The organism is Bradyrhizobium sp. HKCCYLS20291 (genome assembly GCF_051167715.1).
Lineage (GTDB): Bacteria > Pseudomonadota > Alphaproteobacteria > Rhizobiales > Xanthobacteraceae > Bradyrhizobium.
In genome coordinates, this window is sequence record NZ_JBNPTO010000002.1 from 732,195 (window position 1) to 789,366 (window position 57,172).

Here is a 57,172-nt window from a genome sequence, read left to right on the forward strand (position 1 = left end):
CTTGCCGTAGCGCGCGAGCGCGGCTTCCGCATTCTCCAGCGCAATGCCCTCGGCTGCCGTGACGCCGCCGAGCACAGCAAAGCGCTTGGCCGCAACCTTGTCGAAGGCGAGATGGGAGGACGCCGAACCCGAGCCGGTGAACGGCACGCCCCGCATCTCACACATCAGTTGAAGCTCGCCATTCTCGGCGCGTCCGCCATGGAGTCCGAGAACCAGGAGTCGGTCTTCCGCGCGGGCCCGATCGAGCGCCTCGGCCAGCGTGCCGATCCGAACGCCATCGGCCGTGAACGGCTCCTCGAACGGCTTGGCATGAGCGACCAGCGCCGGACCGCTCGCCTGATGCACGGTGTCGTCGGCTTCCCAGAACCAGAGGTCGGCCTCGGGCAGCGCGGCGTGCAGCGCCTTGGCCGTGGCGACCGAGACGAGACGCTCCTTGTTGGAGCCGCCGAACAAAATCGTGGTGCGCATCAATGGTTTCTCGATCGATCTCAAAACGCGGTTGCGACAGCGCGGAGTTCACGTGAACCAGCAAGCATCAGCTCGCCTTGAGTCCAATCCGCTTGATCTCCCACTGCAGCTCAATGCCCGAATTCGCCTTGACCCGCTCGCGCACGGTCTCGCCGAGGGTCTCGATGTCATCGGCCGTAGCGTTGCCGGTATTGATCAGGAAGTTGCAGTGCATCTCCGAGACCTGCGCACCGCCGACCTGCAGGCCGCGGCAGCCGGCAGCATCGACGAGCTTCCAGGCCGAATGCCCTGGCGGATTCTTGAAGGTCGAGCCGCCGGTCTTCTCGCGGATCGGCTGCGCCGTCTCGCGATGCGCCTGCACCTCGGCCATGCGCGCGCGGATCGCCTCGGGCGAGGACGGCGTGCCGCGGAAGCGCGCGGCCGTGAAGATCAGCGACTGATCCGTGCCGCTCGCGCGATAGGTGAACTTCATGTCGGCATTGGTGAAGCGATGCGTCTCGCCATGGCGATCGATGGCGACCGCCTCCACCAAGATGTCCTTCGTCTCCCCGCCATTGGCGCCGGCATTCATGCGCAAGGCGCCGCCGATGGTGCCGGGGATGCCGAACAGGAATTCGAGGCCAGCCAGATTGGCGGACGCCGCCACCTCGGCGACGCGCTTGTCGAGCGCCGCGGTGCCAGCGGAGACGATATCCCCGTCCGCCTTGACCTCACCGAACGCACGAGGCGCTAGCCGGATCACGACGCCCGGCACGCCGCCGTCGCGCACGATCATGTTGGAGCCGACACCGATGACGTAAACCGTCAGATCGCCCGCGAGGCGCTGCAGAAAATAGGCGAGGTCCTCGGTGTCCGCCGGCGTGAACAGCACCTGCGCCGGTCCGCCGACGCGAAACCAAGTCAGGGGCGCGAGGCTTTCATTGGCGAGCAGCCGTCCACGCAGCTCGGGCATCGCGGCCTTCAGATCGGGCGTGATGTCGGGGAAGCTCACCGGCCCTACCCCAGCGCCTTCAATTCGCCAGGCAGCGCATAAGCCCATTGCGTGATGTTGCCAGCCCCGAGACACACGACGAGGTCGCCGGGCTTGGCAAGATCCTTGACGATGCCGGCGAGGTCGGCCGCCTTGGGCAGCGGCACCACGTCACGATGACCATGCGCGCGCAGGCCGAGCACGAAGTGGTCGCGGTCGATGCCCTCGATCGGCGCCTCGCCCGCCGGATAGACATCCGCGACGACGACCGCATCCGCATCGTTGAAGCAGGTGCAGAACTCCTCGAACAGCGACTGCAGCCGGGTGTAGCGATGCGGCTGCACCACGGCGACGACCTTGCCGTTGGTCGATTCACGCGCCGCCTTCAATACGGCCGCAATCTCCACCGGGTGATGGCCGTAGTCGTCGATCACGGTGACGCCATTCCACTCGCCGGTGCGGGTAAAGCGGCGCTTGACGCCGCCGAAGCCAGCGATGGCCTTGCGGATCGCCTCGTCCGACAGGCCGAGTTCGCGTGCCACGGCAATGGCCGCTGTCGCGTTCGACGCGTTGTGCCGGCCCGGCATCGGCAGCACGAGGTCGGCAATCTCGTGCGTCGCACCGCTCTTGCGGTCGCGAAAGATGACCTTGAACGCCGAGCCGCCCCCCATGGGCGTGAGATCGACCAAGCGGACATCGGCCTGCGGATTCACGCCGTAGGTGATGATGCGGCGGTCCTCGATCTTGCCGACCAGGGCCTGCACCACCGGATGATCGATGCACATCACCGCGAAGCCATAGAACGGCACGTTCTCGACGAAGGCGCGGAAGGCGTCCTGCACGGCCTCGAAGGTCTTGAAGTGATCGAGATGCTCGGGATCGACATTGGTGACGATGGCGACATCTGCGGGCAGCTTCAGGAAGGTGCCGTCGCTCTCGTCCGCCTCGACCACCATCCATTCGCCGCCGCCGAGCCGGGCATTGGTGCCGTAGGCATTGATGATGCCGCCATTGATCACCGTCGGATCGAGCCCGCCGGCATCGAGCAGCGCCGCAACCATCGAGGTCGTCGTTGTCTTGCCATGGGTGCCGGCGATCGCCACGCAGCTCTTCAGCCGCATCAGCTCCGCGAGCATCTCGGCGCGGCGGACGACCGGAATGCGCTGCGCACGCGCGGCCATCAGTTCCGGATTGTCGCGCTTGATCGCGGTCGAGACGACGACCACATCCGCACCCGCAACGTTCTCGGCCTTGTGGCCGACGCTGACGGTGATGCCCTTCTCGTGCAGACGCGCGACGTTGGCGTTGTCGGAAGCGTCCGAGCCCTGCACCGTGTAGCCGAGATTGCACAGCACCTCGGCGATGCCGCTCATGCCGATGCCGCCGATCCCGACGAAGTGGATGGGTCCGATCTCGCGCGGCAGTCTCATGAGGGCATCCCGTCCATGGTCTCGCGGGGAGAAGGGCTTGAGCCCGGCCGCCCCGAATCATGCGCCCTTCATGCAAGACATGACAGGCCGGGACAAGCCCGCAAAAACCGGAAAAACCACGAATTTTCAGTCGCTCCGCCCGGATTTCGGCCGATTTCGGCCGTCCCGCTCAGAGCCCGGCCGTCTTCGCCACGAGGTCGGCCAGCCGCTCGGCGGCATCGAGGCGGCCGGCCGCACGTGCAGCCTGGACCATGGCGGCGAGGCGCGCGGGCTCGGCCGCGAGGGATGATATCTCGGAGGCCAGCCGGTCGGACGTGAAGTCGCTCTGTACGATCCGGATCGCGGCATCGACCTGCGACAGCACGCCGGCATTGGCGAACTGGTCCTGGTCGATCGCGCCGGGCAGCGGCACCAGGATCGAGGGCCGGCCGATCGCGGCGAGCTCGGCGACAGTGCCGGCGCCGGAGCGCGAGATCACGAGATGATTTGCGGCGAGCCGCGCCGGAAGATCGGTGAAGAACGGCTGCAGCTCGGCATTGATCTTGAGCCGGTCGTAGACCGCGCGCACCCGCGCCATGTCCTCCTGGCGGACCTGCTGGGTCAGCACCAGACGGCTCCACAGCGCTGGCTCCAGCCGCTCGATCGCGCCGGGCACGATGTCGCTCATCACGCGCGCGCCCTGGCTGCCGCCGACCACGAGCAGCCGCAGCGGGCCGGAGGTCTCCGGCGCGGCATACGGCACGGCGGCGGCTTCAAGGATCGCCGGCCGCATCGGCGTGCCGACCGTTGTGGTCTTTCCGGCCAGTGCCGGATCACGGTCGAGCACGCCGGGCAGCGAGGTCGCGATCGCCTTCACATGCGCTGATAGAAATCGGTTGGCGCGGCCGAGCACGGCATTGGCATCGTGGATCAGGCTGGGCACACCGGCGAGCCGCGCCGCCAACAGCGGCGGCACCGTCGGATAGCCGCCGAAGCCGATCACGGCGGCGGGCTTCAGGCGCCGCATCAAGTTGAACGCGGCAAGTGTCCCGGTGCCGAGCAGCAGCGCGGTGCGCGCCAGCGCCACCGGCGAACGGCTGCGCACCGTCTCGCTCGGCACCACGTCGATCATGTCCTTGGTGAACAGGCCGCTATAGCGCAGCGCGCGCGCATCGGTGACGAGGCGGACGCGATAGCCGCGCTTGATCAGCTCGACGCCGAGCGCTTCGGCGGGAAACAGATGGCCGCCGGTGCCGCCGGCCGCGAGAAGGATGAGGGGCGCAGTGCTCGTCATGCGCTGATGTTTACAGCCAATGTGTCGTCATGGCGAGCGAGGCGGCTCAGGCGTAATTGCGCAGCGCGCCGGCCGCATCGGTCGCCTCGGCCTCGATCCGCGGCCGCTGCCGGGTGAGCGCCAGCATCATGCCGACGCCGTAGGCGAGCGACACGATCGAGGAGCCGCCATAGGAGATGAACGGCAGGGTCATGCCCTTGGCGGGGATCAGCTGCAGATTGACCGAGATGTTGATGGCAGCCTGGATGCCGAACAGGATCGCGAGGCCCGAGGCCGCGAAGCGCGAGAAGCCGTCCTCGGTGGCATAGGCGCGCGACAGCGTGCGGATGACGATGAAGCCGAACAGCGCGACCAAAGCGAGACACAGGATGATGCCGAACTCCTCTGCGGCCACCGCGAACACGAAGTCGGTGTGGCTGTCTGGCAGGCTGCGCTTGGCGATGCCCTCGCCCGGCCCGAGCCCGAACCAGCCGCCATTGGAAAACGCCTCCATCGCGGTGTCGACCTGGAAGGTGTCGCCCGAGGCCGGGTTCATGAAGCGCTTGATGCGCCCAGCCACGTGCGGCACCAGCAGATAGGCGCCGAACAGTCCGGCGGCCGCAGCGCCCGCGAGGCCCGCGACCCAGATCATGCGCATGCCGGCGATGAAGAACAGCGAGCCCCACACCATCAGGATCAGCATGGTCTGGCCGAAATCCGGCTCCATCACCAACAGCGACACCAGCATCAGCAGCAGCACCAGCGCCATCGTCGTCGCCGGCATGTCGGGCCGCCGCGCCGATTCCGAGAACAGCCAGGCGGCAACGACGACAAAGGCGGGCTTCGCCGCCTCCGAGGCCTGGATGTTGACGCCGACCAGCGTGATCCAGCGCCGCGAGCCCTTCACCTCGGGGCCGACGGCGAGCGTCAGCACGATCAGCACGATGGCGATTGCGAACGCCACCAGCGCGGTGCGCCGGATCTGCCGCGGCGACAGGAAGGACACGCCGATCAGCACGATGAAGGACGGCAGCAGGAACAGGACGTGACGGTTGAAGAAGTGGAACGGATCGAGCCCGATCCGGGTCGCGACCGGCGGACTCGCCGCCAGCGACAGGATCACCCCGCACAGCATCAACGCGAGGATCGCACCGAGCAGCGGCTTGTCGACCGTCCACCACCAGTCCGACAGCGGATTGCGTTCTTCGCGGGAGAGCATCGGGCGACCACCTGAGGCCTGAAGGAATCAGCCCATTGGCGCCCAGGATGGTTATCGAAGGGTTAAGGACCTCTCGGCTGTCGTCCCGGACAAGCCGTGACGCGCGCAGCGCGTCGCGGCGCCGATCCGGGACCCATACTCCGCGGCCGTCGTGATGGGCAAAGAGCCAATGGCCGGCGTGCCTCAAACAGCTTCCTTGGGGTATGAGTCCCGGCGTTCGCCGGGACGACAGCGGTGCATGCTGCCTAAACGACCTTCTCCACCCCCGGCAGCGCCTGCACCAGATCGCGGAAGCGGGTGCCGCGGATCTCGAAATTGCGGAACTGGTCGAAGGAGGCGCAGGCCGGGGACAGGAGGACGACGGCCTCCTTCAGGCCTGACTCCTCCGCATCCGCGGCCGCCTGCGCGACCGCGACCTCGAGTGTGCCGGACATGGCGTGCGGCACCCTCTCCCCGAGCGTGGCGGCGAACTCCGTCGCCGCCTCCCCAATCAGGTAGGCCTTGCGGATGCGCGGGAAGAAGCCGGTCAGGCTGGTGATGCCGCCGGCCTTGGGCTTGCCGCCCGCGATCCAGAAGATGTCGGCGAAGGACGACAGCGCATGCGCGGTCGCATCCGCGTTGGTGCCTTTGGAGTCGTTGACGAACAGCACGTTGGCGCGGCGGCCGACCTGCTCCATGCGATGCGCAAGGCCGGGGAAACTGCGCAGCCCCTGCTGCAGCACATCCTGCTTCACGCCGATCGCGAGCGCGGCGGCGGCTGCGCAGGCGGCGTTCTGGGCATTGTGCTGGCCGCGCAGCGAGCCGATGCCACCGAGCCGTGCGACCTCGCTGCGCGCGCCGCCGGCGCTGCGCACGATGGTCTCGTGCTCAGTGTAGAGTCCGTCGGCCAGCGGGTTCTTCACCGAGATGCGCACGACGCGCTTGCCGGCCTGGTCGAGCCGGTCGGCAATGGCCCGGCAAAAGCCGTCATCGACGCCAACGATCGCGGTGCCTGCAGCCTGCACGCCCGCGACCAGCCGCTCCTTCACCGCGGCGTAGTTCTCGATCGTGCCGTGGCGATCGATGTGGTCCTCGCTGACATTGATCAGGATGCCGACGCTCGGATCAAGCGAGGGCGTGAGATCGATCTGGTAGGAAGACATCTCGATGACGTGGACGCGCCCCATCCGCGGCGGCTCCAGCGACAGGATCGCGGTGCCGATGTTGCCGCCCATCTGGGTGTCGTAGCCGGCGACCCGCATCAGATGCGCGATCAGCGCGGTCGTGGTCGACTTGCCGTTGGTGCCGGTAATGGCGACGAACGGCGCATCCGGCGCGTGGCGCTTGCGCTCGCGGCAGAACAGCTCGATGTCGCCGATCACCTCGACGCCGGCCTCGCGCGCTTTCAGCACGCTCCAATGCGGCACGGGATGGGTCAGCGGCACGCCCGGCGCCAGCACCAGGGCGGCGAAGTTCGCCCAGGAAACGGTGCGCAGATCGGCGGTGATGAAGCCGGCCTTCGCCGCTTCCGTCATGCGATCGGCGCCGTCGTCGGCCGCGATCACCTCGGCGCCGCCGGCCCGCAATGCATGGCACGACGCCAGCCCCGAGCCGCCGAGTCCAAACACGGCGACGGTCTTGCCGGCAAATGAGGTGACGGGAATCATGTCAGCGCAGCTTCAAGGTCGAGAGACCGACCAGCGCCAGCATCACCGAGATGATCCAGAACCGGATCACGATCTGCGGCTCGGTCCAGCCGAGTTGCTCGAAATGGTGATGGATCGGCGCCATCTTGAAGATGCGCTTGCCGGTCAGCTTGAACGAGGCAACCTGAACGATGACCGACACGGCTTCGAGCACGAACAGGCCGCCGATCACAGCCAGCACGATCTCGTGCTTCACCGCGACAGCGATCGAGCCGAGCATGCCGCCGAGCGCCAGCGAGCCGGTGTCACCCATGAAGATCGACGCCGGCGGCGCGTTGAACCAGAGGAAGCCCAAGCCTGCACCGAGCACCGCGCCGCACAGCACCGCGAGCTCGCCGGTGCCGGCGACATAATGGATCTGCAGGTAGTCGGAGAACACGGCGTTGCCGGCGAGGTACGCGATCAGGCCGAAACTGGCGGAGGCGATCATCACAGGCACGATGGCCAGACCATCGAGGCCGTCGGTGAGGTTGACCGCGTTGCCGGCGCCGACGATCACGAAGGCACCGAAGATAACGTACATCCAGCCAAACTTGAAGATGAGGTCCTTGAAGAACGGAATTGCGAGCCCGGTCGAGGATGCATCCCGCCCCAGCCGGACCAGCGCGTAGCAGGCGACCAGCGCGATCGCCGCCTCTATGAGCAGCCGCGCGCGCCCGGCGAAGCCCGAATGCGACTGCTTGGTGACCTTCAGATAATCATCATAGAAGCCGACGAAGCCGAAGCCGAGCGTCACCGCAAGCACGATCCAGACATAGGGGTTGAGCGGATTGGCCCACAGCACGGTCGAAACGACGAGTCCCGACAGGATCATGAGCCCGCCCATCGTCGGCGTGCCCTTCTTGCTGATGATATGCGATTGCGGTCCGTCGGTGCGGATCGGCTGCCCCTTGCCCTGGCGCAGCCGGAGATGATCGATGATCCAGGGTCCGAACAGGAACACGAACAGCGCGCCGGTGACCACCGCGCCGCCGGTCCGGAACGTGATGTACCGGAACACGTTGAGCAGCCCGCGAAACGCCGACAGGCTCGGAAACGTATTCGTCAGCTCGATCAACCAATAGAACATCCGACCCGCCTATGCCGCCTCACCGGGACCTGGCGCGCAACGCCCAAAGTCCCGTGCACGAATCCAGTTCGCCTCTTTTAACCATGATCGGTGCCGGGTGCGAATCGTAGCCGGGCGAAATGATTCGTCCGGCACGACCGCTCGACCACCAGTGGAAAACACCTCTGTGCCGCGCCGCGATATCGCCCGATTTTTCAGGCGCGGCCCTGCAGCGCGGCCGCGAGCTTCGCGACGAACTTGTTGACCCAGAAGATCTTCTTGCTGCCCTTGATGACGACGACGTCGCCGGGTGCGAGCAGCGCTCCGATCTGCCCGGCGTCGAGCGTCACCGGATCCTCGTGCCAGCCCAACCGCTGCTGCTGCGGCAGCCGCTCGAAGAGATGGCGCATCAGCGGCCCGACGCAGAACACGCCGTCGATCGCGGCGAGATGTCCGGCCATCTGGGCATGATACGCCGGCGCCTCATCGCCAAGCTCGAGCATGTCGCCGATCACGGCGATCCGTCGCCCCTTCACCGGCCGCGCCTGCAGGCTGTCGAGCGCCGCCGCCATGCTGGCGGGATTGCCATTGAAGCTGTCGTCGATGAGCACGATATCACTGACGGTCTGCTCGACGCCGCGGCCCGTCATGATGCCGACCTGACCCAGCTCTGTCGCCAGAAGTGCCGGATCGAGCCCGGCTGCGGCCACCGAAGCGAGGGCCGCGAGCGCATTGTGCAGCCGATGCGGCGCACCGGGCGTCAGCGCGAATGCGATGCGGCGGCCGGCGACGTCCGACGTCACGTCCCAGCTCTCGCCGCGCGCTGCGTGCGAAAGCTCGCGCACCTCGCTGGCGCCACCGAAGCGGATCATCTTGCCGCTCCATTCGGGTGCCGCGAGATCGGCGGGAAGCACGAGGATGCCGTCGGCCGGCAGGCCACGCGCAATGGAGACCTTCTCCTTCCTGATCGCTTCGAGGCTGCCGAGCTTCTCCAGATGCACCGGCTGCACGTTGACCACCAGCGCCACGGTCGGCTGCGACAGCTCGGTCAACCGCGCGATCTCGCCGGTCTGGTTCATGCCCATCTCGATCACCCAGACCGACGCGGTCGGATCGGCATTGCAGAGCGTCAGCGGCACGCCCCAGAAATTGTTGAAGCTCGACGGGCTCGCCGACGCGCCGGGATAGGCGGCAATGAACTCCTTGGTCGAGGTCTTGCCGGCGCTGCCGGTGAGCCCGATGACAGGACCATGGAAGCGGGCTCGCGCGGTGCGCGCGAGCGCCCACAAACCGTCGATCAACGTATCAGGCACCACGAGCTGTGGGACCGTGATGCCCTCGATTTCGTGCGGCACGATCATCGCTACGGCCCCGGCCTTCTCGGCATTGGCCGCGAACTCCCAGCCGTCACGGCTGGAGGCGAAGCTCGATACGAAGCCGCCGCTCGGCGTGCCGCTCAGGGCGACGAACAGGCTGCCGGGCTTTACGGCACGGCTGTCCTGCGTGACGAAATCGATCGGTGTCGCCGGATAGTCGCCGGCGAGGCCGAGCGCGCGCGCCGCCTCGGCCACCGTCCACAGCGCCTTCGTCATGATGCCCTCGCCGCCAATGCGTCCGCGACCGCTTCATGATCGCTGAAATGCAGCACGTCGCTGCCGATGATCTGTCCGGTCTCGTGCCCCTTGCCGGCGATCACGAGCGCATCGCCGGGCTGCAATTCGCTGATCGCAACCCGGATCGCTTCGGCGCGGTCGCCGATCTCCCGCGCGCCTGGCGCGGACGCAAGGATCGCGGCGCGGATCGCCGAGGGATCCTCGCTACGCGGATTGTCGTCGGTGACGATGACGCTGTCGGCCTCGGCGGCGGCGATCGCGCCCATCAGTGGCCGCTTCCCGGTGTCGCGGTCGCCACCGGCGCCGAACACGACCACGAGTTTTCGCGCGGCATACGGCCGCAGCGCATGCAGCGCCTTGGCGAGCGCATCCGGCTTGTGGGCGTAGTCGATGAAGATCGGTGCACCATTGTGCTCACCGACCAGCTCGAGCCGGCCCTTGGCGCCTTCGAGTTTCTCCAGCGCCTCGAACACCGCTTGCGGATCACTGCCAGTGCCGATGGCAAGGCCCGCGGCGACCAGCGCATTCTCGATCTGGAACGCGCCGACCAGCGGCAGCCGGATGGAAGTGATGCGGCCGCAATGCTGGATCTCGAGTTGTTGGGCGAAACCATCGACGGCCACGGCCACGAGGCGGATGCCCGCTCCCGCCCCGTCGCCATGAGTCCCCACCGTCATCAGCCGGAGCCCGCGCGTTTCCGCCGCCGCGATCACATCAGGCGAGCACTCATGGTCGGCCGAGATCACCGCAGGGCCGCCCGGCGGCACGAGATCACGGAACAGCCTCAGCTTGGCGTTGAGGTAGTGTGCGAGATCGGGATGGTAGTCCATGTGGTCGCGCGACAGATTGGTGAACCCGCCGGCCGAAACCTTCACCCCATCGAGCCTGAACTGATCCAGCCCGTGCGACGAGGCCTCGAAGGCCAGATGCGTGACACCGTCCTGCGTGATCTCGTCGATCTGCCGATGCAGCGCGATCGGGTCCGGCGTGGTGAGCGAGCCGTAGACGATGCGCTTGTCCGAGACCAGTCCGACGGTGCCGATGCTTGCCGAGCTGTGGCCGAGCCTCTGCCAGATCTGCCGCGTGAAGGCTGCAACCGAGGTCTTGCCGCTGGTGCCGGTCACCGCCGCGATCGTTGCCGGCTGCCGCGGGAAAACGCGCGACGCGGCGAGCGCCAGTGCCCGCCGCGGGTTGGGCAGTGCGACGAACGGAACCGGGAGCTCGCCCTCTGGTGCCGCAGCACCGGCCACGGCGACCGCTCCGGCAGCGATCGCCGCCGCGATGAAGCGCGCGCCGTCGGTCTTGGTTCCCGATAGCGCGAAGAACAGGTCTCCGGGCCTGACTGAGCGGCTGTCCACGGCGAGGCCGGAGACTTCGACGGCGGCGATTTGCGGGTCGAGCCCCGCCTGATCGCCGAGGAGGTCGTGAAGTTTCATCCTGATCCGTACCGGTCCTGGCCCCCGCCCCGGGTGGCGGCAGCTCCAAAGCCTTGCGATTCGCGGACGGCTTACTGCGTCAGCCGCGATGCCGCAAGAATTTGGCGGTCGGACGGCGGCAGGTCGAAACGGGGCTCGATGCCGAGCAGCGGCCCGATCCGGGAGATCACGTTGCCGGCGGTCGGAACCGCGTTCCAGCCGGAGGTGATGAAGCCGTAGGTTTCCTTCAGCGCCTGCGGCTCGTCCAGCATGATCAGCACCTGGTATTTCGGCTTGTCGGCCGGGATCACCGCGGTGAAGAGCGTCAGCACCTTCTTCTTGGCATAGCGGCCGTTGATCACCTTTTCGGCCGTGCCGGTCTTGCCGCCGATGTAATAGCCCTTCACGTCGGCCTTGCGCGCGGTGCCGATCTCGGCGTTCAGACGCATCAGGTACCGCATCTTCTCCGACGTCTCCGGCTTGATCACGCGCTTGGCGACCTGCATCGCCTCCGCCTCGGTGCGCTTCATGAAGGTCGGCGGAATCAAGTAGCCGCCATTGACCAGCGCGCTGACGCCCATCACGCCCTGCAGCGGCGCGACTGCCATGCCGTGGCCAAACGCGATCGTGACCGTGTTCAACTCGGCCCAGCGCTTGGGCAGGATCGGCGAGGCACTCTCCGGCAACTCGGTGCGCAGCCGGTCGAACTGTCCCATCTTGCGGAGGAAGGCCTTGTGGCCCTCGACGCCCTGCGTCAGTGCGATCCTGGCGGCGCCGACGTTGGAGGAGAAGGTGAACACCTCCTTCATGGTGAGGAAGCGGCCCTTCGGCTCGTCGTCGTGAATGGCGAACTTGCCGTAATGCAGCGGCCCGCGCGCATCCCACAGCGAGTTGAGATCATACTTGCCGGTGTCGAGGGCCATCGCCAGGGTGAACGCCTTGAAGGTCGAGCCCATCTCATAGACGCCGGTGGTGAGGCGGTTGATGCGATCGGGATCGTGCGCCTCCTTCGGATTGTTCGGATCGAAATCCGGCAGCGACACCATCGCGATGATCTCGCCGGTCCTGACGTTGACGACGAGACCGGAGGCCGCCTTGGTCTTGAACTTGTCCTTGGCCTTGAGCAGCTCATCACGCAACGCATGCTCGACACGCAGGTCGACCGAGAGCTCGATCGGGCGCTGCAGGCGATCGGTGGCGAAGCCGGCGCGGTGCAGGTCGGCGAGGCCCTGATTGTCGAGCCACTTCTCCATGCCGGCGATGCCCTGGTTGTCGATGTTCACCAGGCCGATCAGATGCGCCACCTCGTTGCCGGTCGGATAGACGCGCTTGTTCTCGCGCAGGAAGCCAACACCGGGCAGGCCAAGGCGGTGAATGTCCTGCTGCTGTTTCGGCGTCATCTCGCGCTTGAGCCAGACGAAGCCCTTGCGGGACATCATGCGCTCGCGCACTTCGCTCGTATCGAGATCGGGCAAGGTCGCGGTGAGCAGCTCGATCGCCTCGTCCTTGTCGATGAGGCGGCGCGGCTCGGCAAACAGGCTCGGTGTCTTGACGTCGGTCGCCAGCACGGCGCCGTTGCGATCGACGATGTCGGGCCGCGCCGTGGCGATGGCGTCCTGCTGCGCGGCGCGCCGCGCGCTCGGACCGTCGGAGCCGACCGCAAACATCACGAGCCGGCCGCCGATCACGGCATAGACCGCGGCGAAGGCAATGATCGCCAGGCCAATACGGGCGCGGGCCTTGGCGGTGCGATCGACATCACGCCCGTACAGCAACGTGCGTACCAGCCGTTGCCGCCAGGGCTCCTGCGGCTTGACCTGAGGCCGAAGCTGATCGGTCATTGCTGATCCTCCGGGCGACGCACCGATCCGGTCACGGGGGGCTCTTCATTGATCGCATCGATCGCATCGATCATCGATCCGATCGGATCCGGATTGTCGGACCGCGCGAACCGCGGCGGCCGCTCCGGCAAGTTCTTGAGGCTGTCATATTGGGTGGCGTTGAGCGGCTTCAGCGGCAGATGCCGTTCGACCAGTCCCTGCAGCCGCAGCGGCGCGTCGAGCTTGGCCCATTCGGAACGCAGGATCGCGATCGCCTCGCGCTGCTCGCGAATCTCGGCGCGCAATTGCAGCACGCGCTCGACGCGCGCGGTCGATTCCATCTTGATGCGATAGACATAGGCGGCCGCGAAGATCAGCGAGCAGATCACGACGAGATGCAGGAGGCGCATCGATCAGCCTCCCCGCAGCACGTCGGCCAGGCGTGGCCAGGCGGAGACGTCGGACTGCACATAGGCCGGCGCCGCCGTACGTTCGGCGCCGCGCAGCTTGGCGGACCGCGCCCGCGGATTGGCCTCGGTCTCCGCCTCCGCGGCCACGACCGGCTTGCGATTGAGCAACTGGAAGCTCGGCGTCTGCTGGGCGATCTCGGGCAAATGGCGCGAGCCGCCGCCGGTCTTGCTGCGCTCGGCGAGGAACGTCTTGACGATGCGGTCCTCGAGCGAATGGAACGAGACCACGGCCAGCCGGCCGCCAGGCGCCAGGATGCGCTCCGCTGCGGACAGCGCCTGTTCGAGTTCGTCGAGCTCCTCGTTGACGAGAATGCGCAGCGCCTGGAACGTCCGCGTCGCCGGATGAATGTCGCCCGGCTTCGACCGCACCACACGGGCCACGATGTCGGCGAGCTGCCGCGTGGTCGTGATCGGCTGCTCCTTGCGTGCGGCTGTGATCGCGCGCGCCACCGCGCGCGAGTGCCGCTCCTCGCCGAAGATGTAGATGACGTCGGCGAGATCGCGCTCGGACGCGTATGCGACGATGTCGGCGGCAGTGGGTCCCTGCCCGCCCATGCGCATGTCGAGCGGGCCATCGAACCTGAACGAGAAGCCGCGCACGGCCGAATCGAGCTGCATCGACGAGACGCCGACGTCCATCACGACGCCGTCGACATGCTCGACGCCTTGCGCCGCGCAGATATCCGCCAGCGCGGAGAAGCGATTCTCGACCAGCGTCAGCTGTCCGCCCGCCTCCGCGACGAGACCCGCGCCGCCGGCAATCGCGGTGCTGTCGCGGTCGATCGCGATCACCCGGGTTCCCGGCGTGGCAAGAATCAGCCGCGTGTAACCGCCGGCGCCAAAGGTTGCGTCGACATAGGTGCCGCCCGCGCGGACCGCGAGCATGTCGACCGCTTCTGGGCCGAGCACCGGAACATGACGCTGGTCAGCCGTACTCACGCGGCCGCTCCGTGCGCATGCCGCTGATTCAGACTGATCCTGGTCGGCTGCGAGCCCATCGCGCCTTCGATCCTCGCGCCCCGTCAATTCGCCAAGCCATCGTCGAGGACGGTCGACGGCCAGCCTTCCAAATGCCCGGACCCCGGCACGCGACCGTGCCGGGGCATTCCCCCGTCCATCAGCGATCGCGCCCTGCCGGATGCGCCCGACAACGCCCGAAACGATAATATCCCGTGCAGGACCTTGCATATGGCGGCTTGCCGTCCCGAAAGCCGGCTTGGCTCTTCACCACTTAGTAACGACGTTTAGCGTTAACAAACCGTTGACGGTCTGTGGCGGATGTTGGGCAGTCGTTCGGGACGGCACGGCCGATGCGGAACATCGCCGGATCGCGGTCCGATCGACCGCCGCATCGTTCCGCGCAACGACTTTGCTCAATCCGAGGTGCTCACATGCGATTTCGATTGCGACCCGGACGTGTAAAAGAGTAGTGCCTGCCCATATTCAATTTGATCCATTGCCTTCGCCGCCCGCTTCGAGTGCTTCATGCCGAATTCAACAGACAAGCCCGAATCGAAGCGCCTTCGTGCGCTGCCGATTCCCAAGGGTGTCTCGGACCTGCCTGTCTTCACGCCGGACTCCTCGATCGCGTCCGACGTGATCCCGTCGGCGAATTTCGGCGAGCGCAAGGGCGGGCGTCAGCCCGACATGATTATCCTGCATTACACCGGGATGCCGGACGTAGAGGGCGCGATCACCAAGCTGTGCACCTCCGGGAGCGAGGTGTCGACGCATTACATCGTGCTGGAGGACGGCCGCATCGTGCAGTGCGTCCCGGAGGCGATGCGCGCCTGGCACGCCGGCCTGTCTTCATGGGGCGGTGACGAGGACATCAACTCCTGCTCGATCGGCGTCGAGATCGTCAATCGCGGCCATGACTGGGGCTATCCGGACTTTCCGCCGCGGCAGATCGCGGCCGTCATCGCGCTGTGCCGCGGCATCATGCTCCGCCGCAACGTTCCGGCGCATCGCGTGCTCGGGCACTCCGACGTGGCGCCGTCGCGCAAGAAGGATCCGGGCGAGAAATTCCCCTGGCACTCCCTCGCCAATTCCGGGGTCGGCCACTGGGTGCAGCCGGCGGCCATCACCAAGGGCGAGACGCTGAAGCTCGGCAGCATCGGCGACGACGTGAAGGGCCTGCAGAAGGCGCTCGCCAGATACGGCTATGGCGTGCCGATCACCGGCAAGTTCGACGGCATCACGCTCGACGTCGTGACCGCATTTCAACGGCATTTCCGCCCCGAGCGCATCGACGGCATCGCCGACCGCTCGACCTTGTGGACGCTGCATGCGCTGCTGACGAGCCTGCCGGCCGAGGATCAGGCACCACGCGTCTGAGGCTCTTCGCCGTCGAGTTCTTCCAGCCGGCGCGCATAGAGGCGCTGGAGCGGCACGAGCTGTGTGGCCGCGCTTGCCATGCGATAGGCCTCCCGCGCCTCCTCGCGGCGGTCGAGCCGCCGCAGCAAATCGGCGCGGACCGCGGGAAGCAGGTCGTACTGCTTCAGCCCGCCGCGCGCGGCCAGCGCGTCGACCAGCGCCAGCGCACGCGCCGGGCCGTCGACCATCGAGACCGCGGCGGCGTGATTGAGCTCGATCACGGGCGACGACGCGATCCGCAGCAGCACCTCGTAGAGGCCCACGATCTGGCGCCAATCCGTGTCGTGATAGCTCGGCGCCTGGGCGTGGAGTGCGGCGATGGCAGCCTGGACCGTATAGGATTGCGGCAGCCCCGTCACGCGCAGCGCCTGATCGACCAGCGCCAATCCCTCGGCGATCTGCCCGGCATCCCACAGCGATCGATCCTGCTCCTCGAGCAGCACGATGTCGCCGGACGCGTTGATACGTCCGGGCCGGCGCGCATCGTGCAGCAGCATCAAGGCCAGCAGCCCCTTGACGTCGCCCGCCTCCGGCACCAGTCCGAGCAGCAGCCGGCCGAGCCGGATCGCCTCGCGCGCGAGATCGAGCCGGATCAGTTCATCGCCCGAGGTGGCGAGATAGCCCTCGGTGAAGACGAGATAGATCACGGTCAGCACGCCACGCAGCCGCTCATCGAGCGCCTCGCGTCCCGGCACCTCATAGGGGATTCCGGCAAGGCGGATCTTCTGCTTGGCACGCACCAGGCGCTGCGCCATCGCTTCCTCGCTGGCGAGAAAGGCGCGCGCGACCTCGGCCGTGGTGAGACCACACACCGTCCGCAAGGTCAGCGCCACCTGGACCTCCGGCGCAAACGCGGGATGGCAGCAGATGAAGATCAGCCGCAGCATGTCGTCGTCGAGATCGGCCGGCGCATCGACGTCATCGCTGGCGGCGTCCCGCTCGATCGCGTGGACGATCTCCGCTTCCTTGTCGCGAAAATTGCGGCGACGCCTGACGCGATCGATCGCCTTGTTGCGCGCGACATTGACCAGCCAGGCGCGTGGATTGGCGGGGGCCTCGGACCCCCGCCAGCTCTGCAGCGCCGCGGCGAACGCATCCTGCAACGCGTCCTCGGCCAGGTCGAAGTCCCCGACGAGCCGGATCAAGGTCGCGAGCGCGCGGCCGGCTTCGTCGCGGAACACCTTGTCGATCGCGTCTGGCGTCATCGCTGACATAACCGCCGGCCTGCGTCTTCCGCCTCAATGATTGTATTGCCAGACGGGTCGCACCTCGATCGAGCCGAAACGGGCGCCCGGAATGCGTGCGGCGATGCCGATCGCCTCGTCGATGTTCTGCGCCTCGATCATGTAGTAGCCGCCGAGCTGCTCGCGGGTCTCGGCGAACGGTCCGTCGGTGGTCATGATCTTGCCGTCGCGCACCCGCACGGTCGTCGACGTCGTGGTCGGCTGCAGCCGGTCGCCGCCCTTGAAATTGCCGCTCGCGATGATCGACTCGGTGAAGGTCTGATACTCGGCCAGCATCTTGCCCTCGGCCTCCTTCTCCATCTTCGCGTAGTCGACCTCGTTCTGGTAGATCATCAACAGGTACTGCATCGGACTGCTCCTCGGTTGCGGCTGTTGCGCCGACATCCAGTCGAACCGGGCACGTGCGGGACGACACGCCCGGCGTATTATTTTTCGATCGCGCCGCGATGGCTTGACGCGCTGATCGATAAGCCCCATGCAAGCCGCGTCAGTCGGCCGGACGGCCGCTCCGGCAGGTGCCGAAAGGCCGCCGGGGAGGAAAGTCCGGGCTCCATCGACATGCGGTGCCGGATAACGTCCGGCGGGGGCGACCCCAGGGACAGTGCCACAGAGAACGAACCGCTTCCTCCCGCGAGGGAGGCAGTAAGGGTGAAAAGGTGCGGTAAGAGCGCACCGCGGGGCCGGCAACGGAACCGGCATGGTAAACCCCACCGGGAGCAAAACCGAATAGGGACGGCCACGCGGAGACAATCGCCAAGGCGATGACGTCCGCGGGAGCGATGTCAGGCTCGCCGTCCGGGTAGGTTGCCCGAGGTCACGCGCAAGCGCGATCCCAGAGGAATGGCCGTCACGTATCGTCATGCGCAAGCATACGGTGCCCTACAGAACCCGGCTTACAGGCCGGCTGATATGTTCATGAGGGGCTCGACGCTCAAGCGTCGGGCCCCTCACCATTTGATCATCCCGCGGCCGAGAGCTGGCCGATCTCTATCGCCTGGCGCTCGAACAGGCTGCGATAGAGCCCGCCGGGCCGGCCGACCAGCGCGGCATGACTGCCCTGCTCGACGATCCGGCCACGATCGAACACCAGGATGCGGTCGAGGCTGCGCACGGTCGCCAGCCGATGCGCGATCACGATCGCCGTCCTGCCCTTCATCAGCCGCTCCATCGCCTCCTGGATCAGCGCCTCCGATTCCGAATCCAGGCTCGAGGTCGCCTCGTCCAGGATCAGCACGCGCGCATCCGCCAGGAACGCCCGCGCCAGCGCCACCCGCTGCCGCTCGCCGCCCGACAGCTTGACGCCGCGCTCACCCACGAGCGTGCCGTAGCCCTTGGGCAGCCGCATGATGAACTCATGCGCGTTCGCAAGCCTAGCGGCCTGCTCGATCTGCTCCTGGCTGGCGCCGGGCCGGCCGTAGGCGATGTTCTCCGCCAGCGAACGGTGGAACAGGATCGGCTCCTGCTGCACGATCGCGATCTGGCTGCGCAGCGAGTCCTGTTTCGCATGAGCGATGTCCTGCCCGTCGACCAGGATCCGGCCGCCGCTGACGTCGTAGAGACGCTGCACCAGCTTGACGAAGGTCGTCTTGCCGGAGCCGGAGCGCCCGACCAGCCCGATCCGCTCGCCCGGCCGGATGTCCACCGACAGCCGGTCGTAGAGCGGCGCGCGATGGCCGCCGTAGTGGAACGTCACGCCGTCGAACACGATGTGCCCGCCGGTCACCGCGATCGGCCGGGCATCTTCGGCATCGACGATGCCGATCGGCTCGCCGTGGATCGCCACCAGCTCGTCCATGTCGTTGACCGCGCGCTGCAGGTTGTTGATGTGCATGCCGACGTCGCGCAGATAGGCGTGGATGACGTAGTAGCTCGTCAGGACGTAGGTGACGTCGCCCGGCGAGGCCTTGCCCGCCATCCACAGCAGCACGGCGCCGCCGATCACCGACGAGCGCAGGCACAGGAGCACGCCGAGCTGCACCGCAGCGGTCGTGTTGTAGCGCAGCCAGGTGCGGTTGACGCGGCGTGACCAGCGGTTGACGACGCGCATCAGCCGGCCGTCCTCGCGCGCCTCAGCCCCGAACGACTTCACCACCGCGTTGCAGCTCAGCGCATCCGCGAGCGTGCCGCCGACCTTGGTGTCCCAGGCATTGGAGATGCGCGCGGCCGGCGCGATGTAGCGGGTCGAGAACGCCACTGTCATCGCGACGTACAGCACCGCGCCGACGGCGATGACACCGCCCAGCGCTCCCCAGTGCAGGCCGAGCAGCACCATGGAGCCGAGCAGCACCGACAGCGACGGCAGCAGCGCCAGCAGGATGGTGTCGTTGTAGAGATCGAGCGCCCACATGCCGCGGGTGATCTTGCGCACCGTGGAGCCGGCGAAGCTGTTGGCGTGCCAGTCAGTCGAGAAGCGCTGCACCCGCACGAAGGCTTCGCGCGCGACGTCGGACATGATGCGCAGCGTGAACGGCACGATCAGCCGCAGCCCCGACAGCCGCAGCACGATCGAGGCGAAGCCGAGTGCGACGATGGCGGCGAACGCCACCAGCGCGCTGTGGCGTGCATCGGTGTTGGAAGGACCCAGGGTCAGCGCATCGACCAGTTGGCCGGAGAATACGGGCATGAACAGGTCGGCGGCGGTGGCGCCGAGCAAGGCGACGGCGACGCCGAGGGTCATGCGCGGCTGCTTCAGCCAGTGGCGGAACACGAACGGCATCACGACGCGGATGGCGGCGGGACGCTTGTCGGCCTTCAGGCCGGAGACGTCGACGGTCATGGCATCATCCGGCCGCGCTCGCAGCGCCAGCCGGCTCCAAATGAAGCAGACGCGACGCGGCGCGCGGTCTGCGAATGAACAATCAGGTGGTGGGACGAAAGGCGGCGCTCAAAGCGAGCGGCGGAACACCGGCACTGGCAACGAACGCACGGTGGTCGAAGTCACAGTGGTCGAAGCGAGGCGCGTCGAGAGCGCGAGCATCGAGCGGGTGCAGGCGATCTGCAGATGCGATTCAGTCATGCAAATCTCCCCGGTTCGAGCAACAATCGTCGTTCCATAGCAGCAACGGTATGATTTGGCAACCCGCAGGCCCCCGCGGGCCGCTCACGTCAATGTGCGTCGCCGCCGCCGGCCATCGGCGAGCTCGGCTTGTTCAAGAGCATCACCATGAAGCTGAGCGCGATGTAGAAGCAGGTCAGCATGAAGAACGCGTCGCCATAGCCCATCACGACGGCCTGGCGGTGCACGATCTGCGACAGCTGCTTCATTGCCATCAAGGCGGAGTCGCCCATGCCCTGCAGCTTCTGCTGCAGCATGTTCAGCGTCTCGACCGCGGTGGCATTGCCCCAGTTCACGCGCTCGTGCAGGCGCGAGATGTGCAGGTCGGTGCGATCGTTCAGCACCTGGTTGATGATCGCAAGTCCCACGGCGCCACCGAGGTTGCGCATCAGGTTGAACAGGCCGGAGGCGTTCTTGACGCGGTCCGGCGCCAGCGTGCCCAGCGCAATGTTGTTGGTCGGCACCATCGCGCACATCATGCCGACGCCGCGCAGCACCTGCGGCAGGAACAGCTCCCAGAAGTCGTAGTCTCGGGTGATGCCGGTCATCTGGTAGGAGCCGATCGCGAAAGTCACGAGGCCGAAGGAGATGATCAGGCGCATGTCGACCTTCACCATGAGACGGCCGACCACCGGTGCCATCAGGAACATGGTGACGCCGGACACGAACATCGTCTCGCCGATCATCAGCGCGCTGTAGCCGCGGACCTCGGCGAGGTAGCGCGGATAGATGTAGGTCAATCCGTACAGGCCGATGCCGATGCAGAACTGCAGCAGACTGCCGACGGCGAAATTGCGATCGCCGAACGCGCTGAGATCGACGATCGGCTCCTCGGCCGTCAGCACGCGCCAGAAGAAGCACACCGCCGAGACCGCGCAGACCGCGGCACAGACCGCGACCGAATTGTCCTGCAGCCATTCGTGCAGCGGCCCTTCCTCCAGCACGTATTCGAGCGAGCCGAGGAAGCCGGCCATGAACAAGAGGCCCCACCAGTCGAAGCGGTCGAGCAGCGCCAAGTTGGGCTGGTCGAAATCGACCAGCGCCAGCACGCCGGTGGTGATGATCACGCCGGGTACGATGTTGACGAAAAATAGCCAGTGCCACGACATCGCATCGGTGATGTAGCCGCCGACTGTTGGGCCGACGGTGGGCGCCAGCGTGGCGACGAGGCCGATGATCGGACCGACGATGTGGAATTTGGTGCGCGGAAACACCGTGTAGGCCGAAGCGAACACGGTCGGGATCATGCCTGCGCCCAGGAAGCCTTGCAGCGCGCGCCACACGATCATCTGCTCGATCGAGGAGGCGAAGCCGCACAGGAAGCTGGAGATGGTGAAGCCGGCCGCCGAGATCGCGAACAGCAGCCGCGTGCCGAGCGCGCGCGACAGGAAGCCGGACAGCGGGATCGCGATGACTTCGGCGATCAGATAGGCGGTCTGCACCCAGGAGACTTCGCTGGAGCTCGCCGACAGGCCGGCCTGGATTTCGCTGAGCGACGCGGAGACGATCTGGATGTCCAGGATTGCCATGAACATCCCGAACACCATGATCAGGAACGCGATCAGCCTGCGCGGCGCGATGCGATCCGACGGCGCCGCCGGCGCGCTCATGGTGGGATTGGCTGTGGTGGCGGTGGCCATGGTCTCAGATGTCCGCTTGGGGTCGAGGACCGCGCCGCGTTCCCAGTGCGCTCCCCTCCCCCGCAAGAGGGAGGGAGCTCACTGCCGATGACGCAACAGCAAATGCGATCGCATCAGTTCTAACTACTTCCCCTGCACCATCGCCGGCGCGTCGAGGTCGGAATCGTTGTCGGCATCCTTGGCGCCGTCGGTGGTGTCGACGGTGACGTAGACCGACATGCCGGCGCGCAACAGGTTCTGCCGCGCGACGTCCTTCGGGACGCGGATGCGCACCGGCAGACGCTGCACGATCTTGGTGAAGTTGCCTGTCGCATTGTCCGGCGGCAGCAGGGTGAACACCGAGCCTGCGGCCGGCGAGATGCTGTCGACCACGCCCTTGAAGCCGCGCGCGCCATAGGCGTCGACCTTGATGGTGACCGGCTGGCCCGGACGGATCCGCTTCAGCTGGGTCTCCTTGTAGTTCGCGTCGATGAAGACGTCATCGAGCGGCACGACGTTGCCCAGACGCTGACCGACCGCGACGAAGTCGCCGGTGTTGACGAGACGGTTGGAGAAGGTGCCGTCGACCGGCGCGCGGACGGAGGCGAATTCGAGGTCGCGCTCGGCCTTGGCGAGCGAGGTCTTCAGCTCGGCAAGCTGCGCCTGGGCCTCGGCCTGCTGCGCCTTGGTCACCTCGACATTGTCGCGCGCGGCGTCGAACGCCGCCTGCGCTGCGCGGACCGCGGCCACGCCCTGATCGCGCGCGGCCTCCGACTGCTCGAAGGTCGCATGCGAGGCAAAGCCCTTGCTGCTCAACGCCTGCTGGCGCTCATAGTCGAGCCCGGCGCGCTTCATGGCGGCTTCGGAGGACGTCAAATTGGCCTGCGCCTGCTCGACCGCGCTTTGCTGCGCGGCGATCTGGCGGCCGATCCGCGCGATGGTCGCCTCCTGCGTCGCGATCTTGCTGCGGGCAGCGTCCACGGCGATCTTGTAGTCGCCGTCGTCGATGCGGAAGATCACGTCGCCTTTGTGCACGACCGAGTTGTCGCGCGGCATGATCTCCTGGATGTGGCCGGAGACGCGCGCACCGAGCATGGTGTTGTTGGCGCGGACATAGGAATCGTCGGTCGACACCCTGAAGCGGCCGATCATGACGTAGTGCGTGGCGTAGCCGGCGGCGGCGAGCGCCAGCAGCGCACCGATGCTCGCGAGCACCCGCTTGCGCTTGCCGGATTTGGGAGCCGCGGCCGCTGGCGCCTGAGGCTTCGCTGCAGGCGGAGCGTCGGCCGAGGGGGCCACCGGCAATTCGAGCGGTGCTTCAGTCGTGACGCTGGCCTTGGTCTCGGCCGGTTGGGCTTCAGTCGATTTGCGCTGCGCTGTTTCCTGCGAACGGACTGGCGCTTCTTCAGCGTCCGGCCGGCGTGCCCGCACAGCCTGATCTCTCGCAGCGGCCATCAGAGACTCCCACCCATCAACCCGAGGCGCCCTCGCCCCGCAATTCCGACCGAACCGTTCGGTCAATCCACATCTACCATTGACCGAACCGTTCGGTCAATTTATATATTCGCCACTGCAACATATCCGTGCAGATGCTTTTATGACGTTCGCACCGACCGAATCTTCGGGAACAAGCTGAACCAATGATTGATGCTGCCGACACCACGCCCCCGGTGACGCCAGACGAGGATTCCTCGAAGCGGCGCCAGATCCTCGAAGGCGCCCGCAAGGTCTTCATGGATCTCGGTTTCGACGGCGCCAGCATGGGCGAGATCGCGCGGGTCGCCGGCGTCTCCAAGGGCACGCTCTACGTCTACTTCACCGACAAGTTCCGCCTGTTCGAAGCCATCGTGGAAGAAGAGGCCGTGCACCGCGGCGGTTCGAATTTCAGTTTCGATCCGGCCCGCGATGCCGAGACCGTGCTCAGCGAATTTGGCCATGCCTGGATCGCGGTGGTCTGCCGGCCCGGTGGCGGCTCGGCGATCCGCACCGTCATGGCCATTGCGGAGCGGATGCCGGAGGTCGGACGCCGCTACTACGATTGCGTGATCGAGGGGACCATCGGCCGGCTCGCCGCCTATCTGCAGGCCCGGGTCGATGCCAAGGAGCTCGCGATCGATGACTGCCATCTCGCCGCCTCGCAATTCCAGCTTATGTGCCAGGCGACACTGTTCCTGCCCTTCATCTTCCAGGGAGCGCCTGCGCCCTCGCCCGGTGCGGTCGACAAGGTCGTCGCGAGTGCCGTGCGGATGTTTCTCGCCGCCTACGCCCTCAGGACGTGAGACTTCGCGGCTCGCGCCGAGGCGTGCGGTCATGACGATCGCGGCAAGCTCGATCCGGGACATGCGCTCTCCTTCTCGCGGCAGGTGACGCCCGAGCTTTGCTTTCAGATCACCCTCGTTTCGGTCGGAGGGTGCAGGGAAGGTCGGGCGCTGGCCGCGCCCGTGGCCCGCCTGCTCAAAAAAATGCAGGCGGCAGGAACCACAGGTCTGGCCAGAGACGCCCGGCCTTCCCTGCGCGATGGGCTTACGATTTATACGTACTCTCCCCGGTGTCCGGCTTGTAGCCACCGTCATCGGCGCGATGCTCCGAGCATCGTCGCCAACTTGACGCCAGCTTCGGGGCGCCAGGACCATACGACTTCACCGTCCTGCCGGTCGCGTTCGTCCGCTCGCGATTTCAGCGCGCTGCGCGCCGACAGGCCACCGCTCCCCACCCCCAACGCTCGTGACGACCGCGACACGTCCCTCTTCGATCGAGGCGGGATGCGGAGAGACAATCATGTTTTTCGGAAAAATGGAAGAGGAATTTTTTAGCGCGGGGACTGGACAGGGCAAATCAGGTTGATGTGGTTGAAGAAATCAGTGTCCACGCGCACGCGGTTTCTGGAGTTCGCGAACGTAGCTCCAGCGTCATTGCGAGCGAAGCGACGCAATCCAGGGCGTCACGCGCGGCTCTGGATTGCTGCGTCGCGGAGCCTGTCATCGGGCCGCGCTTTGCGCGGACCCGTTGGCTCCTCGCAATGACGATTGGGCAGGCACCGCGCCACACACGCGCTGTCATCGCGGGCGATCCAGTACGCCGCGGCGAACGTGATAGGGCCGATAGGCCGCGGCGTACTGGATGCCCGCCTGCGCGGGCATGACGGCGGAGGGTGCGGCGGGCCGTCCGCTCCAAACTCAGTGTCATCCCGGTTTGCCCGCGCTGCCACCAAACAAACAGTGTCATCCCGGGCAAGGCCGCCAACGCGAAGCGTTGGTGGACGCTGACCCGGGATCCATACGCCGTGACGAGTGTGGCTAGGCGGGATGGAGCGGCCATCGTGCCTCGAACTCCTCCCTGGGGTTATGGATCCCGGATCGGCGCGCGCGTGCCGCGCGCTTGTCCGGGATGACAGCGCACTTGTAGTTAGCCGCGTCGGCCTCCCAGTGCATGCGCTCCAGCTTGCCAGCGCCGCTCACCACACCAACAGCGTCATCCCGGGCAAGGCCGCCAACGCGAAGCGTTGGTGGGCGCTGACCCGGGATCCATACGCCGTGACGGTCGTGGCTGGGCGGGATGGAGCGGCCAGCGTGCCTCGAACTCCTCCCTGGGGGTATGGATCCCGGATCGGCGCGCGCGTGCCGCGCGCTTGTCCGGGATGACGACGGAGTTTGGGTTGCGGTGTTGGCGTCAACACATAGGCTTTCTGATTTGCAAGGACCGCCCGCCGCAAGCTCCAGTCCTACTTCTTCCCGCTCTTCGTCGTATGGGAATGCGAGTGGCTGTGACTATGCGAATGGCTGTGGCTATGCGCATGCCCATGATCATGCGCCGCCTCGATCGGCATCATCGCGACGTGGCCGTGGCGGACGCCGCGTTCGGCGATGACGTGGTCGGCGAAAGCCTTGACCTCCGCCCGCTCGCCCTTGAGCACGGTGACCTCGAGGCAGCTTTCCTGGTCGATGTGGACGTGCAGGGTCGCCTGCGCCAGGCCGGAATGATCGTGCGCCTCCTGGGTCAGGCGCTTCGGCAGTTCGCGCGCGGCGTGGTCGTAGACGTAGCTGAGCGTCGCGATGCAGGCTCGGCTGTCACTGGCACCGCCATCCATGGTTTCGAGGCCGCTGCGCAGCAGATCGCGAAACGCTTCCGAGCGGTTGTCGTAGCCGCGCCGGGCCATGAAGGCGTCGACCTCGGCCAGCAGATCATCATCGATCGTGATCGTCAGGCGCTGCATGTCTCGTCTCCCATTGCGGCGGCAAGCGCCTAACCACCCGATGAGTATGATGTTTTCACGTTGACATCATACTGGCGTCACCCTAGCGTTCTTAATACTCGACAGTGGGGCGATGAAAGCAAGCTCGACGCGTGCCAACGACGGCGCGTGGCGGATGACGATGCGCGCCCGATGCCGAGATGGGGCTTGGTGGCGATGCGGTGGCGTGGGGCGAGTGTGGCAGTGCTGATGGCGGCTCTGGCGCAGCAGGCGCAAGCGCATCCGGAGCGTCCCCCTGCGGAGTTGCCGACGGTCGACGTCGATGCGCCGAAGCGCACGAGCAAGCCAAAGCCGCACCAAGTCCGGCGCGAGGCGCCGAAGCCGGGCGCGCCAAGACGGATGGCGAATACGGCTCCGGCGCCATCGGCTGACGTGTCCGGGGCACCGAATGTCGGCTCCGGCCCGGCGCGGGCGCAGGGCATGGCCAGCGAGACCACGATCTCGGGCGGGGACATCAACGCCCGCCCCGCGACCCGGCCCGGCGAGGTCCTCGAAGCTGTGCCCGGCCTGGTCGTCACGCAGCACTCCGGCGAAGGCAAAGCCAATCAATATTTCCTGCGCGGCTACAATCTCGACCACGGCACTGACCTCGCGCTTCACGTCGACGACGTGCCGGTCAACATGCGCACCCATGCGCATGGCCAGGGCTATGCCGATCTCAACTGGCTGATGCCGGAGACGATCGGCCGCGTCGACGTCCGCAAGGGCCCCTACTTCGCCGACGAGGGTGACTTCGCCTCAGTGGGCAGCGTGCATATCGGCCTGATCGACAGCGTGCCCAAGGCGATCGCGCAGATGACGGCGGGCAGCTTCGGCTATCGCCGCTTCTTCGGCATGGACTCGGTGCATGTCGGCGACGGTCACCTTCTGATCGCCGGCGAAGCCGGCCGCTATGACGGTCCCTGGACCACGCCCGACGACGCCAGGAAGATCAACGGCCTGATGCGCTATTCGCAGGGCACGGCGACCGATGGGTTCTCGATCACTGGCATGGCCTATGCGAACCGCTGGACCTCGACCGACCAGGTGCCGGAGCGCGCCATCGCGTCGGGCCAGCTCGGCCGCTACGATGCCGTCGATCCAACCGACGGCGGCAAGACCAACCGCTTCGCGCTGTCCGGCCGCATCGCCGGGTCGGACGAGGCCGGCTCGTGGAAGGCCAACGCCTATGTGGTGAAGAGCCAGCTCGACCTCTACAACAACTTCACCTACGCGCTGAACAATCCCACCTATGGCGATCAGTTTCACCAGCACGACGACCGGCTGATGTTAGGCGCCAATGCGTCGCGCACCTTGAACGGCAGCTTCGCCGGCCGCCCGATGGAGACGACATTCGGTGTGCAGACACGCTACGACAACATCGCGCTGGCGCTGAGCAACACACGTCAGCGGGTGTTGCTCTCCGACATCGATCCCGATCCCAGCACCATCGGCGTCGTTCGCGCCGACAAGGTCGGCGAAGGCAGCGTCGGGATCTATGTCGAGAACACCGTGCGCTGGACCGACTGGCTGCGCACCACCGTCGGCTATCGCGGCGACTATTATCAGACCCACGTCTATTCGCTGACCAACGGCAACAACACCGGCGATGCGTCGGCCAGTCTCGGCAGCCCGAAATTCCGCATGGTGCTCGGGCCGTTCTACCAGACCGAATTCTTTCTCGGTGCCGGTTACGGCATGCACAGCAACGATGCTCGCGGCGCGACGACGACCGAAGATCCGGCCGATCCGACCAACAAGCTGACCTCCTCGCCGCTGCTGGTCCGCACCAAGGGCGCAGAGGTCGGCGTACGCACGCGCATCATTCCGGGCCTCGACTCCTCGCTGAGCCTGTTCATGCTCAACCAGGATTCGGAGATCCTGTTCTCCGGCGATGCCGGCGACACCGCGGCGAGCCGGCCGAGCCGGCGCTACGGCTTCGAATTCACCAACCATTATCGTCCGGTGTCGTGGATCGACATCGACGCCGACCTCGCAATGACGCATGCCCGCTTCGTCGGCGAGGACACCGACCAGGCGGCAACCTATGCCCAGCTCGTCGGTCTGGGCGCGCCAGCCGAGGTGCTGCGCGGCAATGCGCCCGGCAACTACATCCCCAACGCGCCGTCCATGATCGCTTCGGCCGGTATCAACCTCGGCGAAAAGACCGGCTGGTTCGGGTCCTTGCGCTGGCGCTATCTCGGCTCCACGCCGCTCACCGAGGACAATTATTTCCGCTCCACCGCGACCAGCGTGTTCAACGGCCGCATCGGCTTCCGCGACGCCAATGGCTGGCGCATCCAGCTCGACGTGCTGAACCTGTTCAACACCAAGGCCAACCAGATTTCCTACGGCTACGGCTCGCTGCTGAAGCTGCCCGCCGACAAGCTCTACAACGATTGCTACGGCAGCGCGCCGGCGGGGCTGCCGGCCCAGGTCTGCCAGGCCGGCGTGATGGACCGCGTCCTGCACCCGATCGAGCCGCTGACGTTCCGGGTGACGGTGGCAGGGACGTTCTGAAGCAGGCCGCACTCGCGACCACGCAATGGTTTCCTCCCTCTTGCGATCAGGAGTTGACCACCGCCTCAGGAAGAGTTCGGGCACGTCGCGTGCTATGATGTGCGCCTCTCCTCGGGATAAAGAAACCATGTCCGACCGCACCGCCCATTGGCAGACCGTCTACGCCACCAAGGCAGAGACCGAGGTCAGCTGGTATCAGGACGATCCGGCCACGTCGCTCCGGCTGATCCGGGAGGCCGGTGCCGGACCTTCGTCGCGCATCATCGACATTGGCGGCGGCGCTTCGCGATTGGTCGATGCGCTGCTTGCGGCCGGATACCGCGCGCTCACGGTGCTGGACCTTTCCGAGGCGGCGCTGGCCGCCGCGCGTCATCGGCTGGGCGCGGCCGCAACTGCGGTCGACTGGATCACAGCCGACGTGACGTCGTGGATGCCACACGCGAGCTACGACGTCTGGCACGACCGTGCCGCGTTCCACTTCCTCACCGAGGCCAATGATCGTGCCGCCTACGTCGCGCGGCTGCGCTCAGCCGTCGCACCCGGCGGTGCCGTGATCATCGGCACGTTTGCACCCGACGGTCCGGAGAAGTGCAGCGGGCTGCCGGTGGTGCGCTACGATGCAGCCGGCCTCGCCGCAACGTTCGGTGATGCCTTCTTACTTCAGGACAGCTGCACCGAGGCGCATCGCACGCCATGGGGCTCAGTGCAGCAGTTCCAGTTCTGCCGGTTTCGCACCCGCTAGTCAGCAGCACAACGGCGGGCCATCCGTCACGATCGCGATATCGTAGTCCGTGACATCGTCGCACGCGGCATTCTCCGCAGCGGCCGCCTGCTCGCTCTCCGGCGGCACCCGCCAGGGGATCGGCTTCGGCGGCATTTGCTCCAGCCGGTGCGCGTCGGCGACGGCGCGGCGGGCGGTTTTCAAGGATCGGCACACCAGCACGGCATGCTCCTCCGAGCTCACCTCGAAGCCCGCGCCAATCGCCTTGATGCGATACGATGCCATCTCCGCCTCTCCCACTCCGGCAGCAACCAGAACCCCGCGTGCCTTGTTCCTGGTGACTGTGGCAGGTCTAGTGTCGGCCAATGGCGGACGGCAAAGCTGGTAAACGAAGTTTTAACGCGCGCGTCGCGCTGGCGGCCGTTGCGTTCCGGCGCGGGACAGGACGCACTCTTCACTACATCTTGAGGGAGAGAAATCCACAGCTGCGCACAGGCACGAGTGACTGGCGAGCAGCGAGTGGATGCATCCTCATCCCGATTCGCTACTCGCCATTCGCTATTCGCTCTTCTCAATAATCCCGGTACTCGTCTTCCTCGTCGATCAACTGGCCGATCGACTTGGCCGGCTTGCGGGACGCAATCGAGCTGGTCACGTCGGGCTCGCGCCGGCCATAGCCGTAGCGGCGCTGCTGGGCGCGGGCGGCCACGGTTTCGCCGGACTGCGCAGCCGGCTGGCAGATCAGCCGGCGGCTGGCGCGGCGCATCAGGTCCACGTGGATGTGGTCGTAGTGATAGACGTTGGAGCCGGGCGCCAGCACGGTGGTGAACTGCTGGCAGGCGCCGCCCTGGACGTCGCGCAGAAAGCCCTGCTCTTCCGGCAATCCGATCCAGCCGTCCTTGACGGTGATGCGGCGGCCGTCGGCCAGGGTGAACGCGGCGATATCGAGCGCATTGCCGAACGCGTGCTCGGAAATGTGCGCGCTCGGATTGCCGTTCATGCCGCGGCAGGAATAGGCCGAGATCTGTTTGATCTCGACGACCTTGGTGCCGAACCAGCGCTGCGCCGCCGGCTGCACCGACTCCGCGAGCCAATGGTCGAGCGCCGAGACGATCGGACAGGCGAGCGTGGCGGTCGGCTTCACCGCGACCGGGCCGACACTGCCGACCGGATCGCGTGAAGGTCCGAGCCGCGGCGGCGTGTCCGGCGGCGGATAGGCCGCGCGCGGCGCGACGGGCTGGCTGCGATAAAGCGAGCCGGGAGAGGACGGATCGGGCGGCAGCGCGACGTCGTCCTCATCCGCGGGGGGCTCGAGCTGCAGCGGCGCGCCAGGCGCGCCATAGGACGGCGGCGGTGACGCCGGGCCCGGATAGGCCGCGCGCGATGATGAATAGGCGGTCTGCGGCTGTGCGACCGGTGGCGGATAGGATGGCGCGGGGTAAGACTGCGGCTGCCGGTTGACCGGCCAGCGCGGCTGGCCGCCGATCGCCGCAGGCGGGCGCAGGCTCTCGTCGGCGAAGCCGTAGCTCGCGGCGGCCTCGCCGAGCGCGGCCACCTTCAGCGGATAGTCTGCGCCGCACATGCCGGGCCCGGAGATCGGCTCGATGCGGACGATGTCCGCGCCCTCCTTCACCGCACCGGATTTCAGGCAGGCGATCTCGGCCTCGGCCCGCCACGGCTCGCGCTCCTGGAAAAATCCACGGCCGCACCCCGCAAGCGAAACAAGGACGATGGAGCCGACGAGATACAAACGAACTCCGCGCGTCATCTGCGGAGGTTTGCGGCAATTTGCTTAAGGACCTGTCAATGCCGTCTGTTGACGGCGCAGAAACCATCGCAGCAGCGGATCACCCCGACCGCGATGGAAGCGGCAGCCGCGCTGCCTTTTCTGCCGCGCGCAATCGCCTATCATCATCGCGCGCTGCACAGCGCAGGTGGTGTGAAAACGGGAGCCGTGTCATGATCCCTGCAGGTCGGCTGAGCATGGTGGCGGCCTATGCCGCGTTCGCCTTCGTCGGCGCGATCGTGGTCGGACTGCTCTGAGACTGCGTCACACGCGAACTTGATCGGCGGAGCGCGCTCCAGCTGCGAGCGTGACCTGCATCACGGAAGCGGGACGGCCGACGCGACTAGGGTTCCCTCAGGTTCACGACGCTCGAGGGAGCTCCAACATGAAGACCATCTTTCTGGCCGCAGCCGCCATTCTGGTCGCGAGCAGCGCCGCGCACGCCGGCAGCTCGATCGCCTTCAACTTCGACGGCCACAAGATCCGCGTCACCGTGCCGCGCAACTGTCAGTCGCTGTCCTGCCTGCAGGTCTCCGGCGTCGATCTCAGCGGCCTGACGTCCAAGCTCGACGACGACGATCCGCCGGCGACCAGCGCAGCGGCGTCGGCGCCGCCGGCCGCCGTGCCTCCGGCCGCAGCTCCCGCGGCTGCGCCGCCCGCGCCCGTCGCGGCCGCCCCGGCCGTCACGCCGCCGGCGCCGGCCGTGACCGCACCGGCTGTCTCCAGCACGACGGTGCAGATGCCGGTGCCGCCGGCACCGATCACGGCCACCGCGCCGGTGGACCCACAGCCCGTCGCGGCCGCGCCAGCTGCCGCTGCGGCACCGGCCCCGACCACGATGGCCGCTGCACCCGCCGCTCAGCCGGCTCCGGCGCCGGCCGCAGATCCCAATTCGCCGCTCGGCCTCTGGGCCACCGAAGGCGGCAAGGGCAACGTCGTGATCGAGCCGTGCGGCGCCAACATCTGCGGCTTTGCCGAGAAGACGCGCGAGAAGATCCTGATCAACATGAAGCCGAAGGACAGCAAGTGGGTCGGCCGCATCCATGATCCGGACGGCGGCGGCAACTACGACTCCACGATCGTGCTGAAGAACGCCACCACCTTGCGGGTGCAGGGCTGCGCCTTCGGCGGCCTGTTCTGCGGCGGCCAGACTTGGAAGCGCGTCGGCTGACGCCGACCTGGAAACGCGTCGGCTGACGCCGACCTGGAAACGCGTCGGCTGACGCTCTCCCTCGACGTCAGCAAGCGCCAAGGCCCTGCCGGTTCGATACCGGCGGGGCCTTGTCTCGTCGGCGACCGCTCACGCCACCTTGGCCGCGACAGCCGGGGCCGGCAGTACGGCCCGCAGCGGCAACGACAGCCGCACGCGCAGGCCGCGCGGCGTGTTCGGCATCAAGGCGATGCCGCCATCGTGCTTCTTCATGATCTCCTGCGCGATCGACAGGCCGAGGCCGAAGCCGCCCGCCGAGCGCGCCTGGTCGAGCTTGACGAACGGCTCCAGCGCGCGCGCCTGCAAGGCCTGCGGAATGCCCGGGCCGTCATCGGCGACCTCGATCGCGATCATGCCGTCGGACGCGGCCGACAGGCTCACCACCACCTCGCTGCCGTGCTTGACGGCGTTCTCGACCACGTTGGTGACGGCGCGCGACAGCGCGCGCGGCCGGCCCTCGCAGACCAGCCGCGACGGTCCGTCGAAGCTGACGGCGTGGCCGACATCGGCGAAGTCGCAGCAGATCGTTTCCAACAGGCTCGCCAGCTCGATGCGCGCCGGCTGCTCGGCCTTGGTGTCGTCGCGTAAGTAATCGAGCGTCTCGTCGAGCATGCGGCTGACCTGGTCGATGTCGCGCAGCATGGCGCTGCGCATGTCGCCCTGCCCGATCCGCTCGGAGCGCAACCGCAGCCGCGTCAGCGGCGTGCGCAGGTCGTGGCTGATCGCCGCCAGCATCCGCGTGCGGTCGTCGAGCAGCGCGCGGATGCGCGCCTGCATGTCGTTCAGGGCCTCGGCGACCTGGACGATCTCACGCGGACCGCGCCGGCTCAGAGCCTCCTGCGCGCCCGGCGAGCGGCCGAACGCTGCCGCCGCGCGCGCCACGTCGGACAGCGGCCGGATGATGGCGCGCGCCGCATAGATCGACAAGAGCACGCCGAGGATCAGGATGAGGAACAGGAACACCGCGGCCGGCTTGAGCACCATCGACCAGAACTCCAGCCGCGGCACGTCGTCGAACACCAGCGCACGCTCGCCGTCGATCTGCACGATGATCTGGGTCGGCGGCGCCGCGCCGTAGCTGACGCCATGGAGCAAGGTGACGTCGCGCAGCACGGCGAGCTGGCGCCGCGCCAGTTTCGAGGTCAACGGCACGTTCGGTACCGGCTTCGCCAGCAGCGTCAGCGAGGTCAGCGGCACCAGCTCGACCTGAATGCCGGAGCTGCGCAGGCTGGACAGGCTGCTCTCCACCGCCACCGGATCGTTCGCGGCACGGACGAAGTGCACCGCCTCGGCCACCCGCGCGACGCCGTAGGCCGGCGATTCCTGCTCGTCCGGCGGATCGAGGAACATCAGCGCGGCGGCGATCATCAGGACCATGCCGAACAGCACCGACAGCGATGCCAGCGTCACGATCTGCGTGGTGAGGCCGAGCCGCGGACACGTCTTGCGATCAGGCTTCATCGAGGCTCTCGACCTTTGGCGTGAAGACGTAGCCGCCGAGGCGCACGGTCTTGATCAGGCTCCAGCTCCTGGCGCCGGGCTCGATCTTCTGCCGGATGCGGCTGATGTGAACGTCGATGCTGCGCTCGACCGGACCGGCCTGGCCGCCATGCGCCAGCTCGATCAGTTGCTCGCGCGACAGCACCCGTCCGGCGTTGCGGCAGAATGCGAGGAGGATATCGAACTCGGCGCTGGTCAAAGTGATCTTGACGCGGTCCGGATCGAACAGCGTGCGCGTCGCCGGCTCGATGCGCCAGCCGTCGAAGCTCATCGCCGCCTGGCGCGCGGCGATCACCGCCGGATGCAGTTGCGAGCGGCGCAGCAGCGCACGGATGCGCGCCACCAGCTCGCGCGGATTGAACGGCTTGACCACGTAGTCGTCGGCGCCGAGCTCGAGACCGAGAATGCGGTCGATGTCCTCGCCCTTCGCGGTCACCATGATGATCGGCACGGTGGAGATCTGGCGCAGCCGGCGGCAGATGCTCATGCCGTCCTCGTCGGGCAGCATCAAATCGAGCATGATGAGATCGACCTGCTCGCGCTGCAGGACGTCGTTCATCGCCGCCGCTGACGACACGAAGCGCGGCGCGAAGCCGTGCTCCTGCAACAGCTCGGTGAGCAGCGCCGCGATCTCGCGATCATCCTCGACGCAAAGGATGCGCGCAGCGGCCGGCATGTTCGCGTCGACGGCCACGACGGTATTGTGTGACGACATCATGCGCAGAACATGGTCGATCTGCGCCGAAAAGAACAGCCTGAACCGGCCTGCGATCGTGGCAAAATCAAGCTGTATTGTTAAGGCGGAAACATTTCTTCACGCGACTTAATCCTGCGCAATGGGCGCTGCGCCTAGGGTCGCGGCATCAAACAAGCATCAGCAAGGAAGCCCGTGGCTCTTCGGCCAGCGCGGTCCTGCCCCAACCGCGACAACCTCAGCCCGTGAAGCCCATCCTGCTCGCCCTCTGTCTCGCCATGCCGCTGCTCGCCGGTTGCGCCGTCGGGCCCGACTACGTCAAGCCGGATTTCGGCGCGCCGCAGCGCTGGAGCAGCGATCGCAGCCGGCCCGCTCAGGCACTCAAGCTCGCGCAGTGGTGGCGCAATCTCGGCGACGCGGAGCTCGGTCGGCTGATCGGCGAGGCGGTGGGCGGCAATCTCGACGTCGCGGCCGCGAAAGCCCGCATCCGCGAGGCCCGCGCCACGCAACGCCAGGCGGTCGGCGCGCTGCTTCCGTCGGTGAGCGGCACCGGCACGGCAACCGAGACCCGCAGCGCCGGCACGGCGACGAGCGGCATCGCGATCGCGCCGACGACGTACAGCCAGTACCAGGCCGGCTTCGATTCGAGCTGGGAGCTCGATTTGTTCGGCGCCAACCGCCGCGCGGTTGAAGCCGCGGCCTACGGCGTCGACGCCGCGGAGGACGATCTGCGCGCGACGCTGCTGACTCTCATCGGCGACGTCGCCTCGAACTACATCGACGCGCGTGCCTACCAGGCGCGGGCGGCGCTGGCACGGCGCACCGCCGCCTCGCAGCGCGAGACCGCGGCACTCACCGAGCGCAAGCAGGAGGCCGGTTCGGCTTCCGCGGTCGACACCGCCAGAGCGAGCGCGCTGGCCGCCAGCACGGAAGCCACCATTCCGAGCTACGAGAGCAGCTATCAGCAGGCGGTGCACCGCCTCGGCGTGCTGCTCGGCCGCGATCCCGCCGCGCTGAGCCAGCGGCTGGCGCGCACGCTGCCGATCCCCTCGCCCCGCCTGCCACTGCCGAAGGGCATTTCCGCCGACGTGCTGGTGATGCGGCCGGACGTTCACAAGGCCGAGCGCCAGCTCGCGCAATTCACGGCCAAGATCGGACAGGCGACCGCCGCGCTGTACCCGGACGTCAGCCTGACCGGCACCGTCTCGACGACGGCGCTGAAACTCGGCGATCTCGGCAAGAGCTCGACCATCGGCTGGTCGATCGGGCCGAGCGTCTCAGTCCCGATCTTCAACGGCGGCAAGTTGCGCGCCGCCGTCGAGATCGCCGAGGCGCAGCGCGATGAACATCACGTGGCGTGGCGCAGCGCCGTACTGAGCGCACTGGAGGATGTCGAGAACGCCATCGTCGGCCTCGGCCAGGAGCGGCTGCGCATCCGCAGCCTGAGCGAGTCGGCGCGGCGGTATGGCGAAGCCGCGCGGCTGTCGCGCGCGCTGTACCAGACGGGATCCAGCACCTTCCTCGACGTGCTCGACGCCGAGCGCTCGCAGTTCAGCGCCGAGGACAGCCTGCTCGCGAGCCGCGCCACGCTCGCAAAGAACTACGTGGCGCTGGCCAAGGCGCTGGGCGGCGGCTGGACCGGCCCGGTCGACAGCTCGGCGCCCGAGATCACCGACGAGGGCACGGGGCCACATCTCGCACAGACCATGATGCCCAGGTGACGGGCCGTTCCAAGCATCAAAAGCGAACTGTTCCATGAATGCACCCCTGCCCCAAATGCCCCGGCCGGACGCGACGGATGCGAGCCTCTCGTCGCCGACGAGGCCGAAGCGACCGCGCCGCCGAGCGTGGCTCGCCATCGGCTTGGCCGTGGTACTCACCGCCGGCCTGATCGCCAACAGATACAGGAACAATCCGAACGCGAACCTGGTGACGGCCCCCGTCACCGTCGGCGACATCGAGCAGACGGTGCTGGCCACCGGCACGTTGAAGCCGGTCAAACTCGTTGCGGTCGGCGCCCAGGCATCGGGGCGTCTGGTCGCGCTCAATGTCAAGCTTGGCCAGAAGGTCAGGGCCGGCGATCTGATCGGGGAGATCGATTCCCTGACGCAGCAGAATACGCTGCGCACCAACGAAGCGAGCCTGCGCAACGTCCGCGCCCAGCGTGACGAGAAGCTGGCAACGCTGACGCTCGCCGAGGCCAATCTGGCGCGGCAGCAGACGACGCTGGCGCAGAAGGCCTCATCGCGCGCCGACTATGACAGCGCCGAGGCCAGCGTGAAGCAGACGCAGGCGCAGATCGCGCAGCTGGAGGCGCAGATCATCGAGGCCGAAGTCGCGATCGAAACCGCGCGCGTCAATCTCGGCTACACCAGGATCACGGCCCCGATCGACGGCACCGTGCTGTCGATCGTCACCCAGCAGGGCCAGACCGTGAATGCCGTGCAATCGGCACCGACCATCGTCGTGCTCGGACAGGTCGAAACCATGATCGTGCGCGTCGAGATTTCGGAAGCAGATGTCGTCAGGGTGCGGCCCGGACAGAACGTCTACTTCACGATCCTCGGCGATCCCGACCGCCGCTACCAGGCGACGCTCGGCACCATCGAGCCCGCCCCGGAATCGATCAAGAGCGATTCGAGCTTTTCCTCGACCACGACCACGACGTCGAGCTCTAGCACGTCGTCCTCCTCCACGGCGATCTACTACAACGGCGTCTTCGATATCGCCAATCCCGACGGGCGGCTGATGACCTACATGACCGCCGAGGTCCACATCCTGCTCGGCGAGGCCCGCAACGTGCTGACCATCCCCTCGTCCGCTCTCGGCAACGCCGCGGCCGACGGCAGCTATCCCGTGCGCGTGCTCGACGGCGCCGGCCAGCTGGAGAAGCGCAGCGTGCGGATCGGCCTCAACAACAAGATCCGGGCGGAGGTGACGTCCGGCCTGCGCGAGGGAGACCGCGTCGTCATCTCCGCGCCCGACCAGGGCCCGAAGCAGACGATCATGCCGCCGCCGCCCAACGCCGGAGGCATGTGATGGCGGACCTCCTCATCGACCTGCAGGATGTCGGCCGGCGCTACGCGTCGGGCGAGAGCACGGTGCATGCCTTGCGTGGCGTCGACATCCGGATCGCGCGCGGCGAGATGGTCGCCATCATCGGCCAATCCGGCTCCGGCAAATCGACCTTGATGAACATTCTCGGCTGCCTCGACCGGCCGACCTCCGGCAGCTACCGGATCGCCGGCCGCGAGATGAGCTCGCTCGATCCGGACGAACTGGCGGCGCTGCGCCGCGAGCATTTCGGCTTCATCTTCCAGCGCTATCATCTGCTCGGCGAGCTCACCGCCGCTGAGAACACCGAGGTGCCGGCCGTCTATGCCGGACTCGGGCCGGAGGCACGCCGGGCCAAGGCGGAGCGGCTGCTGCAGCGGCTCGGCATGGGCAGCCGCAGCGGCCATACGCCGGGGCAGCTCTCGGGCGGCCAGCAGCAGCGGGTCTCGATCGCCCGCGCCCTCGTCAACGATCCCGACGTGATCCTCGCCGACGAGCCGACCGGCGCGCTCGATCGCGCCAGCGGCGACGAGGTGCTGCGCATCCTCGACGAGATCAGCGCGTCCGGACGCACGGTCATCATCGTCACGCATGATGCCGGTGTGGCGCAGCGGGCGCGGCGCATCATCGAGATCCAGGACGGCCGCGTGATCTCCGATCGGCCCAATCCGCAGCGATCGGTCACGACGCCGGCCGCAGCGGTCGAGGACCATCCCGCCGCGATGTCGTCGTGGTGGCGCAGCCAGGTCGATCGCTTCCGGGAAGCGGCGCGGATGGCGCTGCTCGCCATGAATGCGCACCGGATGCGCGCGTTCCTCACCATGCTCGGCATCATCATCGGCGTCGCGTCGGTCATTATGGTGCTCGCGCTCGGCAGCGGCTCGCAGGCCAGGGTGCTGAAGGACATCAACCGGCTCGGCACCAACACGCTCGAATTCTTTCCCGGCAAGGATTTCGGCGACACGCGCTCCGGCAAGATCAGGACGCTGGTGCTCGCCGACGCCAGGGTGATGGCGCAGGAGCCTTATGTCGATGCGATTTCGCCGACGGTGTCGACGACGAGCACGCTGCGCTTCGGCGCGACCGAGGTCAGCGCGCAGATCTCGGGCGTGGGCGAGCAGTATTTCCGGGTCAAGAACACCGAGCTCGCTGAGGGCAGCTATCTCGATGCCGACACGGTGCGCTCCTATGCGCAGGATGCCGTGATCGACGACAATGCGCGCAAGGCGCTGTTTCCCGATCCGGATGTCAGCCCGCTCGGCAGCGTGATCCTGATCGGCAAGGTGCCGTGCCGGATCGTCGGCGTGACCAAGCAGCAGCAGGCCGGGTTCGGCTCCAGCTCGACGCCGATCGTGTATCTGCCCTACACCACGGTGCAGGCGCGATTCCTCGGCAACCAGGTGCTGCGCAGCATCAGTGTTCGCGTCGACGAGGCGACGCCGATGGCCACGGCCGAGCGCGCCGCGACGGCGCTGCTGACGGCGCGGCACAATGCCAAGGACTTCTTCGTCCTCAACACCGACGACATCCGCAAGACGGTCGAGAGCACGACGCAGGTGCTGACCTTGCTGGTGGCGGCCATCGCCGTGATCTCGCTCTTGGTCGGCGGCATCGGGGTGATGAACATCATGCTGGTGTCGGTGTCGGAGCGCGTCGGCGAGATCGGCGTGCGCATGGCGGTCGGCGCCAGGCGCAGCGACATCCTGATGCAGTTCCTGATCGAGGCGGTACTGGTGTGCCTGCTCGGCGGCGCGCTGGGGCTCGCCCTCGCCGTCGGATTCGGCGCGGCATTCAATGCCCTCGACCTCGGCTTCCAGCTGATCTACTCGCCGCTCGCGATGGCCGGCTCCGCCCTGATCTCCATGGCCATCGGCATCGCCTTCGGCTACACGCCCGCCCGCAACGCATCGCGGCTCGATCCGGCAACGGCGCTGGCGAGGGAGTAGGAATAGGCCCTAATTCGATGAGAGAAGATGAGAAAAGAGACCATGAGAGCGATGGTCGAGCGCTCACCGCAACGGCAGCATGCTCCCTCTCCCCGTGAAGAACGGGGCGAGGGGGCGCACTGCCATCGCGGCCGCCGCCAGACTCTCACACCAAAGGCTGCTGCGCGACTCTCTCGCCTGTTAGTCCCGGATCTTCGTGGTCTGCGCCCGCCCCTACCGCTTCGCCGCCATTTGCGTCCCCGCCGGCGCGTCCTTCGCGACGGCGCCCTTGTCGACCCATTCGGGCGGGGCGCCGAGGCGGTTGGCGACCATGCCTATCAGGCCCGGGTCCCGGCCGAACGCTTCGCAGGCCGCGTTCTTCGGCTTGCCGCCGAGGGCCGCGCCGATGCGGTCGATCGATGGCAGCTTGGGGGCTTTGCCGAATGGCGTTTCACCCGTGATCAGCATCTGGCCGAAATCAGCGCTGAACGAACCGGCGAGATCATAGGCATCGCCCGCCTGCGACAGCACCGGCGAGTTGGTGAACGAGTTGGCGCCGCGCGCCCACACCATCGCAGCCTGCTGCTGGCCTTTGCGATCGAGCGCTTCGGCTTCGATCGTCAGACTGCCGAGTCCGATCGGCAGCCGCGGCACCGGCACGGGAACGCCGAGCGCGCCGGACACCGCGGAGACGACCTTGGAAGCCCCCGCGGCGACCGGATCGGTCGGGCTGGCCTGGGTGATGAAGGTGCGCGTGGTCAGATCCGCCCGCTCGTTCGGCGCGACGACGGTGAAGCGTTCGCTCAAATTGAGGCACAGCGCACGGTCCACCGCGTTGGCCACCAGTTGGCGCTGCTCAACGGTGAGCACCGCGCCCGCCTCCCCGGAAAACGATGTCGGCATGATGCGGATGGTCGAGGCCGCGAGCACCGTATCCTTGTTGACGTCGAGCAGCGACTTGGCGAGCACGCCGTTCGATTCCGCCAGCGCCTGATAGGAGCGGAGCGCGCCGCTCTGCGTCATCGGCGCGGTGGCGCAGCCGGCGAGGCTCAGGCCCGCGCACATCACCACAAGACGGACGCCGATCGTTCCACGAATGGATCTGACGAAAGCCCTGACCTTGCCGTCGACCATGCCCGGACCGCCCTGCTCTGTGAATCGCCCATGGCGGGCGGCGCCTGCTTGTCCTCCGACAATTCGGACAGCGTGGGGCGGAAGCGTGGAAGAATGTCACGGCAACCGCGCCAACAAAGGAGAGAGTGCGGCGAGTTTGTCGCAGCCGTGGCGTTCATGCACCAAGCCGCGATGCCGTGGCACAGCCTCTGCGGCAACCATGTTCGAGATCTACCTACGCTCACCCCGCTAGCTTGTCCAAGGTGATCGGCAGGTCGCGCACGCGCTTGCCGGTGGCGTGATAGACTGCATTGGCGATCGCGGCGGGCACGCCGACGATGCCGATCTCGCCGACGCCCTTGATGCCCATCTTGTTGATGATGCGGTCCTCCTCCTCGACGAAGATCACCTCGATGTCGTGAATGTCGGCATTCACCGGCATGTGATACTCGGCGATGTTGGCATTCATGATGCGCCCGAAGCGATGATCAATCTGCGCTTCTTCGTGCAGCGCCATGCCGATCCCCATGACCACGCCGCCCATGATTTGGCTGGCGGCCGTCTTGGTGTTGAGGATGCGTCCCGCCGCGACGGCATTGACGATGCGCGTCACCCTGATGACGCCGAGCTCCTCGTCGATCTTCACCTCGGCGAAGACCGCCGAATGCGTGTTATGGGCGTGCTTGTCGTCGTCCTCGAACTCCGAGCCGCGCTCCTTCTCGATGCGGTCCATGCCGCCATGGCGCATGACCTCCGACATCGCCACCGACCGGCTACGGTCGGCAATCGCGACGACGGCGCCGTCGGCCAGGGTCACCGCGTCGGCGGTCATTCCCTGCAGTGGTGAGTCCGGCATGGTCTGGGCCATCTTCAGCAGTTCGGCACGAATATCGTCGGCGGCATTGACGATGGCGTGCGAGATCGATGCCGCCGTCCACGAGCCACCCTCGACCGGCGCCTTCGGCAGGCTGGAATCGCCGAGCTTCACCGTGATGCTGTCCATGGGAACGCCGAGCATGTCAGCGGCGACCTGCGCCATGATCGTGTAGGTACCGGTGCCGATGTCGGAAGTGGCGCTTGCCACTTCGACATGGCCGTTTGCGGTCATGACGATGCGGGTCGCAAACGGCATCTGCAATGCTTCCCAGGCGCCGCTCGCCATGCCCCAGCCCACCAACTCGCGGCCGTCGCGCATCGAACGCGGCTCTGGATTGCGCTTCGACCAGCCGAAGGCGTCGGCGCCCTGCTGATAGCACTCCTTCAGTCGCTTGCTCGAGAACGGCAGGTTCTTGTCCTGGTCGCGGTCGGAGTAGCAGCGCAGCCGCAGCTCGAGCGGATCCATCTTCAGCGCGACGGCGAGTTCGTCCATGGCGCACTCCAACCCATAGACGCCGCTGGCGGCGCCGGGCCCGCGCATGTCACCCGGAGTCGGCACGTCGAGCCTGGCAAGACGATGCGTCGCGCGCGACGTCTCGGAAGTGTAGAGCACCTCGCCCCAGCCGATGTCGTTGCGCGAGAACGCCTCGTGCTGCGAGGTCATGGCGATCGCCTCGTGGGTCAGCGCCGCCAGCGAGCCGTCCTCGCGTGCGCCGAGCGCCAGCCGCTCGATCGTCGCCGGGCGATAGCACAGGCCATACATCTGGGCGCGGCTGAGCACCACGCGCACCGACCGCTTCAGCTTGAGCGCCGCCATAGCCGCGAGCGCGACCTGGTATTGCGGCCGCAGGCCGGAGCCGAAGGCGCCGCCGACGAACGGCGACATCACGTGGACCTCCTCGGCCTTCAGCTCGAACACGCTGCAGACATAGCGCTGCACGTTCTGCACGCCCTGGGTCTTGTCGTAGACCACGAGCTTGCCGCCGTCTCTCCAGAGCACTGTGGATGCGTAGAGCTCCATCGGATTGTGGTACTCGATCGGCAGGCCATAGTCGGCGTCGTGACGCACGGGCGCGCCGGCCAGCGCCTTGGTCGCATCCCCGCGTGGCTTCACCGGCTTGTCGACCTTGAACGCCTGCTCGCGTTTGGCATGGAGGTCGGTCGCGAATTCCTCGGTGTGATAGCTGATTTCGAGCAGCGTCGCCGCGAAGCGCGCAATGTCCTCATCCTCGGCGACGACGAGCGCGACCGGCTGGAAGTTGAAATGCACCCGGTCGTCGTAGAGCGGGCGATAGGGCGAGCCGTCTTCGGGCGCGACCTCGTCGCGGTAGCCGTCATCCTTGTCCGCCATGCGGACGCGGTTGGTGTGAGTCAGCACATCGATGACGCCCTCGACGGCTCGCGCGCGGCTGCTGTCGATGCTGACGATGCGGCCTCTCGGGATGGTGGAGCTGACGACGACGCCGAAGGCGAGATCGGGCGCGGTGAACTCGCCGGCATATTTTGCGGCTCCGGTGACCTTGGCGCGGCCGTCGACGCGGGAGGTGGCAGTGCCGATGTGAGCTGTCATGCGATCACCGGATGGTCTTGATGGATTGGATCTGCGGCGTGCCGTTCGCGGCCTGCGTCAGCGTACGAATGATGGCGCGGCGGGCGAGCGGGAGCTTGAAGGCGTTGTGCCGGTAGGGCTTCGCATCCCTCAGCAGAATGTCCGCCGCCCGGCCGAACGCCTCAGGACTCGGCGTCTGTCCGCGCAGAACCGATTCCGCGGCCTCGCTGCGCCACGGCTTGTGGGCGACGCCGCCGAGCGCGAGGCGGGCTTCGGCGATGCGATCGCCATCGCGCGCGAGCGCAGCGGCCACCGAGACCAGCGCGAACGCGTAGGACAGGCGGTCGCGAATCTTGAGATAGCTGTAGTTCGCGGCAAAGCCCTGCGCCGGCAGCTCGATGGCGGTGATGATCTCGTCGGCCTGCAGCGTGTTGTCGAGATCGGGGCGATCGCCGGGCAGCCGGTGAAAGTCGGCAAAGGCGATGACGCGCTCGCCCTGGGTCCCGGCAACGTGCACCGTGGCGTCGAGCGCGGCGAGCGCGACGCACATGTCGGAGGGATGGGTGGCGATGCAGGCCGCGCTGCTGCCGAGGATCGCATGGTTGCGATTGAGGCCCTCGGTGGCGGAGCAGCCTGCGCCCGGCTTGCGCTTGTTGCAGGGCGTGGCGACATCGTAGAAATAGGCGCAGCGCGTCCGCTGCAGCAGGTTGCCGCCGGTCGAGGCCATGTTGCGCAGCTGCGCCGAGGCGCCGGCGAGGATCGCGCTCGCCAGCAACGGATAGCGGCTCTCGATCAGGGGATGATAGGCCAAGGTGCTGTTCGGCACGAGCGCGCCGATCCTGACGCCACCGGCTCTGGTCTCCTCCACCGTGGTCAGCGGCAGCCGGCTGATATCGATCAGGCGGGGGGGCTGCTCGACCCGATACTTCATCAGGTCGATCAAATTGGTGCCGCCGGCGATGAACTTTGCATCGGGCGCGCCTGCCTTCAGCCTGACGGCATCAGCGACATCGCTGGCGCGCGCGTACTCGAAATTGTTCATCGGCTGCCTCCCATCGCCTGCTCGATCGCGCCGACGATGTTCGGATAGGCGCCACAGCGGCAGATGTTGCCGCTCATCAGTTCGCGGATCTCGTCTCTCGTCTTCGCCCTGCCCTCGGCGATCAGGCCGGCGGCCGAGCAGATCTGGCCCGGCGTGCAATAGCCGCATTGAAAGGCGTCGTGGTCGATGAAGGCCTGCTGCAGCGGGTGCAGCTCATCGCCCTTGGCGAGCCCCTCGATGGTGGTGATCTCGGCGCCGCCCTTCATGACCGCCAGCGTCAGGCAGGACAGCACGCGACGGCCGTCGATCAGCACGGTGCAGGCGCCACACTGGCCGTGATCGCAGCCCTTCTTGGTGCCGGTGAGATCTATGTGATTGCGCAGGAGGTCGAGCAGCGTCGTCCACGGGGCGACAGACAGTGTCCGGCTCTCGCCATTGATCCGAAGCGTGATGGACAGCGGTGCAGGTTTGGTCAGAGGTGCGGCACTCTCGCGCGACGGGCTCATGCGGGTGTCTCCGTTGACGGACCCCCTTCAACCCGCCATGGCGCGATTGGTTCTCAACGATTTTTCGGACGACGGAAGGCGCGCCTGTCTCAGGAAGATGCGCGCCGCGGTCAGGCGGCGCGGCCGAGCCAGGCCCGCATCTTCTGGGCCAGGGTGCGCGGCCGGCCGTCCGGCGCGTCCGTGGCTGCCGCGTCGGCATGCTCGCGCGACGCACCGCCCGCGTCCGCGGGTGGCATGGCCGGAGACGGGTCCTCGCTTTGACGGCCGCTTTCGGCAGCCGGTGCCGCCGGTGGCGGCACGAGTGATTTGATTGCCGCGGCGACGGCCTCGATGCGCGCGAGATCCGCCGGCACGCGCTCCGGCGCGTCAGGCTGCGTGACAACTGGATCGCTCGGCACCGGCAACGGAGTCATGTCGGGAGCCGCGGGCATCGGTGCCTGCTCCAGCACGGGCTCGGGCGTCGACTCGACGATCGCCGCGGCGGGCTCCAGCACGGGAACCGAAGCGTCGGGGAGCTGCGACGGAGTCGGCTGCTCCGTCACGCGGCTGCGACGCCGCCGGGCCGGCGCCGGCTTCTCCACTGCCGCATTCTCTGCAGGCGCCTTGCTCGCCGGCTCGAGTGCGGGCTTCGCGCGGGTCTTGCGGATCAGCCCGGCGAGCGCGTAGGGCCCGACCGTTTCCAGGAAGGTCTTCTCGTGATCGCGCGACAGCCGCTCCACCGCAGCGTCGAGCGGCAGCCAGTCCACCGCGCGAACGTCGTCCATCAGCGGCTGCGACGCCTCGCCTGCCGCCTCCATGCGCCAGTAGTGCACGACCTTGGAGCGCGTGCCGGTATCGTGCACCAGCGTGCCGAGGAATTCGTGCACGGTCACCTTGTGGCCGGTCTCCTCCAGCACCTCGCGCTTGGCGGCATCCCGCGGCGTCTCGCCGTCGTCGAGCTTGCCCTTCGGCAGCACCCATTCGTCGCGCTTGCGCAGGCGCACGACCGCAATCCGCGGCGGTTGCTCCCGCCGCAGCACGATGCCCCCTGCCGCCACGATCGGCGCTCTCGCCATCGCCTCTCCCATGCTGCCGGTTGCAGCCCGCTGATTCGCCAGTTCAACGCCAGGACATGACGACGCGCAACGGCGAAATCGAGCTTGGGTTCCCAGTAGCTCACATTCACGGCGCGGCGACGCGCCTGCGCCACAGTGGCTGGCCGGCTCTGATCCTCGTGCCCTCGGCGATGCCAGAAGCGAATGTGAAGTCGCCCGGCGCGAGCAGGATGATGGTCGAGCCGTGCTCGAACCAGCCGAGTTCGTCGCCTTTCGCCACCTGCTTGTTGCAGACATAAGAGAGCGGCCGTTCGGTCTGCGCATTCAATACGCGGTCGAGCGCATGCAGGCGGATGCTCGCAACCAGGATCGCGGCGACCGGCACGATGGTGAACGGCTCGCCTGTCGCGAGATGCGTGCGAATCACGGCGCGCTCGTTCTTGCAGAACAGCCGCTCGACGCGCTTCAGCGCGATCGGATTGACGTTCCAGACGTCGCCGTGAATCAGGCTGACATGTTCGAGCGTCATATCCGCAGGCGCATGGAAGCGATGATACATGCTCGACGTCAGCCGGATCGTGACGAAGCTGCCATTGCGATGGGTCTCGACGACCGCGGGATCGGCGACCAGCTCCTTCAACGAATAGGGTGCGCCCTTGATCTGGTAGAGCTCGCCGTCGCGGATCAGTCCGTGGGCGCCGATGATGCCGTCCGACGGAGTTGTCACCACGGCAGGATCGGGATCGAACGGCCGCAGGCCGGGCTTCAGCTCGCGCGTGAAGCAGGCGTGCAGGCTCTTGAACTCGCTCTCCTTGGCCTCGGACAAATCGAGGTCGGAGAACAGCTTCCATAGCGCGATCGAGGCGTCGCGCAAGAGCGGGTTCTCGATTCTAGAGAACCAGCCCATGAAGCGGGTCAGCGCGGCGCGCGGCACGCGGTTGGTGAGCAGGAAGTTGAGGTCTTCCTGTTGGGTGACGGAGGCGATCAGGCTTTTGACTGTCATGAATCTGTCAGCAGGAGTGGTTAGCGCTTTGGGACATGATGGAAAACTCGATTCCTTATGTATCGCTCGCCGTTGGCGCTGCCGTGACAGCCGCAATGGCCCCGAAGGTGAAGGCCCGCATCGAACTGTCGCGCGCCAAGCACCGCTCGCTGGCCGGCCATTCCAAGATGTCCCGCCGGATCTCCAAGCTGATCCCGCGCTATGAGTTCGACATCGACGATTTCTTCTGCTCGGACGGCGCGCCCCCGGCGATCGCCACGCAGCGGCAGGACGGATTCTTCCAGCTCGGCGCGCTGTTCCAGGACCGATTCGCCAAGAGCCGCGCGCTGACGGCGGAAGCCGCGAGCCGCATCTCCGACCTGCAGTTCACCCAGAGTTATCGCGTGCCGTTCCAGTACAGCCGGCTGGTCAAGGAGCAGCTCGGTGCCGGCTCGTTCATGCAGTCCTCGTCCGGCGTGACGATCACCGATCTCGACGGCAACCAGTTCTACGACCTCACCGGCTCGTACGGCGTCAACATCTTCGGCTACGACTTCTACAAGGAGTGCATCGCGGCCGCCGAGCGGCGCGCGCAGGCGCTCGGCCCGGTGCTCGGGCTGTATCATCCCGTCGTCGCCGACAATGTGAAGCGGCTGACCGAACTGTCCGGCATGGACGAGGTGTCGTTCCACATGTCCGGCACCGAGGCTGTCATGCAGGCGGTGCGGCTCGCCCGCTACCACACCGGCCGCTCGCATCTGGTGCGCTTCGCCGGCGCCTATCACGGCTGGTGGGGCGACGTGCAGCCCGGCGTCGGCAATCCGATCGCGCCGCACGAGACCTATACGCTGGCCGAGATGTCCGAGCGCACGCTGCATATCCTGCGCACCCGGCGCGACATCGCCTGCGTGCTGGTCAATCCGCTGCAGGCGCTGCATCCCAACGGCAACGCGCCGGGCGATTCGGCGCTGGTCGATTCGTCGCGCAAGGGGCGTTACGACCGCGCGGCCTACACCGCCTGGCTGAAGCAGCTGCGCGAGGTCTGCACCACCAGCGGCATCGTGCTGCTGTTCGACGAGGTCTTCCTCGGCTTCCGCCTCGCGCCCGGCGGTGCGCAGGAATACTTTGGCGTCAAGGCTGACATGGTGACCTATGGCAAGAGCCTCGGCGGCGGCCTGCCGATCGGCGTGGTCTGCGGCAGGAAGGAACTGATGCGCCGCTTCCGCGACGACCGCCCGGCCGACATCTGCTTCGCCCGCGGCACCTTCAACTCGCACCCTTACGTGATGACGGCGATGGACGAGTTCCTGAGCCGGCTCGACAGCCCGAACTTCCGCGCGATCTATGACGGCCTCGACGACACCTGGAACGGCCGCGCCGCGCAGCTCAATGCGGAGCTCAGCAAGCGCGACCTGCCGGTACGCGTGTCCAACATGCAGTCGATCTGGCTGGTCGAATACACCGCGCCGTCGCGCTACAATTGGATGCTGCAGTTCTATCTGCGGGCCGAGGGCCTGGCGCTGAGCTGGGTCGGCACCGGCCGCTTCATCTTCAGCCTGAACTACACAGACGCCGATTTCGCCGAGGTGACGAAGCGGTTCGTCGCGGCTGCCGGCAAGATGAAGCAGGACGGCTGGTGGTGGAATGACGGCAAGCTCACCAACAAGGCGATCAAGCGGCAGATCCTGAAAGAGATGCTCGGCGCCGTGGTCCGGCGCTGAGCCATTCTCACAGCGTTGGGCGTCCGACATCGATAGTCCCCACAAACACCGATGCCCGGGGCTGGCCCGGGCATCGCGCCGTCCTGATGGCATCACGCTCAGGCGTGCTGCTCTTCGAGGCCGTCGCCGATCAGATCGAGGCCGGGGTCGATCAGTTCGCCGCGCAGCAGGGCGATCGGCGCCTTGCGGTAGAGCATGAAGTCGTTGAAGGGATCGGTGAGGATCTTGGTCATCCAGACCAGTCCGGTCTCGACGTCGCGGATGAAGAACAGCTGGATGGTGCGGAACATCAGGCCGCCGACGCCGATCATGAGCCACAGCTTGGCGGTCTCGCGGGCGAAATCCATCGCGGTGGCCCAGGGCGAGAACAGGCCGAAGAAGGACGGCTGCAGATACAAGACGGCCGGCGCTGCGGCCCAGATCGTCATCAGCACGACCTTGCGCTGCAGATTGTAGCCGACCTTGATCTCTTCCTTGTGCTCGTGCGTCGCCTGGTTGATGTGATCGTAGCCGCGCGGCTCGAAGAAGAAGTGTCCAGCCTGGCGCGAGGTCATCGACACCAGCCAGCCGATCAGCGCCGAGATCAGCGGATCGAACACCATCATCACATAGGCGATCATGAAACTGACCGCGCTGACGAAATGCAGGCTCTGATTGATGCGGCTGTGATGATAGTAGCGATGGTCGTCCCAGCGCTGGATCCGCAGCTGCTCCAGGAAGTGCTTGATCATGGTTGCTCCGAAGAATGAGTTGCAGGTCGTGTAGAGGGATTCGATGTAGGTCGTGTGACATCATCAAGATGTCACGCGACCGGACGCGGGGAAACGCAGCGAACTATGAGGAAGGAGGCAAGGACCGGAGACGGCTGCCGCGCCTCAGGCAGCGGTAGCGAGATCCATCTTGCGGAAGCGGACCAGCGAGAAGTGGCCGAGCGGCGGAATCAAGCGGCGCTCGACCAGCTCCATGCGCTGTGCGCCGGCGAGCCAGCGCATGTAGCGCGACCAGCCGAACTCGGCGGTGCGGAAGCCGAGCCGGCGCACCACCGGCTGCAGCGCCTGCTCGATCACCCGGCGCAGGCCGTCATCGGCGCTGACGCGGGTCAGGATGATCAGCTCGCCGCCGGGGCGCAGCACGCGGGCGAACTCGTCGAGTGCGACCTCCGGATTGGGCACGGCGGTGACGACATATTGCGCCATCACGACGTCGAAGGAATCATCGGGAAAGTCGAGGTTCTCGGCATCCATCACCGCGAGCCCCTCGACGTTCTTGAGCCGCTGCTCGGCGACCCGGCGCATCGCCTTGCCGAGCATCGCCTCGGAGATGTCGGTGCCGAACACGCGGACATGCGGCGCGTAGAGCGGCAGCGAGATGCCGGTGCCGACGCCGACTTCGAGCACGCGTCCGCCCAACTTGTTGGTGGCCGAGATCGCGGCCTTGCGGCCCTTCTCGAACACGCCGCCGAACACGAGGTCGTAGACCGGCGCCCAGCGGTCGTAGGCCTGCTCGACCTGCTCGCGGTCGAAATCGAGCTCACGCGCGCCGCCGAGCTTCATGGTTTCTGCCATCGGTACATCTCACTACGTTTGGATTGGATCTGAAAACGAAAGGGTTGGCGGTCAGCCGCGCACCGCGCTCTGGCCGGCCAGGATCGGTGCAGGACGAACGACGCGCGACGGCTGCAGCACCGCGAGATTGCCGATGAACTGGCGCGCGCTGTTCTCCCAGGAGCGGTCGAGCGCGAAGGTGCGGCACTCGGCGCGCGACATCGTCAGCGCCTTCAGGCAGGCCGCGCGCAGATCCCAGTCGATCGCACCCACCGGATGATCGGCAATGACGTCGAGCGGACCGGTGACAGGGAACGCCGCGACCGGCGTACCGCAGGCGAGCGATTCCAGTTGCACCACGCCGAACGTGTCGGTCAGGCTCGGAAATACGAAGACATCAGCGGCCGCCATGTGCGCAGTCAGATCCTTGCCGGTCTTCTCGCCGAGGAAATGCGCGGTCGGGAAACGCCGCGCGAGCTCGGCCTTGGCCGGACCGTCGCCGACCACGACCTTCGACCCCGGCAGATCGAGCGACAGGAACGCTTCGAGATTCTTCTCGATCGCGACGCGGCCGACGCTCATGAAGATCGGGCGCGGCAGATCTAACGCGGCCGGCTCGTCGGGATTGAACAGTGTGGTGTCGACGCCTCGCGTCCAGAAGCCGAGACGCTTGAAGCCGCGTGTAGCGAGTTCCTGCTTGAGCGAGTTCGTAGCCACCATGGTCATCGCGGCGGCGTCGTGGAAGCGGCGCATCACCCAATAGCCGACCGCGTCGGGAATACCGGTGCGCACCGAGACATATTCCGGGAAGCGCGTCGTGTAAGAGGTGGTGAACGGCAGGCCGTTGCGCAGGCAGTAGCGCCGCACCGCCCAGCCGATCGTGCCTTCAGTCGCGATGTGGATCGCATCCGGCGCAGCCGCCTCGATACGGCGAGCGATCTCGCCGGCCCGCGTGATCGCGAGCCGCAGGCCCGGATAAGTCGGCACGCCGAACGAGGCGAACCCTTCCGGCGTCAGGAAGGTGATGTCGTAGCCGAGGCCCGCAGCGGCACGCGACAAGGAGGTGAGCGTGCGTACCACGCCATTGACCTGCGGGTGCCAAGCGTCGGTTGCGATTAAGATCCGCATAAGGCGATCCGGAAAGTTGCAGCGATTCTGAACGTCCGCAAAATCCGACATTGTTATTTCAGGCGTGTGACGTCATCGAACTGTCGAAGGCTGTTTTTGCGCCCACCCACCGCCCGCGCCTGCAATCTGCGCGCTCGCTGTCGTGAAACCGTCATGAAACAAACGGTTAAGCCGACGAAACCGTTTTACTTGCAGCGCGCAAACGCAATGAAACTTTTCTCCCTTATGAGTTGCAGCATCAAGGAGCCGGACGAAGCGCTCCGAAAGTGATGACAGGCAACTGATTTCAAGCGCGCAGGCTGAGACAACAGCCGCGCAACGGCGATCAAACAGGGGGACGTTCATGGTCACGTCAGGCACGACCCGTTGGCAATCCCGCATCCTCTTTGGCGCACTTCTGGCCGGCGCGGTCGCGAGCGCGTCACCGACGCAGGCCGCGTCCCCTGCTCCGTTCCCCTTCCCGTTGCTGCTGCCGCCGCCGGTCGCGAGCTATGAGCCGCCGGCCACCGCGCCGCAGCTCGTCGATCCGCGCGAGGACGACGCGACTTATGAGTTGCCTGCGCGCCTGCGCCGCCAGGTCGTGAACTACACGACCCGCGAAGCCCCGGGTACCGTCATCATCGACACCCCGAATACCTATTTGTACTACGTGCTCGGCAACGGCCAGGCGATTCGCTACGGCATCGGCGTCGGCCGCGACGGCTTCACCTGGTCCGGCGTGCAATCGGTGACCAGGAAGGCTGAGTGGCCGGACTGGACGCCGCCGCCTGAGATGATCGCGCGCCAGCCTTATCTGCCGCGCCACATGGCTGGCGGCCCCGGTAATCCGCTCGGCGCCCGCGCGATGTATCTCGGCGGCACCGTCTATCGCATTCACGGCACGAATGCCCCCGATACCATCGGCACCCATGTATCGTCGGGCTGCATTCGCCTGACCAATCAGGACGTGATCGATCTCTATTCCCGCGTGACCGTCGGCGCCAAGGTCGTCGTGCGGCCGATGGAACGCCGCGCCGATCTTGGCCGAGTTCTTGGCCGCGTGACGCGCTGATCGGCGCGACACATCGGCTCCTGCCTTTTCCTACTTGCTTCCTCCCAGCTTCGCTCTTCCTCCCAGACTTGGACCGCCGTGGCCTCGCGCTCCGGCGGTCCTTTTTTTGCCCGGCGTGTTCACCATCACGCCGGATTGATGGCATCCCGCCGCAGGTGCTGCTCTGGCGCGCCTCCGTCCAGCCCTGTAAACTCGGCAATCTCGCATTAACCGTGATCTCGCCGCCGCGGCGCGCCGACATCGCGGCAGCTGGAGTCCGTGGACCCGACATGAAGCTTCCGACGCCGCCACCGGATTGGCAGGGCAGGCCTCATCCGCTCGCTCCGAAATCGCAGCAGCGGCCGCCGCGACGCTCGCCGCCCCGGCTGCGAACGGCCCTGATCGGGGTTGCCGGCCTTGCCGCGCTGGTCCTGATCGGAATCATCATCGCCGAAGTGTTCCTGTTTTCCGGCAGCACACCGGCGCCGCAGCTCGCCGAGCTGCCGCCGTTGCCGCCGGCGACCCGCAACTCGATCATCATGGCGCCGGTCTCGATTTCGCTCGGAGCGATCCGGGATGCCGCCGAGAAGGCGACGCCACGCAATTTCTCGGGCAAGTCCGACAATCCGGTGTCTCAGCTGCTGCAGAATGCCGACATCGGCTGGACGGTCTCGCGCGGAGCGATCGCCGCGACGGGCGCACAGGATACGCTGTCGCTGATGACGCCGCTCTCGGGCCGGCTGAACGTCACGGGATCGCTGTCTGCGAAAGCGACCGGCGCGCTCGGTGACGCCATCGGCGGGCTGCTCGGATCGGACGCCGCCAGCAAGATCGGCGGCATCAACATCAAGAACCTGAACGCCACCGCCGACATCAAGGGCAGCGTCATGATCTCGATGCGGCCGCGGCTGGCCGTGTCCTGGTATGTCGAGCCCAATTTCGCGGCCCAGGTCAATCTCGGCGACACCGCGCTGACCGTCGCCGGCGCGCGCGTCAACGTGCCGGCGCAAATGAAGCCGGTCATCGACAAGACCGTCAATGAACAGCTCAGTGCCCTCAGCGAGCGGCTGCGCAAGGACCCGACGCTGAGACGAAATGCGCAGATGCAATGGTCCCGCGCCTGCCGCTCGGTCCCGCTGCAGGGCTCGGCGCCCGGACTGCCGCCGGTCTGGCTCGAGATCAAGCCGACGCGCGCGCTCGCAGCCCAGCCGGTGATCGATGCCAACGTCGCGACGGTGACGATGGGCATCGAGGCGGAAACCCGGGTGACGCCGGCAGAGACCAAACCCGAATGCCCGTTCCCCGAGAAGCTCACGATCGTTCCGCCGACCACCGGGGGCATCAACGTCGCGGTCCCGGTCGACGTGCCCTTCACCGAGCTCACCAAGCTCGTCGACTCGCAGCTCGCCGGCCGGACGTTCCCCGAGGACGGCTCCGGACCGGTCGCCGTCACCGTCAAGCATGCGACCGTCACGCCCTCGGGCAACCGGCTGTTGATCTCGCTGCAGGTCAAGGGCAAGGAGAAGGAGAGCTTCTTCGGCTTCGCTGCTGAGGCGACGGTGCATATCTGGGGACGCCCCCTGGTCGACCAGGCGCAGCAGATCCTGCGCCTCGCCGACCTCCAGCTCGCCGTCGAATCGGAGGCCGCGTTTGGCCTGCTCGGCGCCGCGGCCCGCGCTGCGGTTCCGCATCTGCAGCGCGCGCTGCTGGAACGGTCAGTGGTCGATCTCAAGCCGTTCGCCGACAATGTCCGTGAGAAAATCGCGACAGCGATTGCGGAGCTGCAGAAGAACGAGAACGGCATCCGCGTCGACACCGACATCAACAATCTGGCTCTGACCGACATCGCCTTCGATGCCAAGGTGCTGCGCGTGATCGCCTCGGCCGAGGGCACCCTGTCGGTCCGGGTCAACACCTTGCCGGGCCTGTAGTCCGCGGTCCTGCAACGGTCCCATGCGCGGCATCGCCGACAACGCGTTCGGCCAAGCGCTGGAGCACGACGCTGCCGACGTCGTGAAGGAGGCCGGCTCCCCAGTGAAGAACGGGAAGAGGGAGCGCACCAGTCGTGCGACAATGGCCGGTGTCGCACCGACAGCGAGTAGCCATCTGCTTGTGAAGCGTCGCCCGCTCCGCGTGGACGGTGCAACCTCTCCCCGCCCTTTGCGGGGAGAGGTCGGATTGCGCAGCAATCCGGGTGAGGGGCATGGCACCGGCGGTGCTACATGACGGCTCCATCGGACTCGTACGTCGGTGCCAATTGCTACACCGCTCGTGCGGCTGCCCCTCACCCCAGCCCTCTCCCCGTGAAGAACGGGGAGAGGGAGCGCAGCGGCGCTCGGAGCGAGGGCTCAGTTCATCAATCAGTGCTGATTTGACCCTCTACGGCGACATTGCGGACATTGCATCGGTAGTCGGGTGCAGCAAAGCCAGTATCGCGTTCATCCATCACGCTTGACGCACCCACACGAAAGCCGCAACACGGGTCTAGCTGATGTCCAGGCCGTGCCCGACGTTGCCGCCAGGAAACATTTCGCAACAAAAAACTTCGCAAAACGCCGCGATTCTAGGTCAATTGACGGTATGGCCCAGACACAACCCCACATCCTGGTCGTCGAGGACGACCGCGAGACGCGGACGCTGATTGCGAAATATCTGCGCAACAATGCCTGCAACGTGACGACCGCGACCGATGGCCGCGAGATGACCCGCATCATGGGAGATCACCGGATCGACCTGCTGATCCTCGACGTGATGCTGCCCGGCGAGGACGGCCTGACCTTGTGCCGCAAGCTGCGCGCGGAATCGCAGGTGCCGATCATCATGCTCACCGCGCGCGGCGAGGACGTCGACCGCATTCTCGGTCTCGAGATGGGCGCCGACGACTACCTGCCCAAGCCATTCAATCCGCGCGAGCTGCTCGCCCGCATCAATGCGGTGCTGCGCCGACAGGCGGCCGCGATGACCGCGAGTGCGACCGAAGGTGCGACCGCGCTGAGCTTCCTCGGCTGGAAGATCGACTTCCGCCTGCGCGAGCTGCGCAACCCCGAAGGCGCGCGCGTGGCGATGACGAGCGCGGAGTTCGACCTGCTGCGCACATTCTGCGAACGGCCCGGTCGCGTGCTGTCGCGCGACAGCCTGCTCGACCTGACGCAAGGCCGCAGCGCCGGCTCGTTCGAACGCTCGATCGACGTTCTCGTCAGCCGTATCCGCCGCAAGATCGAGCCTGATCCGCAGGAGGCCACGATGATCAAGACCGTGCGTTCCGGCGGCTACATGTTCACGCCCGTCGTCGAGGTGTTGACCGCGCCGCAGAGCCATTGACGGAGCGGTGATGAGGTCGTTCGGCTTTCTCAACCTGAAGGGAATCCGCGGCCAGATCACGGCGCTGGTGGCGATCTCGATCGTGGCGCTCCACGCCATCATCACGGCGGCATTCTTGTTGTATCGCGCCGAGCAGCCCTCGGGTGAGAACGAGGCCGGCCCGTTCCAGCTCGCCACCGTCGTCCACGTTCTCGGTCGCGCCCCCGCCGACGAGCGGGCCCGGTTGCTCACCGACATCGCCCGCGCCTATCCCGAATTCGACATCAAGGCGCAGTCCGGGCCGATGCAGGCCGATCCAGCGCAGCAGGCGGCGGAGAAAGACGGCTGGCGGGGTGGCGGCGAAGCGGATGGCGGACACGGCCCCGGCGGCTTTCGTGGTCTCGGCCCCGGCTACCGGGTCTTCATGCCGCCGCCCGGATCGCCCCTGCACCGTGTCGTCTTCGCGCTTCCCGACGGCGAGCTGATCTCCGCCAAAACGCCCGACCGGCCGCACCGGCCGCCGTTCTGGGGCGCGCCGTGGCTGACGACGATCCTGTTCGCGCTGATCAGCACGACGCTGCTCGGCCTGTGGGCCGCACGTGCGCTGACCTCACCCTTGTCGAGCTTCGCGAAGGCCGCGGAAACCTTCAGCCTCGATGGCGACTCCGCCGCCCTGCCCGAACGCGGCCCCGAGGAAATCCGCTCGCTGGCGCGCGCCCTGAACCGCATGCGTCAACGCATCACCGCGCTGATGAACGACCGCACCAAGATGCTCGCGGCGATCAGCCATGACCTGCGGACGCCGCTCACCCGCATGCGGCTGCGCTGCGAGTTCGTCGAGGATGAGCTGCAGCGCAGCCGCATGCTGGCCGACCTCGATCAGATGCATGCGATGCTCGGATCCGTGCTGTCGTTCCTGCGCAACGGCCGCAAGCTCGAGCCGATGACGCTGGTCGACATCGCCAGCATCCTGCAGCTCGTCGCCGACCAGTTCGCCGACGTCGGGCACGACGTGACCTATGTCGGGCCGACGCACGCCATGGCCACCGTGCGGCCGGACGATCTGCTGCGCTCCGTCACCAACCTGGTCGAGAATGCCGCGAAGTACGGCAAGCTGGTCGTGATCAGGCTGACCGTCTCCGGATCGTGTCTGACCATCGACGTCGAGGATGACGGTCCCGGCATCGCCGATGCGCTCAAGCCGACCATGCTGGAGCCGTTCGTGCGCGGCGACGACGCCCGCAACATGGACGAAGCCACCGGCTTCGGACTCGGACTGTCGATTGCAAAGGCGATCGTCCAGGCGCATGGCGGAGAGTTGTCGCTGCACGACCGCAGGCCCTGCGGACTCGTCGCGCGCATCGAGCTGCCGCTCGGCCGAACCACACTCCGTCCTGCCGCCTGACGCGCGAACGCGCCCGGACTAATCCGGGCGCGCCGTGTCGCTCAAATCAGGCCGTCGGTCCGAATTACTCCGAGTACTTGAACTCGGGCATCGACTTCAGCTGATCCTTGGTGGCGTTGATCATGGCATGGTCGGGATACCAGCGGTTCTTCGACGAGCTCATCGAGGACGACGACGAGGTACCTGTAGCGGCGCCAGTCGTGGTGGTCGAAGCGGGCGGCGTTGTCGAGGCCGGCGGCGTGGTGCCGGCCGGGGCATTGGCTGCAGTGCTCGCCTGAACCGGCTGATCTGAGAACTTCAGCTGGTCGAACGCGACGGCCACCATGTGCTCGCCCATGCCGAGGAAGCCGCCGACACCGATCACGACGCCCTTGATGGCGCCGCTCTTGTCGACGAGCATGTCGTCGATCGAGCCGACGTTCTCGTTGTTGTTGTTGTAGACCTTGACACCGACCAGCTTCGAGCTGCGCCAGTCACCCTGATAGGACGCCGCTGTGGTGTCGCTCTTGATCGTGGTGCTGGTGGTCGTGGTGGTGCTCTCCGCGGCGAACGCCGCGGTCGCGAGCAGCAGGGAACCGGCGAGGCCGGCCGCAACAGTCTTCATCACCATGTGGTGT

47 protein-coding genes and 1 other RNA gene (1 of these 48 running past the window's edge) are annotated in these 57,172 nt (G+C 66.9%); 15 read left to right on the forward strand and 33 right to left on the reverse strand.

Translation table 11 applies throughout. The annotated features are described in order from the left end of the window. The 12 genes from ACQR07_RS07485 to rsmH form a co-directional block, all read right to left on the reverse strand. Window positions 1–468: the start of a D-alanine--D-alanine ligase family protein gene (locus tag ACQR07_RS07485; protein WP_434901658.1), read on the reverse strand. The gene continues 522 nt to the left of window position 1, outside the view; only the first 468 of its 990 coding nucleotides appear in the window; it begins with the start codon at window positions 466–468; its stop codon lies off the left edge, out of view. Between the two features lie 67 nt (window positions 469–535). Beyond that, window positions 536–1,459, reverse strand: coding sequence for a UDP-N-acetylmuramate dehydrogenase (gene murB / locus ACQR07_RS07490; RefSeq protein WP_434901659.1), 924 nt, complete (start codon window positions 1,457–1,459; stop codon window positions 536–538). A 5-nt stretch (window positions 1,460–1,464) separates the two neighbouring features. Beyond that, window positions 1,465–2,868, reverse strand: a complete 1,404-nt coding sequence (murC, locus tag ACQR07_RS07495; RefSeq protein ID WP_434901660.1) for a UDP-N-acetylmuramate--L-alanine ligase — start codon at window positions 2,866–2,868, stop codon at window positions 1,465–1,467. A 169-nt stretch (window positions 2,869–3,037) separates the two neighbouring features. Next, complete coding sequence (gene murG / locus ACQR07_RS07500; RefSeq protein ID WP_434901661.1) at window positions 3,038–4,141, reverse strand: undecaprenyldiphospho-muramoylpentapeptide beta-N-acetylglucosaminyltransferase; 1,104 nt, start codon at window positions 4,139–4,141, stop codon at window positions 3,038–3,040. Window positions 4,142–4,187: 46 nt separating this feature from the next. Beyond that, window positions 4,188–5,339, reverse strand: a complete 1,152-nt coding sequence (gene ftsW / locus ACQR07_RS07505; RefSeq protein WP_434901662.1) for a putative lipid II flippase FtsW — start codon at window positions 5,337–5,339, stop codon at window positions 4,188–4,190. Window positions 5,340–5,584: 245 nt separating this feature from the next. Next, window positions 5,585–6,985 carry a UDP-N-acetylmuramoyl-L-alanine--D-glutamate ligase gene (gene murD, locus ACQR07_RS07510; RefSeq protein ID WP_434901663.1) on the reverse strand — a complete coding sequence of 467 codons (1,401 nt, stop codon included), beginning with the start codon at window positions 6,983–6,985 and terminating at the stop codon, window positions 5,585–5,587. A gap of 1 nt (window position 6,986) precedes the next feature. Continuing rightward, entirely contained in the window at window positions 6,987–8,093 is a 1,107-nt protein-coding gene (gene mraY, locus ACQR07_RS07515) for a phospho-N-acetylmuramoyl-pentapeptide-transferase (protein WP_434901664.1), read from the reverse strand. Window positions 8,094–8,287: 194 nt separating this feature from the next. Further along, window positions 8,288–9,664 carry a UDP-N-acetylmuramoyl-tripeptide--D-alanyl-D-alanine ligase gene (locus tag ACQR07_RS07520; RefSeq protein WP_434901665.1) on the reverse strand — a complete coding sequence of 459 codons (1,377 nt, stop codon included), beginning with the start codon at window positions 9,662–9,664 and terminating at the stop codon, window positions 8,288–8,290. Further along, a complete protein-coding gene (locus ACQR07_RS07525; protein WP_434901666.1) occupies window positions 9,661–11,121 on the reverse strand; it encodes a UDP-N-acetylmuramoyl-L-alanyl-D-glutamate--2,6-diaminopimelate ligase in 1,461 nt (486 codons plus the stop codon). Before ACQR07_RS07525 ends, ACQR07_RS07520 begins: the two co-directional genes overlap by 4 nt. Before the next feature lie 71 nt (window positions 11,122–11,192). Then, entirely contained in the window at window positions 11,193–12,941 is a 1,749-nt protein-coding gene (locus tag ACQR07_RS07530) for a peptidoglycan D,D-transpeptidase FtsI family protein (RefSeq protein ID WP_434901667.1), read from the reverse strand. Then, entirely contained in the window at window positions 12,938–13,330 is a 393-nt protein-coding gene (ftsL, locus tag ACQR07_RS07535; protein WP_434869016.1) for a cell division protein FtsL, read from the reverse strand. Before ftsL ends, ACQR07_RS07530 begins: the two co-directional genes overlap by 4 nt. Window positions 13,331–13,333: 3 nt before the next feature. Continuing rightward, the gene (rsmH, locus tag ACQR07_RS07540) at window positions 13,334–14,329 is read right to left on the reverse strand and encodes a 16S rRNA (cytosine(1402)-N(4))-methyltransferase RsmH (RefSeq protein ID WP_434901668.1); all 996 of its coding nucleotides are present in this window, start codon (window positions 14,327–14,329) and stop codon (window positions 13,334–13,336) included. Window positions 14,330–14,875: 546 nt separating this feature from the next. Here rsmH and ACQR07_RS07545 point away from each other — a divergent pair. Further along, entirely contained in the window at window positions 14,876–15,727 is an 852-nt protein-coding gene (locus ACQR07_RS07545; protein ID WP_434901669.1) for a peptidoglycan recognition protein family protein, read from the forward strand. On the opposite strand, the gene ACQR07_RS07550 is transcribed toward ACQR07_RS07545, so the two are convergent. Together ACQR07_RS07550 and ACQR07_RS07555 are read right to left on the reverse strand one after the other, a co-directional pair. Then, a complete protein-coding gene (locus ACQR07_RS07550; RefSeq protein WP_434901670.1) occupies window positions 15,709–16,971 on the reverse strand; it encodes an RNA polymerase sigma factor in 1,263 nt (420 codons plus the stop codon). The genes ACQR07_RS07545 and ACQR07_RS07550 overlap by 19 nt on opposite strands. A 33-nt stretch (window positions 16,972–17,004) precedes the next feature. Next, complete coding sequence (locus ACQR07_RS07555) at window positions 17,005–17,358, reverse strand: YciI family protein (protein ID WP_434901671.1); 354 nt, start codon at window positions 17,356–17,358, stop codon at window positions 17,005–17,007. Between the two features lie 139 nt (window positions 17,359–17,497). Here ACQR07_RS07555 and rnpB point away from each other — a divergent pair. Continuing rightward, window positions 17,498–17,922: RNase P RNA component class A (rnpB, locus tag ACQR07_RS07560), an RNA gene on the forward strand. A 46-nt stretch (window positions 17,923–17,968) separates the two neighbouring features. Here rnpB and ACQR07_RS07565 read toward each other — a convergent pair. From ACQR07_RS07565 to ACQR07_RS07580, 4 genes are all read right to left on the reverse strand, one after another. After that, complete coding sequence (locus ACQR07_RS07565; protein WP_434901672.1) at window positions 17,969–19,786, reverse strand: ABC transporter ATP-binding protein; 1,818 nt, start codon at window positions 19,784–19,786, stop codon at window positions 17,969–17,971. Between the two features lie 108 nt (window positions 19,787–19,894). Then, the gene (locus tag ACQR07_RS07570; protein WP_434901673.1) at window positions 19,895–20,026 is read right to left on the reverse strand and encodes a hypothetical protein; all 132 of its coding nucleotides are present in this window, start codon (window positions 20,024–20,026) and stop codon (window positions 19,895–19,897) included. Between the two features lie 89 nt (window positions 20,027–20,115). Further along, window positions 20,116–21,705 carry a DHA2 family efflux MFS transporter permease subunit gene (locus tag ACQR07_RS07575; protein WP_434901674.1) on the reverse strand — a complete coding sequence of 530 codons (1,590 nt, stop codon included), beginning with the start codon at window positions 21,703–21,705 and terminating at the stop codon, window positions 20,116–20,118. 123 nt (window positions 21,706–21,828) lie between these two features. Continuing rightward, window positions 21,829–23,139, reverse strand: coding sequence for an efflux RND transporter periplasmic adaptor subunit (locus ACQR07_RS07580; RefSeq protein WP_434901675.1), 1,311 nt, complete (start codon window positions 23,137–23,139; stop codon window positions 21,829–21,831). A gap of 185 nt (window positions 23,140–23,324) precedes the next feature. Here ACQR07_RS07580 and ACQR07_RS07585 point away from each other — a divergent pair, with 185 nt between their 5' ends. Then, complete coding sequence (locus ACQR07_RS07585) at window positions 23,325–23,963, forward strand: TetR/AcrR family transcriptional regulator (RefSeq protein ID WP_434901676.1); 639 nt, start codon at window positions 23,325–23,327, stop codon at window positions 23,961–23,963. A gap of 1,442 nt (window positions 23,964–25,405) precedes the next feature. Here the strand turns inward: ACQR07_RS07585 and nikR are convergent. Next, window positions 25,406–25,897: a nickel-responsive transcriptional regulator NikR gene (nikR, locus tag ACQR07_RS07590; protein ID WP_434901677.1), complete on the reverse strand. Its 492-nt coding sequence runs from the start codon at window positions 25,895–25,897 to the stop codon at window positions 25,406–25,408. 195 nt (window positions 25,898–26,092) lie between these two features. Here nikR and ACQR07_RS07595 point away from each other — a divergent pair, with 195 nt between their 5' ends. Further along, window positions 26,093–28,435 carry a TonB-dependent receptor domain-containing protein gene (locus ACQR07_RS07595; protein ID WP_434901774.1) on the forward strand — a complete coding sequence of 781 codons (2,343 nt, stop codon included), beginning with the start codon at window positions 26,093–26,095 and terminating at the stop codon, window positions 28,433–28,435. 127 nt (window positions 28,436–28,562) lie between these two features. Continuing rightward, window positions 28,563–29,177, forward strand: a complete 615-nt coding sequence (locus ACQR07_RS07600) for a class I SAM-dependent methyltransferase (RefSeq protein WP_434901678.1) — start codon at window positions 28,563–28,565, stop codon at window positions 29,175–29,177. Here the strand turns inward: ACQR07_RS07600 and ACQR07_RS07605 are convergent, their stop codons facing one another. Further along, on the reverse strand, window positions 29,178–29,441 hold the full coding sequence (locus ACQR07_RS07605; RefSeq protein ID WP_434901679.1) for a hypothetical protein: 264 nt from the start codon (window positions 29,439–29,441) through the stop codon (window positions 29,178–29,180). A 286-nt stretch (window positions 29,442–29,727) separates the two neighbouring features. Further along, a complete protein-coding gene (locus ACQR07_RS07610) occupies window positions 29,728–30,924 on the reverse strand; it encodes an extensin family protein (RefSeq protein ID WP_434901680.1) in 1,197 nt (398 codons plus the stop codon). A 20-nt stretch (window positions 30,925–30,944) separates the two neighbouring features. Between ACQR07_RS07610 and ACQR07_RS07615 the strand changes: the two genes are divergently transcribed. Both ACQR07_RS07615 and ACQR07_RS07620 read left to right on the forward strand, forming a co-directional pair. After that, a complete protein-coding gene (locus ACQR07_RS07615; RefSeq protein WP_434901681.1) occupies window positions 30,945–31,199 on the forward strand; it encodes a hypothetical protein in 255 nt (84 codons plus the stop codon). A 128-nt stretch (window positions 31,200–31,327) separates the two neighbouring features. Beyond that, complete coding sequence (locus ACQR07_RS07620; RefSeq protein ID WP_434901682.1) at window positions 31,328–32,113, forward strand: DUF2147 domain-containing protein; 786 nt, start codon at window positions 31,328–31,330, stop codon at window positions 32,111–32,113. Window positions 32,114–32,242: 129 nt separating this feature from the next. Here ACQR07_RS07620 and ACQR07_RS07625 read toward each other — a convergent pair whose 3' ends face one another. Both ACQR07_RS07625 and ACQR07_RS07630 read right to left on the reverse strand, forming a co-directional pair. Further along, window positions 32,243–33,613, reverse strand: coding sequence for an ATP-binding protein (locus ACQR07_RS07625; RefSeq protein WP_434901683.1), 1,371 nt, complete (start codon window positions 33,611–33,613; stop codon window positions 32,243–32,245). Then, window positions 33,603–34,370, reverse strand: coding sequence for a response regulator (locus tag ACQR07_RS07630; RefSeq protein WP_434901684.1), 768 nt, complete (start codon window positions 34,368–34,370; stop codon window positions 33,603–33,605). The genes ACQR07_RS07625 and ACQR07_RS07630 overlap by 11 nt, the downstream gene beginning before the upstream one ends. 221 nt (window positions 34,371–34,591) lie before the next feature. On the opposite strand from ACQR07_RS07630, the gene ACQR07_RS07635 reads away from it, so the two are divergent. From ACQR07_RS07635 to ACQR07_RS07645, 3 genes are read left to right on the forward strand one after another with little or no spacing between them, the layout of a single operon-like run. Further along, window positions 34,592–36,067: an efflux transporter outer membrane subunit gene (locus ACQR07_RS07635; RefSeq protein WP_434901685.1), complete on the forward strand. Its 1,476-nt coding sequence runs from the start codon at window positions 34,592–34,594 to the stop codon at window positions 36,065–36,067. Between the two features lie 34 nt (window positions 36,068–36,101). Beyond that, window positions 36,102–37,385, forward strand: a complete 1,284-nt coding sequence (locus tag ACQR07_RS07640; RefSeq protein ID WP_434901686.1) for an efflux RND transporter periplasmic adaptor subunit — start codon at window positions 36,102–36,104, stop codon at window positions 37,383–37,385. Continuing rightward, window positions 37,385–39,346: a MacB family efflux pump subunit gene (locus ACQR07_RS07645; RefSeq protein WP_434901687.1), complete on the forward strand. Its 1,962-nt coding sequence runs from the start codon at window positions 37,385–37,387 to the stop codon at window positions 39,344–39,346. Before ACQR07_RS07640 ends, ACQR07_RS07645 begins: the two co-directional genes overlap by 1 nt. 213 nt (window positions 39,347–39,559) lie before the next feature. On the opposite strand, the gene ACQR07_RS07650 is transcribed toward ACQR07_RS07645, so the two are convergent. From ACQR07_RS07650 to asd, 6 genes are all read right to left on the reverse strand, one after another. Beyond that, window positions 39,560–40,459: a DUF3313 domain-containing protein gene (locus ACQR07_RS07650; protein WP_434901688.1), complete on the reverse strand. Its 900-nt coding sequence runs from the start codon at window positions 40,457–40,459 to the stop codon at window positions 39,560–39,562. Between the two features lie 220 nt (window positions 40,460–40,679). Then, entirely contained in the window at window positions 40,680–42,884 is a 2,205-nt protein-coding gene (locus tag ACQR07_RS07655) for a xanthine dehydrogenase family protein molybdopterin-binding subunit (protein WP_434901689.1), read from the reverse strand. Between the two features lie 4 nt (window positions 42,885–42,888). Further along, entirely contained in the window at window positions 42,889–43,905 is a 1,017-nt protein-coding gene (locus tag ACQR07_RS07660) for an FAD binding domain-containing protein (RefSeq protein WP_434901690.1), read from the reverse strand. Further along, window positions 43,902–44,411 carry a (2Fe-2S)-binding protein gene (locus ACQR07_RS07665; protein ID WP_434901691.1) on the reverse strand — a complete coding sequence of 170 codons (510 nt, stop codon included), beginning with the start codon at window positions 44,409–44,411 and terminating at the stop codon, window positions 43,902–43,904. The genes ACQR07_RS07660 and ACQR07_RS07665 overlap by 4 nt, the downstream gene beginning before the upstream one ends. Window positions 44,412–44,521: 110 nt before the next feature. Next, window positions 44,522–45,466, reverse strand: coding sequence for an NUDIX domain-containing protein (locus ACQR07_RS07670; RefSeq protein ID WP_434901692.1), 945 nt, complete (start codon window positions 45,464–45,466; stop codon window positions 44,522–44,524). Window positions 45,467–45,572: 106 nt separating this feature from the next. Beyond that, the gene (asd, locus tag ACQR07_RS07675; RefSeq protein ID WP_434901693.1) at window positions 45,573–46,448 is read right to left on the reverse strand and encodes an archaetidylserine decarboxylase; all 876 of its coding nucleotides are present in this window, start codon (window positions 46,446–46,448) and stop codon (window positions 45,573–45,575) included. A 35-nt stretch (window positions 46,449–46,483) separates the two neighbouring features. Between asd and ACQR07_RS07680 the strand changes: the two genes are divergently transcribed. Beyond that, on the forward strand, window positions 46,484–48,148 hold the full coding sequence (locus tag ACQR07_RS07680; RefSeq protein ID WP_434901694.1) for an aminotransferase class III-fold pyridoxal phosphate-dependent enzyme: 1,665 nt from the start codon (window positions 46,484–46,486) through the stop codon (window positions 48,146–48,148). Between the two features lie 98 nt (window positions 48,149–48,246). Here the strand turns inward: ACQR07_RS07680 and ACQR07_RS07685 are convergent, their stop codons facing one another. The 3 genes from ACQR07_RS07685 to ACQR07_RS07695 all read right to left on the reverse strand — a co-directional run bounded on the left by ACQR07_RS07685 (window position 48,247) and on the right by ACQR07_RS07695 (window position 50,820). Then, window positions 48,247–48,879: a hypothetical protein gene (locus ACQR07_RS07685; protein ID WP_434901695.1), complete on the reverse strand. Its 633-nt coding sequence runs from the start codon at window positions 48,877–48,879 to the stop codon at window positions 48,247–48,249. Window positions 48,880–49,023: 144 nt separating this feature from the next. After that, window positions 49,024–49,713 carry a class I SAM-dependent methyltransferase gene (locus tag ACQR07_RS07690; protein WP_434901696.1) on the reverse strand — a complete coding sequence of 230 codons (690 nt, stop codon included), beginning with the start codon at window positions 49,711–49,713 and terminating at the stop codon, window positions 49,024–49,026. A gap of 51 nt (window positions 49,714–49,764) precedes the next feature. Continuing rightward, window positions 49,765–50,820 (reverse strand): glycosyltransferase family 4 protein, encoded by a 1,056-nt coding sequence (locus ACQR07_RS07695; RefSeq protein ID WP_434901697.1) that lies wholly within the window; start codon window positions 50,818–50,820, stop codon window positions 49,765–49,767. A gap of 343 nt (window positions 50,821–51,163) precedes the next feature. Between ACQR07_RS07695 and ACQR07_RS07700 the strand changes: the two genes are divergently transcribed. From ACQR07_RS07700 to ACQR07_RS07715, 4 genes are all read left to right on the forward strand, one after another. Continuing rightward, window positions 51,164–51,871 carry a L,D-transpeptidase gene (locus ACQR07_RS07700; protein ID WP_434901698.1) on the forward strand — a complete coding sequence of 236 codons (708 nt, stop codon included), beginning with the start codon at window positions 51,164–51,166 and terminating at the stop codon, window positions 51,869–51,871. 269 nt (window positions 51,872–52,140) lie between these two features. After that, window positions 52,141–53,781: a DUF4403 family protein gene (locus ACQR07_RS07705; protein ID WP_434901699.1), complete on the forward strand. Its 1,641-nt coding sequence runs from the start codon at window positions 52,141–52,143 to the stop codon at window positions 53,779–53,781. A gap of 649 nt (window positions 53,782–54,430) precedes the next feature. After that, window positions 54,431–55,171, forward strand: a complete 741-nt coding sequence (locus ACQR07_RS07710; RefSeq protein ID WP_434901775.1) for a response regulator — start codon at window positions 54,431–54,433, stop codon at window positions 55,169–55,171. Between the two features lie 10 nt (window positions 55,172–55,181). Further along, the gene (locus ACQR07_RS07715) at window positions 55,182–56,555 is read left to right on the forward strand and encodes an ATP-binding protein (protein ID WP_434901700.1); all 1,374 of its coding nucleotides are present in this window, start codon (window positions 55,182–55,184) and stop codon (window positions 56,553–56,555) included. Between the two features lie 64 nt (window positions 56,556–56,619). Here ACQR07_RS07715 and ACQR07_RS07720 read toward each other — a convergent pair whose 3' ends face one another. Further along, window positions 56,620–57,165, reverse strand: coding sequence for a PRC-barrel domain-containing protein (locus ACQR07_RS07720; RefSeq protein ID WP_434901701.1), 546 nt, complete (start codon window positions 57,163–57,165; stop codon window positions 56,620–56,622). Window positions 57,166–57,172: the final 7 nt, after the last annotated feature.

What these genes read in the sequence shown, in the direction of transcription:
- ACQR07_RS07655 (WP_434901689.1), bottom strand. Translation starts at nt 42,884, where the DNA reads ATGACAGCTCACATCGGCACTGCCACCTCCCGCGTCGACGGCCGCGCC.
- nikR (WP_434901677.1), bottom strand. Translation starts at nt 25,897, where the DNA reads ATGCAGCGCCTGACGATCACGATCGATGATGATCTGCTGGCCGAGGTC.
- ACQR07_RS07575 (WP_434901674.1), bottom strand. Translation starts at nt 21,705, where the DNA reads ATGGCCACCGCCACCACAGCCAATCCCACCATGAGCGCGCCGGCGGCG.
- ACQR07_RS07700 (WP_434901698.1), top strand. Translation starts at nt 51,164, where the DNA reads ATGGTCACGTCAGGCACGACCCGTTGGCAATCCCGCATCCTCTTTGGC.
- ACQR07_RS07565 (WP_434901672.1), bottom strand. Translation starts at nt 19,786, where the DNA reads ATGACCGTCGACGTCTCCGGCCTGAAGGCCGACAAGCGTCCCGCCGCC.
- murG (WP_434901661.1), bottom strand. Translation starts at nt 4,141, where the DNA reads ATGACGAGCACTGCGCCCCTCATCCTTCTCGCGGCCGGCGGCACCGGC.
- ACQR07_RS07680 (WP_434901694.1), top strand. Translation starts at nt 46,484, where the DNA reads ATGATGGAAAACTCGATTCCTTATGTATCGCTCGCCGTTGGCGCTGCC.
- ACQR07_RS07605 (WP_434901679.1), bottom strand. Translation starts at nt 29,441, where the DNA reads ATGGCATCGTATCGCATCAAGGCGATTGGCGCGGGCTTCGAGGTGAGC.
- murC (WP_434901660.1), bottom strand. Translation starts at nt 2,868, where the DNA reads ATGAGACTGCCGCGCGAGATCGGACCCATCCACTTCGTCGGGATCGGC.
- ACQR07_RS07545 (WP_434901669.1), top strand. Translation starts at nt 14,876, where the DNA reads ATGCCGAATTCAACAGACAAGCCCGAATCGAAGCGCCTTCGTGCGCTG.
- ACQR07_RS07630 (WP_434901684.1), bottom strand. Translation starts at nt 34,370, where the DNA reads ATGATGTCGTCACACAATACCGTCGTGGCCGTCGACGCGAACATGCCG.
- ACQR07_RS07645 (WP_434901687.1), top strand. Translation starts at nt 37,385, where the DNA reads ATGGCGGACCTCCTCATCGACCTGCAGGATGTCGGCCGGCGCTACGCG.
- ACQR07_RS07585 (WP_434901676.1), top strand. Translation starts at nt 23,325, where the DNA reads ATGATTGATGCTGCCGACACCACGCCCCCGGTGACGCCAGACGAGGAT.
- ACQR07_RS07670 (WP_434901692.1), bottom strand. Translation starts at nt 45,466, where the DNA reads ATGGCGAGAGCGCCGATCGTGGCGGCAGGGGGCATCGTGCTGCGGCGG.
- ACQR07_RS07710 (WP_434901775.1), top strand. Translation starts at nt 54,431, where the DNA reads ATGGCCCAGACACAACCCCACATCCTGGTCGTCGAGGACGACCGCGAG.
- ACQR07_RS07620 (WP_434901682.1), top strand. Translation starts at nt 31,328, where the DNA reads ATGAAGACCATCTTTCTGGCCGCAGCCGCCATTCTGGTCGCGAGCAGC.
- ftsW (WP_434901662.1), bottom strand. Translation starts at nt 5,339, where the DNA reads ATGCTCTCCCGCGAAGAACGCAATCCGCTGTCGGACTGGTGGTGGACG.
- ACQR07_RS07650 (WP_434901688.1), bottom strand. Translation starts at nt 40,459, where the DNA reads ATGGTCGACGGCAAGGTCAGGGCTTTCGTCAGATCCATTCGTGGAACG.
- ACQR07_RS07690 (WP_434901696.1), bottom strand. Translation starts at nt 49,713, where the DNA reads ATGGCAGAAACCATGAAGCTCGGCGGCGCGCGTGAGCTCGATTTCGAC.
- mraY (WP_434901664.1), bottom strand. Translation starts at nt 8,093, where the DNA reads ATGTTCTATTGGTTGATCGAGCTGACGAATACGTTTCCGAGCCTGTCG.
- ACQR07_RS07705 (WP_434901699.1), top strand. Translation starts at nt 52,141, where the DNA reads ATGAAGCTTCCGACGCCGCCACCGGATTGGCAGGGCAGGCCTCATCCG.
- asd (WP_434901693.1), bottom strand. Translation starts at nt 46,448, where the DNA reads ATGACAGTCAAAAGCCTGATCGCCTCCGTCACCCAACAGGAAGACCTC.
- ACQR07_RS07640 (WP_434901686.1), top strand. Translation starts at nt 36,102, where the DNA reads ATGAATGCACCCCTGCCCCAAATGCCCCGGCCGGACGCGACGGATGCG.
- ACQR07_RS07685 (WP_434901695.1), bottom strand. Translation starts at nt 48,879, where the DNA reads ATGATCAAGCACTTCCTGGAGCAGCTGCGGATCCAGCGCTGGGACGAC.
- ACQR07_RS07570 (WP_434901673.1), bottom strand. Translation starts at nt 20,026, where the DNA reads ATGACTGAATCGCATCTGCAGATCGCCTGCACCCGCTCGATGCTCGCG.
- ACQR07_RS07580 (WP_434901675.1), bottom strand. Translation starts at nt 23,139, where the DNA reads ATGGCCGCTGCGAGAGATCAGGCTGTGCGGGCACGCCGGCCGGACGCT.
- ACQR07_RS07610 (WP_434901680.1), bottom strand. Translation starts at nt 30,924, where the DNA reads ATGACGCGCGGAGTTCGTTTGTATCTCGTCGGCTCCATCGTCCTTGTT.
- ACQR07_RS07595 (WP_434901774.1), top strand. Translation starts at nt 26,093, where the DNA reads ATGCGGTGGCGTGGGGCGAGTGTGGCAGTGCTGATGGCGGCTCTGGCG.
- ACQR07_RS07715 (WP_434901700.1), top strand. Translation starts at nt 55,182, where the DNA reads ATGAGGTCGTTCGGCTTTCTCAACCTGAAGGGAATCCGCGGCCAGATC.
- ftsL (WP_434869016.1), bottom strand. Translation starts at nt 13,330, where the DNA reads ATGCGCCTCCTGCATCTCGTCGTGATCTGCTCGCTGATCTTCGCGGCC.
- ACQR07_RS07525 (WP_434901666.1), bottom strand. Translation starts at nt 11,121, where the DNA reads ATGAAACTTCACGACCTCCTCGGCGATCAGGCGGGGCTCGACCCGCAA.
- ACQR07_RS07625 (WP_434901683.1), bottom strand. Translation starts at nt 33,613, where the DNA reads ATGAAGCCTGATCGCAAGACGTGTCCGCGGCTCGGCCTCACCACGCAG.
- ACQR07_RS07665 (WP_434901691.1), bottom strand. Translation starts at nt 44,411, where the DNA reads ATGAGCCCGTCGCGCGAGAGTGCCGCACCTCTGACCAAACCTGCACCG.
- ACQR07_RS07720 (WP_434901701.1), bottom strand. Translation starts at nt 57,165, where the DNA reads ATGGTGATGAAGACTGTTGCGGCCGGCCTCGCCGGTTCCCTGCTGCTC.
- ACQR07_RS07695 (WP_434901697.1), bottom strand. Translation starts at nt 50,820, where the DNA reads ATGCGGATCTTAATCGCAACCGACGCTTGGCACCCGCAGGTCAATGGC.
- ACQR07_RS07520 (WP_434901665.1), bottom strand. Translation starts at nt 9,664, where the DNA reads ATGACGAAGGCGCTGTGGACGGTGGCCGAGGCGGCGCGCGCGCTCGGC.
- ACQR07_RS07660 (WP_434901690.1), bottom strand. Translation starts at nt 43,905, where the DNA reads ATGAACAATTTCGAGTACGCGCGCGCCAGCGATGTCGCTGATGCCGTC.
- ACQR07_RS07555 (WP_434901671.1), bottom strand. Translation starts at nt 17,358, where the DNA reads ATGCAGTACCTGTTGATGATCTACCAGAACGAGGTCGACTACGCGAAG.
- ACQR07_RS07550 (WP_434901670.1), bottom strand. Translation starts at nt 16,971, where the DNA reads ATGACGCCAGACGCGATCGACAAGGTGTTCCGCGACGAAGCCGGCCGC.
- ACQR07_RS07600 (WP_434901678.1), top strand. Translation starts at nt 28,563, where the DNA reads ATGTCCGACCGCACCGCCCATTGGCAGACCGTCTACGCCACCAAGGCA.
- murD (WP_434901663.1), bottom strand. Translation starts at nt 6,985, where the DNA reads ATGATTCCCGTCACCTCATTTGCCGGCAAGACCGTCGCCGTGTTTGGA.
- ACQR07_RS07530 (WP_434901667.1), bottom strand. Translation starts at nt 12,941, where the DNA reads ATGACCGATCAGCTTCGGCCTCAGGTCAAGCCGCAGGAGCCCTGGCGG.